The organism is Streptomyces bobili (assembly GCF_002154575.1).
GTDB classification, from domain to species: domain Bacteria; phylum Actinomycetota; class Actinomycetes; order Streptomycetales; family Streptomycetaceae; genus Streptomyces; species Streptomyces bobili.
In genome coordinates this window covers 1-42,908 of sequence record NZ_MUBA01000272.1, presented here as the reverse complement: position 1 = coordinate 42,908, position 42,908 = coordinate 1, and the positions used below count along the sequence as shown (strand labels likewise).

Below are 42,908 nucleotides of genomic sequence, written 5' to 3'. Positions count from 1 at the left end.
CTCCAGGCCGTCCCAGAGGCGTACGCCCCGGCCGAGCAGGAGCGGGACCACCACGACGTGCAGGTGGTCGATGAGTCCGGCGGCGAGGAAGTCGCGGATCGTGCTGGGCCCGCCACCGATACGTACGTCCTGGCCGCCCGCGGCCTCACGGGCCGTCCGGAGCGCCTCGGCGGGGGAGGTGTCGAGGAAGTGGAACGTCGTGCCGCCCTCCATCTCGATCGAGGGGCGGGGGTGATGGGTGAGGACGAAGGCCGGGGTGTGGAAGGGCGGGTTGGCACCCCACCACCCCTTCCACTGCGGGTCCCCGTGCCAGCCGGGGTGGCCGAACTTTCCCGCGCCCATGATCTCGGCACCGATGCCGGGCGTGAACTGCCGTACGTAGGCGTCGTCGAGGCCGCTGGTCCCGCCGGGCCGGTCGGTCATCTCGTGCCACCACCGGGTGGCGAACATCCACTCGTGCAACCGTTCGCCGGCGTGGCCGAACGGCGCGTCGAGGCTCTGACCCTCACCGGTGGCGAAGCCGTCGAGCGAGATGGAGAAGTTGTGGACGCGGGCGAGTGACATGGCGGGCGACTCCTTTGCTCCTGTGGACCGAGCGTCGTCGGATCCACTCGGTCATGCGCCGATGATGGCTGCCCCAGGGCTCCGCTCCTAGGGTTCCTGGACCCAGGTGTGTCGGCAGCGCACGGCGAGGGCCGCGATGTCGTCGTCCAGCCTTCCGCCGCCGTAGCGGAGCAGGGCCGTGTGGAGCTGGTCCAGCAGTTCACGGGGCGGTGCCGAGCCGTGTCGCCGCATCCAGTCCGGCAGGGGGAAGAACTCGCCGGTGCGATCGCGGGTCTCCGTGACGCCGTCGGTGTAGACCAGCATCTGGTCGCCCGGGGTGAAGGCGACGGTGTCGACGTGGTAGTGGTCCCCGAGCAGCGCCGCGAGGTTGAGTGGCGTGGAGGCCTGCGCGGGTTCCAGCACCTGGACCCGCCCGTCCCGTACGAACACCGGCGGCGGATGCCCGCAGTTGAGGATCTTGACGTGTCCGCCGCCGTGCGGGATCTCGGCGATCAGAGCGGTGGCGAAGTGCTCCGGTTGATCGTCGGCGGGGATCGCGACGCTGTAGCGGGTCATGGTGATCTGCAGACGGCGGATGAGCCCCGTCAGGTCCGGCTGGTCGTACGCGTTCTCCCTGAAGCAGTTGGTCACGGCTGCGGCCGCCCCCACCGCGGACAGCCCCTTGCCGCGGACGTCACCGATCAGCAGGCGGACTCCGTACGGCGTGTCCGCCGCCTCGTAGAAGTCACCTCCGATCCGGGCCTGCTCCTGGGCCGCCAGGTAGAGCGATTCGATGTCGACGTCCTGGATACGGCGTGGCAGCGGGCGCAGCAGCACCGTCTGGGCCGCGTCCGCGACGAGCCGGACCTGGAAGAGCATCTCTTCTCGCCGGAGTCGCAGGTGGCTCGCGTACGCGGCGGCGAGGGTGACGGCGGCGATGGCCGCAGCCGTGTAGGGCGTCCCCAGATCGGAGTGGAAGAAGCTGACACCGACCATGACCAGCAGGCAGAACGCCCCCAGCAGGACCGTCGGCAGCACGGGCCACATCGCGGCCGCGAGGGCGGGCGCCGCGGGCAGAAGGCGGCTGAAGGCGATCTCCCTCGGAGTGGAGGCTGCCAGGCCGGTGATGAGGAGGGTGACGAGGACCGGAGACAACAGCACGATCTGCCGCTGTCCACCGTAGCGACGGTGGTGGCGCCGGTGCTGCCCTGACCTCATCACAAAATGGATCGTATCGGGATGAAGTGCGCGGCGGTGCGGTCCGCCACTCTCCGCCACTCTCCGGCCGGCGGTCGTCGGTGCGGGTGCCAAGGGTGCGGGTGCCCGGGGAAAACCGGATGACCGGTGAGGACGCCGCTCCGTACGATCGGGCGTCGCTCATTCCGCCCTCGCGTCTCTGATCGGTCACCGAATGACATCCCTGGTCCCTGGCGTGCTGCGTGACGAGCCGCAGTTCGCCCGCCTGTTCATCGGGCAGTCCCTGTCCGTGCTGGGGGACCGGGTGTCGTTCGTGGCCGTGCCCTTCGCGGTGCTCTCGGTGGGCGGGTCCGCCTCGGACGTCGGGCTCGTGGCCGCCTCGGGGCTGCTGCCCATGCTGCTGTTCACCCTGGTGGGCGGGGTCTGGGCGGACCGCTTCCGGCGGCATCGCATCATGCTGGTCTCCGACGTGGTGCGGTGCGCCGTCCAGGCGCTCATCGCCGTGCTGCTGCTGACCGGCGTCGCAGAGGTTTCGCATCTCGTCCTGCTGATGATCGTGTTCGGCACGGCCGACGCGTTCTTCATGCCGGCTGCCACCGGGCTGGTGCCACTGGTCGTCGGGCCGGACCGGCTGCGGGAGGCCAACGCGCTGCGCGGGTTCGTCCTCTCGTCAGGGCTGGTGATCGGTCCAGCCCTGGCCGGCGGTCTGGTCGCGGTGGCGGGACCGGGCGGTGCCCTCGCCCTGGACACCCTGACCTTCGCCGTCAGTGCCGCGTTCCTGGCCCGGCTGACACCGCGCGAGACGGCACCGGAGGCGGTGAAGGACATGGCCGGGGGGACGTTCCTCGCGGACCTGCGCGCCGGCTGGGTGCAGGTCCGCGGCCGGACATGGGTGTGGTCGGCCATGGGCGCCATGTCGGTCTACCACGTGGTCGTCCTGCCGTCGGTGTTCGTGCTGGGACCCGTACTCGCCGAAAGGGAATGGGGCGGTGCCGCGAGCTGGTCGGTGGTGGTCGCGGCCTTCGGGATCGGCTCCGTCGTCGGAGACGTGTGCGCCTACCGGCTCAAGGTCGCACGTCCCATGGCCCTGGCCGCCGCGGCGCTCGCCGTGGCGTCCTGTCAGGCGGTCATCATCGGGTCCGGCGGCTCGCTCGCGCTGATCGCGGTCCTCGAAGCGGTCACCGGCGTAGCCGTCTCCCTCTTCTTCGTCCTGTGGGAGACCTCGCTGCAGACGCACATACCCCAGGCCGCCCTGTCCCGCGTCAGTTCCTACGACTACCTGCTGTCGGCGGGACTCATGCCGCTCGGCCTGGTGCTCGCCGGCCCGGTGTCCGAGTCCCTCGGTGTGCGGCCCACCCTGTACGCCATGACGTTTCTCGCGGTGCCCGCCGCCCTGGCGCTGCTGTGCGTCCCGGCCGTCCGACGCCTCCCGGCGCATGCCGTTGGCACCGGGAGCGGCACCGGTGGCGTCCGGACCGCTGCCGCGGCCGGCCCGCCCTGATACGCCGTTCGGTCGATGTGCCGACCAAACTCTTGTTGGACATTGTGCTTCGGGTGAATGGATATCTGTAGCCGCGAGGTGAGAGTTTTGCCGACCATGCGGTGAGAGATTTTGTCGCGACGGGCGGAGCGGAATTGCTCAACGAGCACAGGCCGTTCCGGCGTGCTACTGTCTATCTCAGTTGCAGTTGTGGTTCCCAAAACTTCAAGTGCCCTCACCCTGTTCGTTCGGGTGGGAGCACTTTTGTATGCCGGTTGTTTTTCAGGCGGGGTAATCATTGCGGCGACACGGCGTCCGCGCAGTGCGGATTCCGATGCATTGCCCCAAAGGAGATATGACATGGCTGCTGGTACCGTGAAGTGGTTCAACGCGGAAAAGGGCTTCGGCTTCATCGAGCAGGATGGTGGCGGTCCGGACGTGTTCGCCCACTACTCGAACATCGCCGCTCAGGGCTTCCGCGAGCTGCTCGAGGGCCAGAAGGTTACCTTCGACATCGCGCAGGGCCAGAAGGGCCCGACGGCCGAGAACATCGTTCCGGCCTGACGCACACTCTGCAGCTGGGGCCCGCATCCTTCGGGGTGCGGGCCCCAGCTGCACCCGTCTCCCGCGGTGGGTCCACCCGCGGGACGACCCGGCAGAATCAGGGGCGCACGCTTCGCGGCACCGCCCTCCACGACGCAGAAGCATCCCGAATCGCTGCACCGCAGTCGACTCCATGCCTTTACGTCCCCTTCAGGTATCTGAGCCCGCGTGTATTTCCGCCGGCCTGATTGCTCTCTTTTGCTACCGGTCCATACTTGTAATTCTCCATGCCGCTCATCGCTGCGGGAATTCCTTGATATGCGCGCCGCATCGAGGAAGGTTCCGCATGAACCGCACACACACGAACGACCGCTCGGCCCGCACGCGTAACGGCGGCGCCGACGCCGGAAGGGGCGGCAGTCGCTTCGCCTCGCAGGCACCGCGCCGTTCCGGCGGCTACGGCCGCCGGCCCGCCGCACCGCAGGGTGAGTTCGCTCTCCCCAGGACGATCACTCCCGCGCTGCCCGCCGTCGACGGATTCGCCGATCTCGCCATGCCTGAGCAACTACTGGCCGAACTCGGCAGGCAGGGTGTGACCACGCCGTTCCCGATCCAGGGCGCGACGCTGCCGAACTCCCTCGCGGGCCGTGACGTCCTCGGCCGCGGACGCACCGGATCCGGCAAGACCCTCGCCTTCGGCCTCGCCCTGCTCGCCCGCACCGCCGGACAGCGTGCCGAGCCCCGTCAGCCGCTGGGGCTGATCCTCGTACCGACGCGTGAACTGGCGCAGCAGGTGACCGACGCGCTCACCCCGTACGCCCGCTCGGTCAGGCTGCGGCTGGCCACGGTCGTGGGCGGGATGTCGATCGGCAAGCAGGCCGGTGCGCTGCGCGGCGGTGCCGAGGTCGTCGTCGCGACCCCGGGCCGGCTCAAGGACCTCATCGACCGTGGCGACTGCCGGCTGAACCACGTGGGCATCACGGTGCTGGACGAGGCCGACCAGATGGCCGACATGGGCTTCATGCCGCAGGTCACCGCGCTGCTCGACCAGGTGCGTCCGGAAGGGCAGCGGATGTTGTTCTCCGCCACCCTGGACCGCAATGTCGACCTGCTCGTACGCCGCTATCTGACCGACCCGGTCGTGCACTCGGTCGACCCGTCGGCCGGCGCGGTCACCACGATGGAGCACCACGTCCTGCACGTCCACGGCGCCGACAAGCACGCCGCCACGACCGAGATCGCCGCCCGCGACGGACGCGTGATCATGTTCCTGGACACCAAGCACGCCGTCGACCGCCTCACCCAGGACCTCCTCAACAGCGGAGTCCGGGCCGCCGCGCTGCACGGCGGCAAGTCGCAGCCGCAGCGCACCCGCACGCTGGCGCAGTTCAAGACGGGGCACGTGAGCGTGCTGGTGGCCACCAATGTCGCGGCGCGCGGCATCCACGTCGACAACCTCGACCTGGTCGTCAACGTCGATCCGCCGACCGACCACAAGGACTACCTCCACCGCGGCGGCCGTACGGCCCGTGCCGGCGAGTCCGGCAGCGTCGTCACCCTGGTCACCCCCAGCCAGCGCCGCGGCATGGTCCGCCTCATGTCGGACGCGGGAATCCAGCCGCAGACCACCCAGGTCCGCTCGGGTGACGAAGCCCTGAGCAGGATCACCGGCGCACAGACCCCCTCCGGCATCCCGGTCGTCATCACCGCACCGGTGTCCGAGCGTCCCAAGCGCGGCGCCTCCTCCCGAGGCCGGCGCCGCCCCTCCTCGGGGACCCGGCGCACGCCCGCGGCGGCCTGAACCTTCGTGACCCGGAAGCCGACCCATCTTCGCAGGAGGCACCTTTTGACGTTGGTTCAGACACAGCCCCGCCCGGTGAGCACCGACCTTCCGCACGGGACGGTCGGTGACATCCTGGACGCGGCGGAACCGCAGGTCTGTGACGACATGAGCGTCGAAGTGGCGCTTGCCGTCATGACGGCCGCACGCACGAGCCGACTGGTCGTCTGCGACCAGGACGGCCAGAGCACCGGCCTGGTCACCAGGACCGAACTCGCCGCCGTCCGCGACAGCTCCACCTACACGGACCGTGTCCGTCTGCGTGACATCCTCGGCGACCACGGTGTGCTCACCTCAGCCGTGAGCACTGCGGCCGAAGCCGGACACGCGACGCGCGAACCCCGGCCCCGTGCCCTGCCGGTGGCCTACGGGCACGGCGGCGCCCTGGGCGACCTCGCCCTCTCCCGCTGAACCGCCTCACCTCTGGCCGGACCGTTCTCCCCTTCTCACTGCGAGGCCCCATGCGCTGCGTCATCGCCCGTTTCCCCTTCGAACTCACCAAGAACGGTGTGCTGGAATCGATGAAGGGCGTCAAGCCCGAAGCGAGCACCGGAGAAACGGTGATCATCGGCCGCCGCCACTACCCCGTCAAGCAGGTCGGCCAGGTCATCACCCGCCAGGACCGCCGCGACTTCAGCGCCGCCGAAGTCCTCCGCGCCATGGCCCGCCTCGGCTTCACCTGCCGCACTCTCCCCGCGTCCGCACCCGCGTCCCTTCCCAGCCCGCTCCAGCAGGCTTCCGCGATGCTGGGCAGTCCCGTCACCGCCTGAGCGGCGGCGGTCTGTTGTGCTCCGCAGGGGCGGCGCGCCCGCGTGGCCGTGACCGTGATGGCCCAGTGGTGTGACGAGATGGGTTTGGGAGCGTTCGGGTGGTCCGTCGCCGGTTGTGCAACTGGAGACCGGGTGGGCCGCCTCCTGGACACCGAGCGAACGCCGAACGCTGGAGGTTGCATGCAGGAGTGGACGTACTCACCGACCGCCGTGACGGTGCCTCAGCTGATTCTCGACCCCTACCGCTGTGGCTTCGACGCGCATACGGCGTTGAACGGTGCGCAGACGGGAGGGCAGTGGGGGGACGAGGACTGGCGCGTACCCTCCCAGGCGGGGACCGAGGAGGAAGCACCGCAGGCCGCCCCCGACTCGGGCCCGCCGCGGGCGATGGCTGCGGCCGACCGCCGACGCCTGGAACTGCACGCGGCACTCGTCCGAGCGGGACTCGCGCCCGCGCCCGGGGACCTGCACGCCGTGGAAGCGCTGAGTACCCTCGACGACACCGTCAACGACGCCGTCCGACGCTGGATCGGCGCGTACTGAGCTGAGCCTTGCCGGGCTGCGAGCCGGGCAGGCGGCCGGGCCGGCACGGCCTCCGCCTTGTGAGCCGGCCGGACTTGGCCGCAGCCGTGGACACCGACCGCGGAGCGCAGGCTGGTGCGGTGGGCCGTGTACGGTGCCGCCGCAGCCGTCTGTGCCGTCCGGCGACTGTCGGGAGCGGAGCACCGCGGGGCCGGCGCGGGACGGGCGGTGGCCGCGGTCCGTGGGCGGTTGTGGGTGAAGACGGCGAGGCGCAGCACGGCGAAGCGTGCGACCCCGGCGAGGGCGGAGGCGGACAGGTAGACCGCCTGCTGGAGCAAGGCGCCGGGCGCTGCCACCAGTTGTTGCAGGACGAGCATGGCCACGCAGGTCAGCGTGTAGGCGGCTGCCGCGGACCCTGCCGACTGAGCATGCTGGCGCCGGGTCGCGGGTCTGCCCACGCCGAAGGTGAAGCGGGCGTGCAACTCGGTGGCGAGGAGCGTGGAGGCCACGGTGATCAGGGCGTTGGCCAGGACCCAGGGAATCCATGCGGCGAGGGCTGCCACGGCGAAGCCGGAGGTGATGCCCACCCCGCCGCCGAGGAGCGCGAAGCGGGCGAAAGCGGTGACGGCGCCGGGAGGCGACTGCTGCCGGCTCTGTGGTGTGTCCATGATCCGGCCCCCCATTGATGACGCTCGGTGTTTCCTGTTATGGAAACGCTACGTTGCGTTCATGGGGTGCGCAAAGCATTTGTTGCGCAGAATCATTAAAACTGCAGGTAGTAGTTGCGGCAAAATCGTTGCAATGGGTTGACGATAACGCAATGAGGGTGAGGGTGGATCATTGCAATGAGTTGAGGGTGAACGCTATCGCGGTGGTGACCCCCGGCCCAGGGTGATCGTGCCGAACCTGCTGACCGGGCTCCGGTGTCCGGCTCACCTCAGGGCACGCAGTTCGGCGATCCGGGCGTCGAGGTAGTCGCGGCAGAAGGCCACATGGTCCGCGTCCTGGTAGCCGCGGGGCCCGCACTCGGTCACGAGCAGCAGGCCGAGGTACAGCCCGTAGAGCGCCAGACGGTGGCGGAACGCGGGCCCCGAGCCGAACCGGCCGCCGGCCTCCGTGTAGCCCGCGACGAGCGCGCTGTCCGCGCCGGTGTCGCCTCCGAACGCCAGGGAGATCAGCTCGGCGGCCGGGTCACCCCAGAACGCGCGCTCGTGGTCGATGAGCCCCGTGACGCGGGCGGCGGATCCGTCGTCGGCCATGCGGACGAAGATGTTTCCGGGCCACAGGTCGAAGTGGACCAGGCAGGGTTCGGTGACCTCGTCGAGCGCGTACCCGCCGTCCGCCACCAGGGCGCGCACGTCGTCGGGAGGGACGCCCAGTGCGGAGTTCCAGCGGGCGGCGTCCTCCAGCATGGCCTCGACCATGGCGGTGAACGCTGTTCCCCAGTCGGCGGCGGACAGTGCCGACTCCGCGGCCGGGTAGCCGAACCGGCCGTCAGCGGGGGTCAGCCGGTGCAGACCCGCGACGATCCGGCCCAGCTCGCGACGCAGCGGCGAGGCGCTCTCGGGGGCGAGCTCGTCCGCGAGTTTGTCCCAAGGGGAGCCGTCCAGCGTGGAGATGACGAGGAATCCGTCTCCGGCGTGCAGGAGGTCGGGCATGGGCACGCCGCAGCCGGGGGAGGCCGCGGCGAGTCGGTAGACCATGGCCTCGGTCGCCATGATGCCTCGCTCGTAGCGCAGCACCGGCACGTCGTCGTGTGGGGCGAGCTTCACGACGGCGGGGCGGCCGTCGTCGAGCAGGACCCGGTACGCCGTGTTGAACCAGCCGTCCGTCAGCTCTGCGTCGACCCGGCATCCGATGCCCGTCGACTCGCGCAGCAGCGCGTCGAGTTGGGCCGGGGCCAGCTGGCGCTTGGTGTTGCTCAGCATGGCGTCTCTTTCCGTGATGGGAGCGCTGCCATGATGCCCGGAACCCGGCGGCGCGGACAACGGTCCCCTCACGTCGGGTCAGGGCTTCGGGCGCGACTGTCGGGAACGGACTGCCTCCGCTCGGTCGAGGAGCGTGTCCAGGACGATCGGGTAGGCGCTCAGGTTCATCCGGTCCGCCAGCAGGTGTGCGGTGGCGGCGATGTGCGGATGCGTCTCGGAGGGCAGACGGGCGTAGGTGGAGGTCCACATGTTCTCGTCCGCCCGCCTGGCCTCGTCCTTGACGGCCAGAGCGCCCGCGTCCAGAGCGGCGAAGGCCAGAGCCAGGTCGATGAACGCGTGGTACAGGCCGACGGCGTCCACGTCACCGAAGCCGGCGCCGCGAAGGATGCCGAGGATCGTCTCGTCCACCTCGATCTCCCGGGGACGGCCGGTGACGCGGCTGGCGGTCAGCAGGGCGGCCTGCGGGTGCGCGAGGTAGGAGGTGTGGATGGCCAGGCCGAGGGAGCGCAGATCGGCGCGCCATTTCCCGGAGGCCGTCCAGCTGTCGAGGGCGCGCCCCATCAGTTCCTCGCCGATGGCCCGGGTCAGGTCGTCCAGGCCGGCGAAGTACCGGTAGAGGGTGCTCGGGTCGGCGCCGAGGGCGGCACCGAGTCGGCGTGCGGTCAGACCGGCACTCCCGTGCTCGCGCAGCATCCGCAGCGCCGTCCGCACGATCAGCTTCTCCGACAGTACGGTGCCGCGGCGGGTCGGCCGTCGCCTGAGCCGTTCCGTCTCCGGAACCACCTTCTTGGGCATCGCGCCCTCCCTGGGAATCCCTTATGCCAACGCCGTAGACCTTAACCGTCGGGATCGTGTTGCATCGAAGTGGTCCTCGGGCGTTCGCCGGGACTGTCCCGATGAGAACGGTGTGAGATGCGTGTACTCCTCGTAGGTGCGGGCGGCGTCGGAACCGCCGCCACCCGTATCGCGGCCCGCCGTGACTTTCTGACCCACATGGTCGTCGCGGACTACGACCTGGCCCGTGCCGAGGCGGCCGTGACCGCGCTCGGCGACCAGGAGCGCCGGTTCAGCGCGCGCCGCGTGGACGCCTCCGACGAGGCGGCGGTCCGTCGGCTCCTCGTCGAGGAAGGCTGCGACGTACTGCTGAACGCGACCGACCCGCGGTTCGTCATGCCGCTTTTCAACGCGGCACTCGGCGCCGGCGCGCACTACGTCGACATGGCGATGTCGCTGTCCGTACCGCACCCCACCGCCCCCTACGAGCAGTGCGGGGTGAAGCTCGGCGACGAGCAGTTCGCGCTGGCGAAGGCCTGGGAGAGCGCCGGCCGTCTGGCTCTGGTCGGCATGGGCGTGGAGCCGGGCCTGTCGGACGTGTTCGCCCGCTACGCGGCCGATGAACTCTTCGACGAGATCGACGAACTCGGCGTCCGAGACGGCGCGAACCTCACCGTCGAGGGCTATGACTTCGCGCCCTCCTTCAGCATCTGGACCACGATCGAGGAGTGCCTCAACCCGCCCGTCGTCTACGAGAAGGGCCGCGGCTGGTTCACCACCGCACCCTTCAGCGAGCCCGAGGTCTTCGACTTCCCCGAAGGCATCGGCCCGGTGGAGTGCGTGAACGTCGAACACGAGGAGGTGCTCCTGATGCCCCGCTGGGTGGACGCCCGCCGCGTGACGTTCAAGTACGGCCTCGGCGACGACTTCATCGCCAAGCTCAAGACCCTCCACGCGCTGGGGCTCGACTCCACGGCGAAGGTCACCGTGCCGGGCGCGGACGGGCCGGTCCGGGTCTCCCCACGGGACGTCGTGGCCGCGTGCCTGCCCGACCCGGCCACGCTGGGCGACCGCATGAAGGGCAAGACCTGCGCGGGCACCTGGGTCAAGGGAACCAAGGACGGCGTCGCCCGGGAGGTGTACCTGTACCACGTCGTCGACAACGAATGGACGATGCGCGAGTACGGCTCCCAGGCCGTCGTCTGGCAGACCGCCATCAACCCCGTGATCGCCCTCGAACTGATCGCCAACGGTGGGTGGCAGGCAAGCGGTGTCCTCGGCCCCGAGGCGCTGCCGCCCAAGCCGTTCCTCGACCTGCTCGGCGCGTACGGGGCTCCGTGGGGGCTGCGCGAGGAGCACTGACCCACGCGTTCCTCAGGCCGAGCAAGGTGTCAACTGCGCGGTGAGTACACGACCTTGGGCTCCGGCGGGGGCGCCCTGTTCGTACCGATCGGCGGCATGCTGTGCGGTCAACGGGTCAACGGGTGATGGTGGTTCGGCGGACCGCCACTGCGGACGGGATGCCAGGGCGCGACCATCACCTGTGCCGGCATGGGGCTGGCATCGCCGGTGAGTTTCCAGCCTAGGGTGTCGCCCCGGCCGCGGCGCGACATGGTCCGGCGGGGGATGCCTCGCTACGCTCGCGGGCCCTCTGGGGGCCGGTAATCCGCCCCCAGCCCCATGCGGGTCACGCTTTCGAGCATCAGCAGTTCGAACAACGGCTCCAGGTCGGTGATCAAGGGGTTCAGGTGCTCGAACACCTCCAGCGCCACCTGTCCGTACAGGGTGCGCCAGCACGACAGCATGACGACCAGCGCGCCGAGAGGCATCTCCACGCCCGTGGCGGCGCGGTAGTCGGCGATCTGGCGGCGCATCGGTGGGGCGAGTTCGTCGTCGGCCAGGATGGGATAGGGGCGGGCCGCCCACAGGCGCATGTGCTCGGCGCCCCAGATGGTGGCGAGTTCCCGGACCCACTCGGCGGTCACGTCGGTGTGGGTCACACCCGCGGCCACGGTGGGTGTTCCGAACAGCAGACGGAACTCCTGGCGATGTGTCAGGGCCCAGTGGCGGAACACCCGGCACGGGGCGATCAGCCGGGCCGCGAAGTCCGTTTCACGCTCCGCCTCGATGGACTCCCGCAACTGATCCGTGAGTTCGGCGACGATGTCCCGGGCGGTGCGCCGCACGATGTCTCCGAGATCGTCGAAGTGGCGGTAGAGAGCCGCTGGGGTCACCCCCACCCGGCGGGCGATCTCGGCGAGCGTCAACGCCTCCACACCCTGCCGGGTGATGACCTCCCGCGCCGCCGCGCGGACGTCCCTGGACATCTGCCGCCGCAGTCGTTCGCGTCGGGTGGGGGCCGGCATCGTGCGGTCGCCCTCCTCCGGACGCTCACGCAGCACGACGAACACGTTGACCGTCTTCACGTCACCACCGCCGGTGATGTACTGCGTGCCACCGTGATGAGCCGCGTTGGTCTGCCCCGGCACGGCGGCCACCGTACCGGGGCCCTCGTGCCCTGCCTCGCCGTTCACCGCGGGCCGCGGCTTTCCGAGCCGACGATGATGGCCCCGCTCAGGGTGATGTGCTGTGTCCCGCCGTCGCGACAGATGTTCTGCTGTACGCGGGTTCGCCCGGACCCGGACCCGGACCGGGAGCGTGGCCGGTGCCCGGTCTCCCTCGCCGTGTCCGCCGTGCGGGTCCCCGCGACGTCCACGGCCGCACGGTCGAGGCGGCCTGACGCGGTGGGCTCCGGATCGATCCGTTCCCGGGCTGCCGGCGCCCCCCGGCCGAGCCGATCCGCGCACCGTAGTCGCACGGACCGCCAGATGTCCGTGGCCACGGTCCCCGCCACCGCCGCTCCTCCGGCTGTCGCCAGCCCCCACAACGCTTCCGAGAGCACTGTTCCTCCTGTCGAACCGCGGCACCGTGCGTACCGGTACTCCAGCAACGTTCGTGGGCGTCACTGAGTAACGGGCCATTACTTTGTTCGTGGCTGTCGCTCGGGTGTGTGAGGAGCATCCGCTTCGGCTCGGCGTACGCCGGCGGCTTGCCGGGGCGCAGGGGTACACGGGTGCAGGTCGGGCGTCGCCTCGCCCGTCCTGCCGTGCGTGCCGCGGCCGTACCCGACCCGATCGGGCACAGGATGTCGGGTTCACCGGGATGCGTGATGCCTAGCGTGGTGATCGTCAAAAGGAAGGAGGCCGGCGTGCTGGAGCGGCTCAACCAGAGCATGGAGCACATCGAGCGTCAGCTGGACCAGCCCATCGACGTGGCGGAGCTGGCGCGGATCGCGGCTACGTCGGAGTACCACCTGCGCAGGATGTTCTCCGCGTTGGCGGGGATGCCGCTGTCGGAGTACATCCGGCGCCGCAGGCTCACCGTCGCTGGTGCCGAGGTGCTTGTCCGCGACGAGTCGCTGCTGGAGATCGCGGTCCGCTACGGCTACGGCTCGGGTGAGGCCTTCGCGCGGGCGTTCCGTGCCATGCACGGTGTCGGGCCGGGCGAGGCCCGGCGCAGCGGAGCCGCGCTCGTCTCCCAGCCCCGGCTGACCTTCCGTCTCACCGTCGAAGGGAGCAGCAGCATGCTGTACCGCGTAGTGGACAAGCCGGCCTTCAGTGTCGTCGGCTTCAAGGCCCGGGTTCCCCTGGTGCACTCGGGGCCGAACCAGGCCATCATCGACTTCGTCCGCGGTATCGGGGCGCAGGCGATGGAGGGCCTGGAGAAGCTGTCGGACCAGGAGCCACAGGGTGTCGTCGCGGTCTGCGACGACCTGGACCCCAGCCGTGCCGAGGGCACCGAACTCGACTACTACCAAGCTGTGATCACGTCAGGCGCCGCCCCGGAGGGTGCGGCCGTCCTGCCGGTCCCGGCCGGGTCCTGGGCGGTCTTCACGACCTCGGGACCGGCGCCGCAGGCCATCCAGAACCTGTGGCGGGACGTGTTCACGCAGTGGTTCCCGTCGAACCCGTACCGCAGCCGCCCCGGCCCGGAGATCCTGCGAACCCGCCTGTCACCGGACAAGACGGAAGCCGATGCCGAGCTGTGGCTTCCGGTGGAGCGAGAACAGGGCTGACGAAAGCGCGTGGCTCACAGGCGCGGGTCGGTGTGAGGGTTTCGGCCGGACGGGGTCGGCCGAAACGCTCCTCCGGCGAGCGGGACCGGGGGAAGGCGATGCGGCAGTTCGCCGACGGCGCGGAGCTGACGGCCGGTGAGATTGGCGAGCGGGCGCGTGCCGAAGCCGTCGGCTGCTTCGCAACCACCTCGGTCGGGTGCGCAGGCCGAGCACATGACTTCGCTCCGCCGCCCAGGCGTGACGTCCGCGGATGGTCCGTGGTGGCACCGGTGCTGGGACAAGGGCTGCGCTACGAAGGGCGATCAGCCTGCGGATGCGGATGCGGATGCGGATGCGGAGAGGAGCACCGGTACCGTCCGCGAACCCGAGCCGAACTCCGCGCGCGCCAAATCGTTGCCGCGAGGGACGGGCTGCCGCTGGCGGAGACGTTGTCCGGCCGGACGCTATGACTCCGGGACGTGCCGGTGACCACCCGGCCGCGCCGCGATCCCGGGCAACCTGGCGGCCTTCCGCCGACTCGACCGGACACCAGGGCCGGATGGTAGTGCCGCGTGGGTGAAGGCGCCCGTGCCCTCGGCCGTGTGTGCGGGCCGACCGACGGGTGGGGTACGAGGATGTGCCGGACAACTGCCCTGACACCGGGAGCAGCCGGACAAGGAACACGGTACGGAGAGGCGAAGCGGACATGCCTTCCCCCCAATCGCCCGAATCCGATGGAACGCCTGTCGAGGGAGGGGGACCGGACAACACGCGTGGCCGTCGGCCGGACGAGCCGGACGGGCTGGACGAGGCCGTACTGGACGCCGTATTCACCCAATCGGCTGTGGGGCTGCACGTCCTGGACCGGGACCTGCGTGTCGTACGGGTCAATACCGTGGCCGCCGGGATGCGAGGCGTACCTCAGGAACAGGTCGTCGGCCTGACCGCGTCCGAGGCCTACGCGCCCTTCGCGGAGGGCGTCGACGAGCGTGTCCTGCGCGAGGTCCTGACAACCGGTCATCCGCGCAGGGAGGTCCTCGTACGGGGCCGGCCGCCGACGGATCCCGACCGGGAACACGTCTTCTCCACGTCGACGTTCCGGCTGACGGACCGGCGGGGCCGGACCATCGGTGTCGTCACCACGGCGGTCGACGTCACCCAGCGCGAACGGGCCGAGGGACGCCTGCGCCTGTTGCACGCCGTACGCGAACGCATCGGCCAGAGCCTCGATGTGCTGCGCATCGCGCAGGATCTCACCGACGTGACCGTGCCCGGGTTCGCGGACTCGGTGGTCGTCGCGCTCACGGACGACGTGCTGCGCGGTGAGGACCCCCATCTGTCGCTGAGGACCGTGGCCCCGCTGCTGCGATGCGCCGCCACCGCTGGATCCGACGGCGCAGGTGTCCTTCCCCGCGTCGGTACGATCCTGCTGCCCGGTCTCTTCGGCGAACGCCTGCCGGGCGAGCCGACGCTGCTACCCACCGAGTCCGAGGGGCGCGCGCTCCCCACCGCTCTGGTGGCGTCCTTCACGGTGCGCGGCAGACTCCTCGGCGCCGTCGCCTTCCACCGGCGGCCCACCACCAGCCCGTTCGAACCCGAGGACCTCCTGCTGGCCGCCGACATCACCGCCCGCACGGCGACATGCCTGGAGAACTCCCTGCGGTTCTCCCGCGAGCACATCGTGATGACCGCTCTGCAGAGCTGGCCCCGCAAGCAGCCCGAGACGACACGCAACGCCCTGGAGGTCTCCCAACGGCACCGCCACGAAGGCCACGGCGCCGGCTCGTGGTGCGACGTCATCCCGCTCTCCTCCGCGCGCGTGGCCCTGGTGGCGGGCAGGGTCGAGCAGTCCGGAGTGAGCGCCGTGGCGACGATGAGCCAGCTGAGGACGGCCGTGCACACGCTGGCCACCCTCGACCTGGAGCCGCACGAGCTCCTCGCCCGGCTCCACCTGACCACCCGCCGTCTCGCGCGCGAACAACGAGAGCTCTCCGACGTCGAGGAGCCCTCGGCCGGCTGCGCGATCGCCGTGCACGACCCGGTCAGCGGGCTGCTGGACATCGCACGGGCGGGAAACTGCTTCCTCGCACTCACACGGCCGGACGGCTCCGTGGAACCTGAGCCCCTGCCGGTCGGATCACTCCTCGGCGCCGACGGACCCCCCTTCCCGAGCAGGACCTACGTCCTTGAGCCGGGCAGTACGGTCTGTCTGGCCTCGCGGAGCACAGGAGCGTCCTCCCTCCCCGTGGAGGCGCTGACGAGAGCCCTGTCGCACCCCCAGCACCCGACCGAGACCATGGCCGACGCGCTGGAGGGGCTCCTCGGTCCCGAGGAGGTGCTTCTCGTCGCCCGCACCCAGCGCCTGCCGGACGACCATGTCACGGCCTGGGACCTGCCGGCGGATCCGGCCGCGGTGGCTGACGCCCGCCGTCTCGCGGGCCGCTGCCTGGAGCGCTGGGGGACCCCGGTCGACCGGTTCACCGTGGAACTGGTCGTCAGCGAACTGGTCACCAACGCCATCCGCTACGGCGCTCCGCCGATCGCCCTGCGGCTGGTACGGCAACCGCATCTGCTGACCTGCGAGGTCGAGGACGCCTCGATGACGGCGCCCTACCTCAGGCACGCCCGGGAGAGCGACGAAGGCGGCCGGGGACTCTACATCTGCGCCAGCCTCACCGACAGTTGGGGCACCCGTTACACGGCGAGCGGCAAAACGGTCTGGGCCGCCGTCGACCTCCCACAGCCGGAGACCGACCGGCGAGGCGGCGGACACGACGCACACATCCCCTGAGCCGTACCTTCCGGCGCCGGTGTCACGAGGGATCCGTCCAGCCGTTGCGCACGGCGTGGGCGCCGAGCTGCATCCGGGTCCGGACTCCGGCCATGTCCATGAGATGGCGCAGGCGCCGGTGCAGCGTGCGGGGTGACAGACCGAGCTGGGTCGCGGTCGTCAGGTCCGTCAGACCGGCCAGGAGCAGCGCGAGGATCCTGCGGTCCAACTCGGTCGGGCCGTGCGGGCCGACCTCGACGGGGGCTTCGGACCCGCCTTCCGTACCGGACAGCTCGAGCGGGTGAGCCGCACGCCACACCGTCTCGAACAGGGCGTCCAGCGCGTCCAGCAGGCCGCTTCGGTGCAGCAGCACCGCGCCCGGCTCCCCGGCCTCTGTCATCGCGAGCGGGACCAGGCCGAGGTCGGAGTCGGCCAGCACGAGCTTCATCGGCAGGTGATCGGCGACCCGCAACTGCACGCCGTTGCGCAGGGAATCGATCGCGTCGTGGACGATGCCCGGCTCCGCCAGTACGGCGCGGTCCAGCACGGCGCGGAAGCGCACCCCGCGGTCCAGCGCCATGGGCTCGGCCGTGTTCTCGTCGGGAGGCAGGGCGACGAACGGCGCGGTGATGAAGGAGCGGACCTGCGTGCGCGCCGCGTGCTGAACCTGGAGGAAGCGGTGACGGATGGCGTCGACGCCCGTGACGACCTCGATCAGGTCGCTGATACTGCTCCCGGTCATCGCCGCCCGGTGTTCTTCGGCGAAGGTCACCAGCGCGTGCTCGGCCATGCGAAGCCCGTCCCGGCGCTGGCTGATGAGCGAGCCGAGCGCCATGGCCGGCGGCGCGGCGGTGAACTGCTCGTCCGCCGACCTGATCACCAGTCCCCACCCGACCAGCCGGAACAGGGCCTCCTCCACAGCGGCTCGTGACAGGCCGAGCAGATCCGACAGCGGGACCGCGGTGGAATGCGGCCGTCCGAGCAGCGCCCGGTAGACGCACTCGTCCTCGGGTGCGAGGCCCAGGACATCCAGCATCGGCGACCGACTCCGTTCCGCTTGCGACAGCGGGGAGAGTATGTGCCATGACGGAGGATCCTGAAAAGCCCCTGATGGGAGGGGGTATGACGGGAAGGGCCCCGGGGAGTCTCCGCCCCGGGGCCCGTCGGTGTGGTTCATCGCAGGCCGTACGCCCGGATGATCTCGTTCCGGACGCCGAAGCCACCGTCCGTTTCGGCGTTCGCGCGGACCGAGACGAAGCCGCCGGGCTTCTCGGCCGTTCTGAACGAACCGGCCCAGTAGCCGTCGGCGCCCTTGCTGAGGGTCACCTTCCGCCAGGTGGCGCCGTCGTCGTAGGAGACGTCCAGCTGCACCGTGGTGACGGTGCCCGGCACGGTGCCGAGGTCCATCGACACCGGCTTGAGCGCGATTCGCTGGGTCGCGCCGGCCTTGATGTCGCCGTGCAGGTCGGACTCCAGTCGGTAGTCCAGGTTCAGCACCGAGAACGGCTCGAAGGAGTCCGAGTCGACGGTGTCGGACAGGAACGTCCACTCGGTGTGGGTACGCGTGGACAGCCGGAAGACGTCACCGGGACGCTCGGCGTCGAGGACGGCACGGTAGGGCAGGTTGCCCGCCGGCACCTCCACCCACTGCATGTCTCCGCTGACTGGATTGTCGTGGATCAGCGTGTCGCCCTGGAACACCCGCAGGCGGGACGGGGTCTCGCCCCACGGCAGGTAGCCGCCCAGGCGCATGGTGTCGCTGGCGGAGGCCCATGCCTGCACGTTCCAGGTCATGTAGTTCTGCCAGCGGGAGTTGTACACGCCGAAGGACTCGCTCTGGCCGGGCCGGGTCGCCGGAGCGAACCAGTCCAGACGGGTCGTGCTGCCCCTGGTGTACGTGTTGTCGCCCGACACCATCGACCACGGCAGGGCTCTGTCGACGCCCTGCGTGTGGAACTCCCTCCAGACCTGGCCCGGGGTCACCCATTCGGTGCGGGTGCCCGGGTGCCACTCGGGCTCGGGGAAGTTGAACGACGGGCTGAGGGTGAAGTCGGAACGGTAGCCTTCCGCCGGTCCTCCGTCCGTGGCCGAGTAGTAGCGGGCGTCGATCCGGGCGAGGTCGCCCTGGGCCGGCTTGTAGACCAGGGCACGGTCAGGCACCCGGCCGGGATAGTCACGGGTCAGGTCGTAGACGAACGGCGTGTGCTCGGTCTGCCGCACGGTCAGCTTGAGGGTGCCGGCCCCGGCCATCGCGATGAGGGTCCTGCCCGTGTCCCGGTGCACGGTGGCGACCGGGATCGGCGACTCGCCGACGTACTCCATCAGGGCACCTGCACCGTCGTTGACCACGATCAGCGCCTTCGCGCCGGCCGCGACCGCGGCCTCGGCACGCTCCTGCGGCAGCACGTCGTCGCTGCGCTCGACGACCACCACCTTGCCCTTGGCCTCGACCTTCTCGTACCCGGCCGGCGCGCCGGTGCCCGCGTGGACCGCGGTCAGCCGGTCTGTACCGGTGCCCAGGGCGCTGCCCGCCTGCACCAGTGTCTCGAAGCGAAGCCGGTCGCCCGGCGTACTCAGGGCGAGCCGCGGCTCGCCCTTGCGCCAGCGGGTGATCAGCGTGAACTCGCCCCGCGTCATCGGCTTCGTCGGCGCGACGTAGACGTCGTCGTACGACGGCGGCAGCACGTACGCGCTTCGGTAGTCCATGTACGGGTCGAGGCCCTCGTAGTGGACGTTGAAGTCGACCTTGCGCTGACGGTCCTCGGTGCGCTGCGGCGCCTCGGTCCGTAGCAGGCGTGCCTTGCTCGCGTCGAGCACCACGTCCGCGGAGCCGTCCTTCAGCACGGTCTCCGGGGCGACCAGCACGGCCACACCCGAACGGTCCGCCTTCTCGCCCGGCACGTCGAGGTACGCCGCGACGGTGTACACGCCAGGTGCCATGCGCATGGTGGTCGAGCCGTCGACGTGGACGGACCAGGGCCAGGAGTCGCCGGCCAGGTTGATCGCCACCGTTCCGGCGGCGGGCCTGCCGTCCTTGCCGACCAGCTTGATATTGAGGTCGTAGCGCTCCTCCTCCTTGAGCAGCGCCACGGAGGTGCGGGTCACCGGACGCCCGGTGGCCGCGTCGGTGGCCGTCACGTAGCCGGCGTGGCGGCCTGCCGAGGCGGTTTTCGGGTCACCGGTCACCGGGACGGTGGCGGTGCCGCCCGCCGGGACGGTCACCGTGGCGGCTCCCAGCGTGAAGGGGCCGCCGGCCTCGGTCAGCGCCAGGTCCAACGTGACATCGGCCGTGCCGGAGTTGGTGAACGTCAGGCTCTTCGTGACGGCGGCGTCGCCCGGCTCGTGCGGCCAGGTGTGGCTGCCGAAGAACAGAGATCCGGTGCCGCGGACCGTGGCGCGCACGGCGGCGGCCACGTCGAGCCGTCCGGTGCCGACCTCGTACGGCGAAGAGGCGCTGTCGAGTCCCTTCGCGGTGCTCATCAGGTGTTCCTTGAGCTGAGCGCCCGTCCAGTCCGGGTGCTGCTGGGCCAGTACCGCCGCCCCGCCGGCCACATGCGGAGTGGCCATCGAGGTGCCGCTGATGGTGCGGTAGAGACCCTCCCCACCGTCGGTCATCTCCTGCGAGCGGGCCGCGGTGATGTCCACGCCCGGTGCCGCGATGTCCGGCTTCATGCCGCCGGAGTAGGCCAGCGGGCCGGTGCTGGAGAAGGACGCGAGCCGGTCCTGCTTGTCCGTGGCGGCCACGGTCAGCGCCGAGGCGGCAGCGCCCGGGGCGGAGATGCTCTCCGGGCCCGCGTTGCCGGCGGCGATGACGAACAGCGTGCCGTACCGCGCGGACAACGCGTCGACCGCCTGGGACATCGGGTCGCTGCCGTCCGTCGGGTAGGAGTCGCCGAGGCTCATGTTGACGACGTCCGCACCGGACTCGGCCGCCCACTGCATGCCGGCCATGACCCAGGAGTCCTGGCCGTAGCCCTCCGCGCCGCCGAGCACCTTGCCGACGAGCAGGTCGGCGCCGGGGGCGACGCCCTTGTTGTCGCCCCCGGAGGCGGCCCCTGAGCCGACGATCGTGCCGGCCACATGTGTGCCGTGCCCGTTGACGTCGGTGACGGACTCACCCGGCACGAAGCTGGTCGTGCCGTCGATCAGGCCGGCGAGGTCGGGGTGGTCGACGTCGATGCCGGTGTCGAGCACCGCGACCTTGACGCCCTTGCCCGTGTAACCGGCCGCCCAGGCCTCGTTCGCGCCGATCAGCGGCACGCTCTCCTTCAGGTCGGCCCGCACCCTGCCGTCGAGCCACAGCTTCGCCACACCCGCGCCCAACTCCGCGCTGCCCGGCGGCGCGACGCTGGTCCAGAACGTGCGGACCTGCCGCTTGTCGGTGCTGAGCGCGGCACCGCGGATGCTCTTGAGCGCGCGGGTCAGCTTGCTGCCCCGGGGGGCCGGTGGCGGGGTGGCGGAGCGGGACTTCGGCGGGGCGTACGTCGCGATCAGCGGTACCGAGGCCGACTTCGCGTCGTCGTATCCCATCTCGATCAGGTCGCTGACGTTGAACAGCCGCCTGTCGATTCGGTCCGAACTCAGCAGCGAAACCGCCTCGTCCGGGACGACGAACAGGTCACCCTTGATCGCCTGGATCTTCACGCCGCCGACGGCACTGTCCGGCCGGTCGACGTCGGCGGTCTGTTTGCCGTCGGCCATCGTGGTGACCGTGACGACGTCGCCGGTGACCAGGGTGACCGTGTGGGTCGCCGAAGGTCTGGCGGGGACGGTGGGTTTGCTCGGAGCGGCTTGCGCGGGCGCGTGCAGTACCGCGAGCCCCGACGCGAGCAGGGTCACCGCGGCGGCTGCCGAGATCAGCCGCCGGCGCCCGCGCGGGAAGGCGGAAACATGAAGGGGGGAGTGCATGCCATGGGTCTATCGATCACGGAACGCCGTCGTGAAGGCCTCGCGACGGCAAGTCCTCGCCATGGCACATGCTTGTCAGCTGCGTACCGTGCAATCCGGGCGGAAAGACGCGGCGTGGACGCGGGTTCGGTCAGCCGGTGCGCGCCGGCCTGTTCGCCGGCCTCATCGCCCTGCCTGCGCGACTGATGCACACGGCAGGACACGGCCTCACGGGCCTGCCCGTCCGGCCGAGATGCGCCGGGTGCCGACGGGAGTCAGATTGGAGGTATCCGGCCCACCGGACGGAGCCCCTCGGCGGGTAGGCCGGACGACACGGAGGACCTTGTCATGACGACGCACGCGAGCGCGCCCGGTCGACAAGAGAGGACGCACAGCAGTGGTTGGCTGGTGCTCGCCGCCGTCGTCATGCTTTTCAGCGGCATCATGACGCTCCTCGGAGGCATTTCCGCCATTTCCGAGGACGACGTGTTCCTAGCCACGCGCAATGACGTCTACGAGCTCAACCTCACCGGCTGGGGCTGGATCCACCTCGTCCTGGGCATTCTGATGGTGCTCACAGGCGTCGCCCTGTTCTCGGGCGCCACCTGGGCCAGGGCCGTCGGCGTGGGGCTGGCCGGTCTGAGCATGATCGCCAACTTCATGTGGCTTCCCTACACGGCGTGGTGGGCGGTGGTGTTCATCGCTGTCGACGCCCTCGTCACCCGGGGGTTGTGCGTCGCGCCCCGGCCGAGGCGCGACTGACGGCCGGGATCGGCACCCGTGGCACACGAAACAGCGACAGGGGAGTTGCCTCAGCTGGTGCTCGTCGTCGGCGTCGCCGGGTCGGGCAAGTCGACAGTGGGGCGCCTCCTCGCCAAGCGGCTGGACTGGGCGTACCGGGACGGGGACGCATTCCACTCCGACGCCGACCGCGCCAAGATGGCCGCTGGTCACGCCCTCACGGACAGCGACCGGGGGCCGTGGCTCGAAGCGATCGGGGACTGGATGGACCGGGCGATCGCGGCGCATCGGCAGGCCGTTGTGACCTGCTCCGCGCTCAAGCGTGACTACCGGGACAAGCTGCTGGCAGGGCGCCCCGAGGTTCTCCTGGTGTACCTGCACGGCTCGCGCGAACTGCTGGGATCCCGACTGGCCGGGCGGCACGATCACTTCTTCCCGGCAGACATGCTGGGCAGCCAGCTTGCGGACCTCCAGGAGCCCGCGGCCGACGAACACCCCGTGACGGTGGAGATCGACCAGCCTCCGGAGGCCATCGTCACTGCGGTGCTGTCGCTGATGCGCCGGGAATCCGCCTCCGGGAAGCAGCCGGCCGGACCCGCCACCGGGCAGGCCGCCCACACCGTGGTGCGCGACGGCCCCTCCACATCCCTCAGCCCGACAGGCGCGCAGTGGCAGTTGACCCGCGGCGAACAGAGTGCCGTCGTCGTACAGTTGGGCGGCGCCCTGCGTGACTACACGGTGAACGGCAGACCGCTGCTCGACGGGTTCTCCGCCGACTCGGCCATCACGGGCGGGCGGGGCCAACTGCTCGCCCCCTGGCCGAACCGTGTAGGCGGCGGACGCTACCGCTCCGGCGGCCAGGATCTGCAACTCCCCCTGACGGAACCGGAGAAGAACAACGCCATCCACGGACTGCTTCGCTGGAACCTGTGGAACCTGCTCGCCCGCACCACCGACGCGGTGAGAGTCGGCACGACGCTCTGCCCTCAGCCCGGATATCCCTTCCTCCTCGAGGTCTGTGCAGAGTACCGGCTGGGGCCCGAAGGGCTCGAGACAGCCGTCTTCGCCACCAACTCCGGTACTGCCCCCGCACCTTACGGCGTGGGGCAGCACCCCTATCTGACGGTCGGCACCGACCTCGTCGACACCGCGCTGCTGACCGTTCCCGCCCGGTACCTGCTGCGTACCGACGACCAGGGCCTGCCGATCCGCAAGGAGCCCGTCGACGGCACCGTGTACGACTTCCGCACCGCCCGCGCCATCGGTGAGCTGCGACTGGACACCGCCTTCACCGGGCTCGACCGCGACCCCGGTGGCCGGGCCGTCGTGCGGCTGGCACATCCCTCCGGACTGCGGGGTGTCGATCTCTGGCTCGGCGAAGGCACCCGGTATGTACAGGTGTACACGGGCGACACGCTGGCCGAACCCGAACGGTGGCGCCGCGGTGTGACCGTGGAGGCCATGTCCTGTCCGGCGGACGCCTTTCGCAGCGGCACGGATCTCACCCTCCTGGAAGCGGGGGCCACGCACGTGCTCCGGTGGGGCCTCAGCCCATGGGGGACCCTGTGACACCGCCCGCACCCGGTCTGAGCGCGCACGATTTCCGGGCGCTCCACGAGCGACTGCGCCGTGAGGCGGCCCCGTCGACGGTTGACGTTCGGCGTGGCGCACTCTGTCATGTGACGCCCGAGCGTGTGGTGGCGGCGGTCGCGGAACTCCGCCTCGGACGCACGGTGTCGCTGGCCGCTCCGATCGAGACCGTACCGGCCGCCGACGACCCCGAACCCGCCGTGCACCGAATGACCGGACCCGCACCGGGTGACCTCTGCGCGGACGGGCTGCACTTCGCCACCGACCGCTTCGCCATGAACGTGCACGGGGATACGAACAGCCATCTCGACGCCCTCCGCCATGTGGTGTTCGACGGGGAGCTGTACGGCGGGGTGCCCGCCGGCAGCGACACGGCCGACGGTGCCCGTGCGCTCTCCGTGGACCTCGTCAAGGACGGCATCGTCGGCCGGGGCGTGCTGCTGGACATCCCCCGGTTGCGAGGCGTGCCCTGGCTGCGACCGGGCGACCATGTCACGGTGGAGGATCTGACGGCCGCCGAAGCCGCGCAAGGGGTACGCGTCGGACCGGGGGACATGCTGTTCGTCCGGGTGGGCCATCGCCTCCGCCGTACGGAGCTGGGACCTTGGAACGCGGCGACGCATAGGGCCGGGCTCCACCCGACCGCCCTGGGGTTCCTGGCGGAGCGGAAGGTGGCGGTCCTGGGCGGAGACGGCAACAACGACACCGCGCCCAGCGCCGTGGAAGACATCGCCTTCCCCGTGCATGTCCTGGCCATGCATGCCCTGGGCATCCATCTGATGGACTACCTCCAGTTCGAGGACCTGGTGCCGGTCTGCGCGCAGGCCGGGCGCTGGAGTTTCCTGTGTGTGGTCGCCCCACTGCGGCTGCCCGGAGCCACGGGCTCGCCCGTGAACCCGATCGCGGTGCTGTGATCGGGGCGGCCCGGCCGGTGACCGACCTCCGGTCGCCGTTCACTCGGAGGGCGGATACGTTCGAACGGGTGGGACCGCTCGGCCCCGCGATGCGGGATGACAGGGCCTGACGCCAGGTCAGGGCCATGATCACAAGGACGGTGGTCGTTGTGGGCGACGCCCCTCACTACGACGTCATCATCATCGGTACCGGTGCCGGCGGCGGTACCCTCGCCCATCGGCTCGCCCCGTCCGGCAAGCGTGTACTCCTCGTCGAACGCGGCGGCCACCTGCCGCGGGAGCGGGACAACTGGGACTCGACGGCCGTGTTCGTCAAGGGCAAATACCGGGCACCGGAGTTCTGGATCGACCGGGACGGGAACGAGTTCCCTCCCGAGGTCAACTACTACGTGGGGGGCAACACCAAGTTCTACGGCGCGGCCCTCTTCCGGCTGAGGCCCGAGGACTTCGGCGAACTCCGTCATCACGGCGGCCTCTCTCCCGCCTGGCCGATCGGATACGAGGAGCTGGAGCCGTACTACACGCAGGCCGAGCACCTCTACCTCGTACACGGACGCCATGGCGAGGATCCCGGCGAGGGGCCGGTGAGCGCGCAGTACGCCCATCCGCCCGTGGAGCACGAGCCGCGGATCCAGCAGTTGAGCGACGACCTCGAGAAGCGTGGTCTGCACCCCTTCCACCTGCCGATCGGTGTCAATCTCAGCCAGGACGGCGGGGGAGGGGCCACCCACTCCAGCGTCTGCATCCGATGCGACCGGGTGGACGGCTTTCCGTGTCTCGTGCGTGGCAAGTCCGACGCCGAAGTCATCTGCGTCGAGCCGGCCCTGCAGCACCCCAACGTCGAGATGGTCACGAACACGCACGTGCTCCGCCTGGAGACCGATGCGAGTGGACGCAGTGTCAGCGCGGTCGTCGGCCGGCTCCCCGACGGCTCGGAGGTCCGGTTCACGGCGGACGTGGTGGTCGTCTCCTGCGGGGCGGTCAACTCCGCGGCACTGCTGCTGGCCTCGGCGAACGAGCACCATCCCGGTGGACTCGCGAACAGCTCCGACGTGGTCGGCCGCTTCTACATGCGGCACAACAACCTGGCCCTGATGGCGGTGTCGAAGGAGCCCAACGACACCCGGTTCCAGAAGACCCTGGCCCTGCACGACTGGTACCTCGGTGCGGATGACTGGGACTACCCGCTCGGCGGCATCCAGATGCTGGGCAAGTCGGACGCCGAGCAGATCCACGGCGAGGCCCCGCGATGGGCCGGTGCGATCACACCGGACGTGCCGTTCGAGGTGCTGGCGCATCATGCCGTCGACTTCTGGCTGTGCGGCGAGGACCTCCCGCTGGCCGACAACCGGGTCACCCTCGACGGCGACGCACGTATCCATCTCGCTCTCGACGAGAAGAACAACGTCGAAGGCCTCAAGCGGCTGAGGCACAAGCTGCAAGGGATGCTCGGCCACCTGGGCATGCACGAGCACCACCTGCTGTCCCACAGCATCTATCTCCACAAGGGAATGCCGATCGGAGCGACGGCGCACCAGGCCGGCACCGTACGCTTCGGCACCGACCCGGCCGCCTCCGCGCTGGACGTCAACTGCAAGGCCCACGACCTGGACAACCTCTATGTCGTCGACACGAGCTTCTTCCCGAGCATCGGCGCGGTCAACCCGTCCTTGACGGCCATCGCCAATGCCCTGCGGGTCGGCGACCACCTCGTGGCCCGCCTGAGCTGACGCCGGGGGGCCGATGGCCCGATCGGGCGAAGATACTCGGCGGAACGGCCCAACGGTGGTGCTCCCGACATGTTGCCCGCCGTGGCCGGTGATTGCGTGACCTCCGCGCCGGGCGGACCGGAGCCGCACAGTCAGGGAGGCAGAGCATCATGGATTCCACCGTAGAAGCACCGCGGGGTGTGATCCCGACAGATCTGCTGAAGGGCCAGAAGGCACTGGTCACCGGCGCCAATTCGGGCATCGGCAAGGCCACGGCCCTCGGTCTGGGCCGGGCCGGCGCGGACGTGGTCGTGAACTACGTGGCAGGTCGTGAAGACGCCGAGGAAGTGGTCAAGGAGATCACCTCCTTCGGGGTGCGCGCGGCGGCCTACGAAGCCGACGTGTCCCAGGAGGACCAGGTCACGGCCATGACGGACCGGATGGTCCAGGAATTCGGGACGATCGACATCCTGGTCGCCAACGCCGGTTTGCAGCGGGACGCCCGGTTCACCGAGATGACCCTCGGCCAGTGGCAGAAGGTCCTCGACGTCAACCTCACCGGCCAGTTCCTCTGCGCGAGGGAGGCGACCAGGGAATTCCGGCGCCGCGGAGTCGTCCCCGAGGTGTCGCGTTCGGCCGGGAAGATCATCTGTATGAGTTCCGTGCACCAGCTCATCCCCTGGGCGGGCCACGTCAACTACGCCTCCTCCAAGGGCGGCGTGCAGATGATGATGCAGACCCTGGCCCAGGAGCTCGCACCGGAGAAGATCCGGGTGAACGCGGTCGCCCCCGGGGCGATCAAGACGCCGATCAACCGCAGCGCCTGGGAGACGCCCGAAGCCCAGGAGGCTCTGCTGAAGCTGATTCCGTACGACCGGATCGGCGACCCCGATGACATCGCGCACGCCGTGGTCGCACTCGCGTCGGACCTTATGGACTACGTGGTGGGAACCACCCTGTACGTCGACGGCGGAATGACCCTCTTCCCGGGGTTCGCCACCGGCGGCTGATGGTCTACCGGACCGTCAAGAACAGCAAAGGCAAAGGCGTATATGCCCACCTCGTTCCACCTGCTGGCGGACGCCCCGGCGCAACTTCTGCCGGCACGGGAACTCATGGCGTTCACTCTCGCGTCCCACATCATCCTGGTGCCGCTGGGCGTCGCCCTGCCCTTCATCACGTTGGTCATGCACTATCGCGGGCTGCGACGCAACGACGCCACGGCGCTGCTCCTGGCGCGGCGCTGGTCGGCCGTCATGGCGGTACAGTTCGCGCTCGGCATCGTCACCGGCACGGTGCTCTCCTTCGAGTTCGGCCTCCTGTGGCCCGGCCTGATGGGCAGGTGGGGCGACGTCTTCGGCATCGGATTCGGTGTCGAAGCCTGGGCGTTCTTCCTCGAGGCCGTGCTCATCGCCATCTATCTTTACGGATGGCGGCGACTGAAGCCCCGCACGCACTTCCTGCTCGGGCTGCCCCTGCCGGCCGCCGCACTGCTCGGGGCGTTCGGCATTCTGGCCGCCAACTCCTGGATGAACACGCCACAGGGCTTCTCCCTCGATCCCGAGGGCAACCCGGTCGACGTGAACGTCTGGAAGGCGATTTTCACACCGATGTTCGGGCCGCAGTACTGGCACTTCGTGGTCGCGATGATCATCACGGCGGGCTTCATGGTGGCCGGTGTCTACGCCGTGGGCTGGCTGCGCGGCCGCCGGGACCACTACCACCGGCTCGGTTTCGCCGTTCCGTTCACCATCGCCGCGGTGGCCACCCCGGTGCAGTTCGTCCTGGGCGACTCCATCGCCCGGTCGGTGTTCCACAAGCAGCCGGTGAAGTTCGCCGCGATGGAGATCGTCTGGAAGACCGACACCCGGGTACCGGAGTACCTGTTCGGGCGCCTGCAGGAGGACGGCACCGTCTCGGGCGGCATCAAGATCCCGCTGCTCGACTCCGTACTGGCCGGATTCAGCCCGGACACCAAGGTGGTGGGACTGACCTCCGTCCCGGCGGACGAGCGTCCCACGGCCACTCAGGCGACCATCGCCCACTGGGCCTTCGACATCATGGTCCTGATCGGGTCGGCCCTCGTGCTGCTCGCCCTCTGGTACGGACTGATCTGGCTACGGCACCGCCGACTGCCCGCCTCGGCGTGGTTCTACCGCTCCGCGGCCTGTGCGGGCGTCGGCTCCGTCGTGGCCGTCGAGTGCGGCTGGATCGCCACCGAGGTGGGACGCCAGCCCTGGATCGTCTACCAGAACATGCGGGTCGCCGACGCGGTGACGTCGACCCGCTCCACCAGCCTGTGGATCATGCTCGGCGTGGTGATGGTGGTGTACGTCCTCCTCTTCGGGTCGTTCCTCGTCGTCCTGCTCAAGATGCGCACGCGCTGGCGGCTCGCCGACGAGCAGCGGGCCACGGGAGGTGCGGCCCACGTACCGGAGGCGGACACCCCCTACGGGCCTCGGGCACCCCTCCCCGCCGGGGGCGGAGCCGCTCGGGCCGAGGACGGCCGCCCGTGACCGCCGACCTCATCGCCGTGGTGCTGCTCCTCGCCGTGGCCGCGTACGCCTGTGCGGGCGGCACGGACTACGGGGCCGGGTTCTGGGACCTGACGGCCGGGGGCGCGGAACGCGGCAAGCGTCCCCGGTGGCTCATCGACCACGCCATGGCCCCCGTATGGGAGGTCAACAACGTCTGGCTGATCTTCGTTCTCGTCATCATGTGGACCGGTTTCCCGACCCTCTTCCAGACCGTGTTCTCCGCCATGTGGCTCCCGCTGGCGCTGGCCGCCATGGGCCTGGTCCTGCGTGGCGCCGGCTTCGCGTTCCGCAAGCCTTCCCGGCGGCTCGTCGACCGACGGCTGTACGGTGCGGTGTTCGCGGTGGCCTCGGTCGTCACGCCGTTCTTCCTCGGTACCGCCGTCGGCGGGGTCGCGTCGGGCCGGGTGGCGCAGGGCACGGAGGCATCGGCGAACGCCTGGGCCAACCCCACCTCCCTGATGTTCGGACTCGTCGCCATCGCGACCACGGCCTTCCTCGGCGCGGTGTTCCTCACGGGGGACGCCCGCCGGTTCGACGCCCCCGATCTGGTCGGCTACTTCAGGGCGCGGGCACTGGGCGGTCTCGCGGTCCTCACCGTCCTGGCGGTGATCACCGGCTTCGTCACCCATGAGGACTCACCGCATGTATGGCACGGACTCACCCACGGTCTGGGGCTGTTCTTCGTCGTCGTGGCCGGGGCGGCCGCACTCGTGACAGCCCTGCTGCTCCTGCGGACGCCGGGCACGTGGGTGCGCCTCGCGGCGGTCGGAGTCGTCGCGTCCGCCGTCATCGCCTGGGGCATGGCCCAGCGCCCGTACCTCGTCCCCACCTCGCTGACCGTGGCCGACGCCGCGGGATCACCCGCCACGCTCACCTGGCTGGCGATCGTCACCCTGGTGGCCCTGCTGCTCGTCGTGCCGGCCGTCGTCCTCCTGTACTGGCTCGACACCCACGGTGAGCTGCAAGAACTCACCGAAGCCGAGCTCGGAGAAGGAGACGGCGAAGGGTGACGGCGACCTTCGCGGCGGCTGATCGTCCCAGCCCGCGTCGGGTAACTGCCCTAGCCCCCGGACTCCGACGAAGGAAGCCGCAGTGACCGACGACGAGATCCTCCTCGGATTCGCCCTGACAGTGGTGCTCGCCACCGGCTCGCAGATCCTGGCGAGCAAACTGCGGGTCCCGGCCCTCATCATCCTGCTGCCGGCCGGGTTCGCCGCCGGCGCGGCGACGGACGTCATTCACCCGGACAAGTTGCTGGGAGCGAACTTCTCGGCCCTGGTGTCGCTGTCCGTCGCGGTGATCCTCTACGACGCCGGTCTGGGTCTCGACCTGCGCAAACTCGCCCACCACACCCGGGGGATCGTGGGCAGGCTGCTGCTGTACGGCGTGCTGCTCACCTTCTTCGTCACGGCGGCGGTGTCACCGGCGCTGTTCGACATGCCGCTGCGCGTGGCCGCGATGCTCGGGGTGATCCTCGTCGTGTCGGGGCCCACCGTCGTGGGTCCGCTGCTCGACTTCGTCAGGCCGAGCGACAAGGTGCGACGCATCCTGATCTGGGAGGGGACGCTGACCGACCCGATCGGTGGCATCCTCGGCGCGCTGACCTTCCACGCGATCGCCTCCGCGCATCAGGTTGACATCGGCCGGGGGTACCAGCTGGGACAGTTCGCCCTGAGCCTGGCCGTCGGCCTGGTCGGCGGGGCCGCGGGAACCGCGCTCCTGTGGCTCGCCCTGCGCGTCCTGCGGCTCGGCGAGACCCTGGGCACGCTGGCCCAGCTCGCCACCGTGATCGCCGTATCGGCGGGCTGCGACATCGTGCGGGACGACACGGGGCTCATCGCCGCGATCGTCACGGGACTGGCCGTCGCCAACCTCCGCGGGTTCGACATGCCCGCGCGGCGTCCCTTCTTCGAGACCCTGGTCCAGCTCGTCATCGGGCTGCTGTTCATCTCCATCTCCTCCACCGTCACCCCGGCCTCCCTGGTGCCGGTCCTGCTCCCCGCGCTCGTCCTCGTCGCGATCCTCGTCCTGGTGGTCCGGCCGGTGGTCGCCTTCGCCGCCTCCGCGCGCACGGATCTCTCCCAGGGGGAGCGCGCCTTCATCGGGTGGATGGACCCACGCGGCATCGTCGCGGCGGCCACGGCGTCGGCCTTCTCCGCCGGCCTGGTCGACCGGGGAGTGAGCGGGGCCGCGAGGATCCTTCCGGTCACCTTCCTGGTGATCGTGGGAACCGTCCTGCTGTACGCGCTGACGGCCGCTCCGGTCGCCCGGCGGCTGCGGGTCGTCAAGAAAGCGGGCACGCGCGTGCTTCTGGTGGGCGGCGAGCCGTGGGTGGTCGACCTGGGAAGGGCCCTGCGGTCCGCCGGGCCCGACATGCTGATGTGGGCGGGCCGCGAGGAGGAGCGGGAACGGATCAAGGCAGCGGGGATCGAGCTGGCCAAGGGTGATCTCCTGGCCACTGCCATCAACCCCGGGGCGCGGCTCGAGGGAGTGACGGCGGTGTTCCTGGCCACCGACGACGACGACTTCAACGCGCTCGCCGCGGTCGTGATGCAGGACAACGTCGAAGGGCCCGTCTACCGGGTCGGACCACCGCACGGCAGCCATGGCGTGGTCGCGCCCTACACCGGCGGCGACATCCTCTTCGGTCCCTCCCTCGTCCGTCACGTCCTGGCGGAGCGCTACGAGCGGGGCGCCCGGTTCGTGGTGCGGCCCGCCTCCTCGCCATTGCCGCCGGAGCACGACACCCTTTTCGTCGTGCGGGCCGACCGCCGTCTGGTCCCGGTCACCGAGCGGCAGCGAACCGTCCCGCAGGCGACGGACACCCTCGTCCTCCTCGGTCCTGTCCCGGCGGACGCCGGACAGCGAACCTCCCGCGGACCTCGGGTACCTTAAGTCCCGATGCCGCGCGCTCCGTTGAGCTTCGCGTCCAAGGTGATCGCCGCGTCGATCAGAGCCAGGTGCGTGAAGGCCTGCGGGAAATTGCCCAGCTGTTGTCCCGTCAGCCCGATCTCCTCGGAGTACAGGCCCAGGTGGTTGGCGTAGGTGAGCATCTTCTCCAGCACCAGCCGGGCCAGGTCGGTGCGTCCGGCCCGCGCCAGGGCGTCGACGTACATGAACGTACACAGGGAGAAGGTCCCCTCGGAGCCGCGCAGCCCGTCGGGTGACGCCTCGGGGTTGTAGCGGTAGACCAGGCTGTCGCTGACCAGTTCCTGGTCCATCGCGTCCAAGGTGGACTTCCACATCGGATCGTCCGGCGTGATGAAGCCGACCGTCGGCATACGCAGCAGCGACGAGTCGAGCACGTCCTCGCCGTAGTGCTGCACGAAGGCCTGCTTCTTCGGGTCCCATCCGCGGCTGAGCACCTGCGCGTAGATCTCGTCACGCGCCTCCACCCAGCGGCCGCGGGCCGCGGGGCGGCCGTCGTCGCCGGCGATGCGAATGGCGCGGTCGAAGGCCACCCAGGACATCACTCGGCCGTAGGTGAAGTCCTTCCTGCCGCCACGGGTCTCCCACAGCCCTTCTCCGGGCTGGTCCCAGTGGTCGACCAGCCAGTCGAGGAGGGTGTGCAGCGCCTTCCAGCCCCCGGTGTCGAGGTGCATGCCGTGCTGGTGCGCGAAGTAGATGCTGTCGAGCGCCTCCCCGTAGATGTCCAGCTGCAACTGGGTCGCCGCTCCGTTGCCGATGCGGACCGGGGCCGAGCCGCGGTACCCCTCCCAGTGGTCCAGGGTCTCCTCGACCATGTCGGAGGAGCCGTCGACGCGGTACATGATGTTCAGCGGCCCGGTGCCGTCTCCCTGGCCCGCCTCTTCCTTCACGCGGTCGTGGAGCCAGCTGATGAACGACGCGGCCTCTTCCTTGAACCCCAGGCCCAGCAAGGCGTACACCGAGAACGACGCGTCACGGATCCAGGTGAAGCGGTAGTCCCAGTTGCGCTCTCCCCCCAGTTGCTCGGGCAGAGCCGTCGTGGGCGCGGCGACCAGGGCGCCGGTCGGCGCGTAGGTCATGAGCTTCAGCGTGATGGCTGAGCGCTCGACGGCTTCCCGCCAACGGCCCGTATAGGTGGACTGGCTCAGCCAGGAGCGCCAGAACCGAACCGTGTCGTCGAACAGTTCCTCGAACTCCGCGAGGCGGACCTCCCGCGGCGGGCCGTCCGGGTAGGACTCCATGACCAGGCCGCGCTGCTGCCCGGCTCGCAGCGTCAGGGTGAAACGCAGGTCCTTGTCACCCGAGAGGATGTTCAGCAGCCGCTCGTCCTGCGGTTCACGGACGGCGTGGACGGCGAGGTCCATGTCCTCCGAGGTGAACAGGGCCCCGTGCTCCAGGATGTGCAACTCGTGCGGCTTACGGCCGTAGTCGAAGCGCGGAGCGATCTCGCCCTCGAACGTCATGCTGCCCCGGACACAGCGCAGCATGCGGACCAGACGGTGTCGGTCCGTCGTCGTGGTGCCGGTCACCGGCATGAAGTCGACCACCTCGCCCGCCCCGGCCTCCGTCATGAAACGCGTGACCAGAACGGCGGTGTCCGGGTGGTAGAGCTGTTTGGTCGTGTACGTCTCGGCGGCCGGCCTGACGGTGAAGTGCCCGCCCTCGCGCCGGTCGAGCAGAGCACCGAAGACGCTGGGCGAATCGAAGCGCGGACAGCAGAACCAGTCGATCGTCGCATCGGTGGTGACCAGCGCCGCGGTCTGCAGATCACCGATGAGACCGTGGTTCTCGATCAGGGAGTAGTCGTCCATCCTGGACCCCTTTCGGCCCCGGTCGTCAAGCGTAGGCCAGCGAGGTCCTCCCGTCCTGGCGAGGCAGTACCGCCAGGTGGCGGCGGGGTCCGCTGCGCCATTGCGGCGACGGCCCTACCGTGAGGCGACACGTGTGTCTCATGAGCACCGGATCCCTCCGGGTAAGGGGGCCTGACGTGGGTGTGCCGATGTCCTGGGCGGCCAGGTTCCGTTTGCGGCAGTACATCAAGGCGAGTCTGTGGATCGTGCCGATGTTCGGTCTCGTTCTCGGCGTCCTCCTCGCCGAACTGGCTCTCGCCGTGGACCGTACCGACTGGCCGCCGAGCGGCTGGCACTACTCCGCGACGACGGCGGGCGACGTGCTCACCGCCATCGTCGGGGCGATGGTGGCGCTGCTCGGATTCGTCGTCACCATCGGCGTACTCGTCGTGCAGCAGGCGACGGGAACCCTGTCTCCCCGCTACATGCGCCTGTGGTACCGGGACCGGCTGCAGAAGGCGGTGCTGGCGACCTTCACCGGGACGTTCGCGTTCGCGTTCTCCTTGCTGCGCAGCATCGAATCGACCTCCGTCCCGGACCTCGGGGTCACCCTGGCCGGCGTGGCGGTGGCCGTCAGCCTCGTGCTCCTGCTCATCTACCTCAACAGGTTCACCCACAGCCTCAGACCGGTGGCCATCGCCGAGTTGGTCGCGCGGATGGGCGAGCACGTGTTCACGACCGAGGCCGCGGCGATCCGGGGAGCGGCGCCGCGCGACGACGCGACCGTGCCGTCCGGCGGCGACGCAACCCTGCCGTCCGATGGTCCGGTGATGCTCATCCGTACCAGGCAGGGTGGAGCCATCCAGGCGTTCAGTGCGGCCGGGCTGGTCGCGAAGGCGGCACGTCACGACTGTGTCTTCGTCGTGACCCGGCTGATCGGGGACTTCGTACCGGCCGGCACCGTCCTCGTCGAGGTCCACGGGGGGACGTCGGCACCGGACCCGGACCGGGTGACCGGCCTCGTGGCCCTCGGGGCCGAGCGCACCATCGAACAGGACCCTGCCTTCGCCCTGAGAATTCTTGTCGACATCGCCATCAGGGCGCTCTCTCCGGCCGTGAACGACCCGACGACCGCGGTGCAGGTGATCAACCACGTGGAGTCGCTGCTGCACACGGTCGGCAGTGCGCGGCTGCCCGGTCGTTATGTCCTGGCCGACCGCGACGGGCACTCCCGGCTCGTGCTGCCGGGCCGTGACTGGGAGAACTACCTGCGGCTCGCCGTCTGCGAGATCCGTGACTACGGAGCTTCGTCCGTGCAGATCTGCCGACGACTCCGCGCCATGCTCGAAGGCCTGCTCGACACATTGCCGCCGTCCCAGCACCCCGCTGTGCGGGCCGAGTTGAGTCTGCTGCAGGAGTCGATCGAGCGAGAGTTCCCCGACGCGGCCCGCAGGGCCATCGCGCAGGGTGCCGACCGCCAGGGCATCGGCGGGCAGGTTCGTCCTCCCTGAGCTGGTCCGGGCCCGCGGTCCGCTCAGAGTTCCAGGATGCGGCCCTTCTGGGCCGCGAACTCGGCCTCGGACAGGACCCCTTGCTCCTTGAGCTGCGAGAGCTCCTTCAACTGGGAGATCTTCGTGTCCATCGACGCCGCGGCCGCGGGCTCGGGGGGAGGCGCGGGGGCGGCGTAGACCTGCTGGTTCGGCGCCGCGGCGGGCTGCTTGTAGTCCTGCTGCGCCCATCGGCCGGCCTGGCGTCGTGACACGCGGTTGGATACGGCGGTGGCGGTGCCGGAGATGACTGCGGTGCGGGCGACCCCGCGGAGTAGACCAGGCATGGCAGCTGTCCTTGTCGTCGGTCGGGCGTCGGCCGCTAGGCCCTGACAGGGCCTAGGAGGCGGACCGGGCCTCGGCGGCCTCCAGGGTGAGCAGGAGGTCCTCGGTCGGGATCCTGCCGTTGGCCACCATCCTGGCTCCGCTGCGGCGCAGGGCCGTTGCCAGCGGTGCGGCCCACAGGTTCTCGTACACGATGACGCCCGCGGAGTTGCCGGGTTCGAGAACGGCGGCGGCCTCCTCCAGGTCGTCGTCGCCGAGCAGGCCCGAGGAGGCGCCCTCGAACACGGACAGGTCGAGCTGCCCGTCGCCGTCCATGTCGGCGAGCTTGAGCGCTCTGACCGAGCCGTCCTCGTCCTTGCGGACGAAGGACAGGTCCAGGACCCGGATGATGTGCCGGTCGACGAGGTCGAGCAGGAGAGGCAGGCCTTCGCCGGTCATGCGGTTACCGGGGAACTCCAGGATCAGGTAGTCGACAGGTCCCATCTCGGAGAATTCGTCGACGCTCATACCGACTCCTCGCCTGGCGGTCCGCCGCCTTCGATGGTCCGCCGCCTTCGGCGGTGCGCCGGCCGAGCCCTGCCGACCGCGCTCATTGCCGCCTCCAATTCCAACACCGCGGGACCTCGCACGCACCTTCGGGACGGACGGCTGCGGGCCACCGCCGGCCGGCGAGTTCGCGGAAGTGCCTGTCTGTCGGTCGGCCGGAAGCAGAGGCAAGGCCTCGGGTCGTGTCCTTGGCGGGCTAGGCGGTGTGGACGGCGTGTCCGAAGCGGAGCAGGTTCTGGGGGTCGTAGGCCGTCTTGTCCGCGCACAGACGTGAGTACACCTCCGGGGTCCAGGCGCGGGCCCGGTCGGTGTCGTCGCCGGGGCGGCCGTGGAGGTTGACCATGGTGCGGCCGGTTCCGTAGGGCAGCAGGGCGGTGTACAGGGCGACGGTGGCGGCCTCCACGGCCCTGGCCGCGTCCGGGTCCGGCAGGACGCCCACCGACTCCACCAGGTAACCGGCGTCGCGGGCGCAGATCGCGTCCCCGGTGGGGCCGGGCCGGGCCAGCGCGCCGCCCATGTGCCGCAGCCCGACCAGCAGCAGCGGGTAGTCGGGCGCCGCCGCCGGGCCGCACTGGCCGAGGAAGGCGGCGATGACGTCCGGCGTCAGGTCGCGCAGCAGGGTGCACGACTCCCGTGCCGGGAGGGGGTCCTGCGGATCTATGTGGATGGCGTCGACCTCTGTGTACGGCATGTCGTGCACCGTGTCGAGGACGACCGGCGCCGCCGCCCGGATGGGGGCGAGGAGGGCGTCGCCCTCCGCCGGGTCGCCGGGCCAGGCGATGGCGACGCGGGCGAAGAAGCCGCCGCGCAGTGGCTCGGGGATCTGCGGCAGTGGCGGCATGCGCAGCACGGTGAACGTGCTGCACATCCGCTCCGGGACCGTGCGTGTCCAGTCGGCCCAGGCGGTCAGCAGGGCTCCGGCGTGTTCGCCGGGGCAGAAGACGCCGCCGCCGAGGACGCGGGACAGCGGGATCAGCTCGGTGACCATGTCGGTGACCACGCCGACGTTGCCCTTACCGCCGCGCAGGGCCCAGAACAGTTCGGGTTCCTCGATGTCACTGGCCGTGCGGAGAGTGCCGTCGGGGGTGACGACGTGGAAGGAGCGGACCATGTCGGCGGCGTAGCCGTAGGCCCGGCCCAGCACCGGCAGGCCTCCGCCCACGGTGTAGCCGACGGCTCCGGCGTCGGTCGAGGTGCCGTTGAGGGCGGCGAGACCGTGCGGGGCGGCGGCATCGAGGACGTGCCGCCACTTCGCACCGGCGCAGATCGTCGCCCTGCGCACGGCCGGGTCGATCCTGACGTCCGTCATGCGCGCGGTGTTGATCAACAGGCCGCTGTCGACGGGTGAGTTGGCCCCGTGGCCGGTGGCCTGCACGGCGACGGGCGTGCCGGTGGCGGCGGCCCAGCGCATCGCGGCCACCACGTCGCCGGTGCCGGTCGCCCCGACCACCACGTTCGGACTGTGCCGTACGGCCAAATTGAAGCCGGTCAGTTCGGCGTCGTAGCCGTCGTCGCCGGGGTGCAGTACCGGCCCCTGGATCCGGGAGAGGGCGAACAGATCGGGGGCGTTGCTCGTAGTCATCACGTACTCCGCGTGCTCCGTGCGTTCGGGAAAGCTTCGGGCTCCGAGGGGGGCTTCGGCTCCGGTTCCGAAGGGGGCTTCGGCTCCGAAAGGAGTGCAGCGGCTGCGGTCAGACGTCGGTGGGGAGCGGCGGGTGAGAGGCCGTCGGTTTCCGGGGGTCGCTCCGCGCGGTCCGCGCGGGGCCCGATGCGGGCGTCATCTCTCAGCATGGTCCCGCCCAGGGCGCCGCGCACGCGGGCGGGCGGGTGGAGGACTTGCTTGCGCCTTGTCGTCTTACGTGCGTAATATTATGAACATAATTTCAAGTGGCCATCGCAGGGATGGCGCCGCCCCGGATCTCGGCAAGGCCGATTTCCGCGGATTTCCGGGACGACCGGAACGCGTCGCAAGACATGGGCGCCACCCGCGTCGCGGCGACGGCCGGATCGCTGCCCGGCCGCGCGGATACCGGTGGACGGTCATGACGCTACGCGCTTGCTGGGTATGGGAAAGTGAACGCAGAGGGGTCGTGGGTGCGTTCCGAGCCCTGTGTCAGGATCTTTCTGGGCGCACTGCCACGCCTGACACCCGGCGAGTGAGGAACATGATGGCCACGACAGCCGGCTACGCGCGGACGGCGACCGATGACTGATGCCCCCGCGGTCGGGATTCTCGCCGACGTCCACCGGGGCGTCGGCCGGATCCTTTTGAACCGGCCCAAGGCGCTCAACGCCCTGACCACAGACATGGTCGCCGCCATCGACCGGGTGCTCGCCGGGTGGGAGCGCACGCCGCTGTCCGCCGTGGTGCTCGCCAGTACCAGCACGAAGGCGTTCTGTGCCGGCGGAGACATCCGCACGATCCGCGAGCACAGCCTGGCCGGGGACGCCGAGGCCAGTGAACGGTTCTTCGCCTCCGAGTACCGGCTCAACGCCCGGATCGCGGAGTATCCCGTGCCGGTCGTCTCGCTCATCGACGGCCTGTGCATGGGCGGCGGTCTCGGTCTTTCCGTCCACGGCGGCTTCCGCGTCGTCACCGAGCGCGCGGTGCTGGCCATGCCCGAGACCGCGATCGGGTTCTTCCCGGACGTCGGGGCCAGCTACTTCCTGCCGAGGCTGCCCGGTGCGATCGGCATGTACCTGGGTCTGACCGGGCACCGGCTCGACGCGGCCGACGCCCTGTACACGGGACTGGCCACGCACTTCGTCCCCGCGGACAGGCTCGACGCGGTCGGCGATGCCCTGGCCGGCAGCTCCGGCGACCCGGTGGACGTGGTCCTGAACCGCCTCGCCGGCCGTTCCCCGGTCGAGGAGAGCGGGCTGGCGCAGGTACGCGGAGAGGTCGACTGGGCGTTCGGCGCACCGGCCCTCGGTGGGATCGAGAAACGGCTGCGCCACCTCGGCTCACCCTGGGCGGCAGCCGCCTCGCTCGCCCTGGAGTCCGCCTCGCCGCAGAGCCTGGAGATCACTCACGCCCTGCTCGCCGGTGGCAGGCAGCGCACGTTGCGCGAGTGCCTCGCCGCCGAACTCGCCCTCACGCGTACGACGGTCCGCACGCCGGACTTCCTGGAGGGCGTCCGTGCGGCCCTGGTCGACAAGGACCGCACTCCCGTCTGGCGACGAGCGTCACCCGGCGGCCCGACGCTGCCGTCCTGAGCGTGTCCGCCGTGAGCATGGTCGGAGGGAAGCGCTTGGCGCGCGGTGTCGCGAGCAGGCGTAAGCCGCCGGCCGCCGGCGTACGGCATGCGCATCGGGATCGGTATCGGCATCGGGACGCCTGCCTCAGCGGCTCCGCGCGACCGCGGTCGCGGTGGATCGCGCGCGGGTGTCGGCGGCCCCTGCGGTGACCGTGCCGGACGGAGGGTCTGTGACCGGCACCGTCTCAGTCGTTGCCGGGCACCATCGAGACCACGACCTTCCCGGCCTTGGTACGGCCCTGCTCGACGTGCGCCATCGCTTCGAGCGTCCGGTCGAACGGGAAGGTGCTGTCGATGACCGGGCGGAGCTTCCCGCTGTCGTAGAGGGCACCGAGTTCGCGGAGCTGGGAGCCGTTGGCCTCCATGAAGAAGAACTGGTAGCGCACGCCCAGCGTCTTCGCCTGCTTGCGCACGTTGCGGCTGAGGAAGCTCATCACCGCGGCGATGAACGAGGGGGCGCCGAGCTGTTTGGCGAAGCCGGCGTCCGGCGGGCCGACGACGCTGATGGCCAGGCCGCCCGGCTTCAGCACGGTCAGCGACTTTTCGAGGTTCGCTCCGCCCAGGGAGTCGAGCACCAGGTCGTACCCGGACAGCACCTTCGAGAAGTCCTCCTTGGTGTAGTCGACGACGACGTCGGCACCGAGGCTCCTGACCAGCTTCTCGCTGCGGGTGTTCGCGGTCGTGGCCACGGTGGCGCCGAGGTGCTTGGCGAGTTGGATGACCGTCGAGCCGAGGCCACCGGCACCGGCGTGGACGAGCACCTTCTGTCCGGGCTTCACGTCGGCACGGTCGACGAGGACCTGCCAGGCGGCCAGGGCCACCAGCGGCACCGCGGCTGCCTCCTGGAGGGTGAGGGAGGCCGGCTTGGGCGCCACGTCGTCCATGTCGATCGCGATGAACTCCGCGAAGCCTCCGATCCGCAGGTCGCGAGGACGGGCGTAGACCTCGTCGCCGACCTCGAAGCCGTGTACGGCGGGGCCGACCCGGGTCACGACACCGGCCACGTCGTGGCCGAGCGTGAACGGAGGCTTGTACTTGAGGAGCTGCTTGAACTCCCCGTTCCGGACCATTTTGTCCAGCGGGTTGATACTGGAGGCGCTCACTCTGACCAGGACGTCACGGTCTCCGACGGTGGGTTCGGGTACCTCCGCGGCGCGTGCGCCGTCCTTGCCGTACTTCTCGACGACGAATGCCTTCATGCCGGCCGCCTTTCTGGGTGGTGGTGCGGTGGTCGATGCCGATTCCTCGCGCAAGTTCCCCTGCGCGCCCGTTTCTCGTGTGCGGCCGGGTTGACGTGTTGGCGACGACGCTACTTCCTGAGTATATGAAAGTAAACTCAGGTGAGGCTGGAATCACCCGTACGGATGCCAGGGCGGCCGAAGCGGGCGATCACGGCTGCTGTGGGCCGGCGCACGCTGCCCTGTGCGCGCCGCGCCGCACCTCGGCGGCAGGGAGCGGATCGAGTGCGTCCTGGGCGATCGGGCATGGGGGCGTCGCCGCGGGCGGGCGCGCGGGTGGCCGGCCGTCGGTCGGCGCGGCTGCGGCTCGCTCGGCCGTCTCTCGCCAAAGTGTGCGGCTGCGGCTGGGCCGCCGCAGCCGCAAGGCCCGTCAAGGCTCCGGGTCAGGATGCGGGCGGTGCGGTCACGGCTTTGTGGGTCGACTCAAGGATCTTGTCCGACAGTTCCGTGCCCGCCGTGGCCCGCGCGAGGAGGAGCGCTCCGACCAGGGTGGCCACCACGGGAAGGCCGTCGTCGGAGTCGGTCGCCATCCATGCGGCGAAGTGCTCGACCCCGGTCGCGTACGTCTCGCGCACCTCCTCGGCCGTGGGCTCGCGAGCCACGTCACCCGCGAATCCCGCGGTGGGGCAACCCGTGCCGGGCTGGTCGCGGTGCTCGGTCGACAGGTAGTAGTCGACGAGGGCGCCGCGCGCCGTGTCGTGATCGCCGTGATCCGTGTCGAATGACGCGAGGAGCAGGTCCAGGTCCCCGAAAGCGGCTTGAGCCGCCTCGGCGACCAGGGCCTCCTTGGAGGCGAACTGCTTGTAGAAGCCGCCCGTGGTCAGCCCGATGGACTTCATCAGATCGGCGACGCTGATGCCGTTCACGCCGCGCTCCCGGAAGAGCTGGGAGGCCGCGGCGACCGCGCGCCTGCGGTTCTCGATCGCTTGTGCCTGGGAAACGCGACTCATCAGTCACCTGCCCACGATAGATAGTAATTCGCATCTATCGTATCCGAAGCGCCGGGCCGCCGGTTGTGACGGCCTCGGGATCGCCTGCCTTTTTTCCTGGCCCGCACTCGCATCGGGCCCGGCCTGCCGTCGTGCGTGGAGCTGTTCCAGGGCGCGGGCGCGCACGCGGTGGTGCGACCCCGCCCACCTCGATCTGCCGGCGACAAGGCCGCCCGCCGGTGGGGTCGTTGACTGGAACCGATTAGATAGTTATCGTAATCTAAGTGAGGGCGACGGTTCGGCCCTGCTCACCCGCCAGACCAGAAATGAGATCCACCCATGACCACGCAGAACAAGACCGCTGTCGTCACCGGCGCGTCCGCCGGCCTGGGAACCGCTTACGCGCAGCGGCTTGCCGACCGTGGCTACGACCTGATCCTGGTGGCCCGGAACACCGCGCGGCTGGAGACACTGGCGTCGGACATCCGCAGCCGCACGGGCCGCGCTGTCGATGTCGTCACCGCCGACCTCACCGACGCGGCACAGATCTCCGTGGTCGAGGAGCGGCTGAGGACCGACGAGAGCATCGAGATACTCATCAACAATGCCGGCGGTGCGCTGCTCACCCCACTGACCGGCTCCGACGCGGCGGCCTACGAGGCGCTGATCAACCTCAACGTGACAGCGTTGACCAGGCTGACCATCGCCGTCCTGCCGGGGCTGAAGGCCCGCGGGCACGGCACCGTGGTGAACATCTCCTCTGCCATGGCTCTCAACATCCTGCCCGTCAGCGCCGTCTACAGCGGCACCAAGAGCTACGTGCTGACGTTCACCCAGGCCCTGCAGCAGGAACTCGCCGAGAGCCCCGTCACCGTTCAGGCCGTGCTGCCGGGCGCTGTCCGCACCGAACTCTGGGACGGCTCCGGCGTCGACCTCGAAGCGTTCCCCGACGAGTGGGTCATGAGCGTGGACGACGCCGTCGACGCCGCGCTCGCCGGCCTCGACGCGGGGGAGCCCGTCACCATCCTGTCGCTGCCGGAAATCAGCGACTGGGAGTCGTTCGAGAAGGCACGCCAGGCGCTCGTCCCGAACCTGTCGCAGAAGGTCCCGGCCGCCCGCTACCGCGGCTGACCGCTACCCCGACTCCAGGGCCGTAGTCACCTTGTGTCAACGGCCCCCGCGCAACGGCCCCTTGCGGCTACGGACGTCCGGACGCAACGGGTCCGTGCCGGTCACCGCGTACGTGCCGCTCCCGGCAGTCCCACCTGTCACAGCTCTCACCCTTATGCAAGGAAGCATCCATGTCGAACGCCCTGTGGAACCCGATCGTCGTCGGAGAGATCTCCCTGCCGCACCGACTGGCGATGGCGCCCATGACGCGGGACCGGTCCACGCCGGAAGGCGTACCCACCGAGCTGAACGCCGAGTACTACGCCCAGCGCGCCTCCCACTCCTTCATCATCACCGAGGGCACCCAGCCCAACGCCGACGGGCAGGGCTACATCCTCACCCCCGGCATCTACTCCGAGGAGCACATCGCCGGCTGGCGCACGGTCACCGACGCCGTGCACAAGGCCGACGGACGCATC

The 42,908-nt window shown here is 70.1% G+C and carries 34 protein-coding genes and 1 pseudogene; 21 read left to right on the top strand and 14 right to left on the bottom strand.

Translation table 11 applies throughout. From position 1 onward, the window contains the following. Both BZL64_RS22180 and BZL64_RS22175 read right to left on the bottom strand, forming a co-directional pair. Positions 1–564 (bottom strand): dihydrofolate reductase family protein (locus BZL64_RS22180; protein WP_086770946.1); only part of this gene is annotated, 564 nt, incomplete at its 3' end. Positions 565–651: 87 nt separating this feature from the next. Continuing rightward, positions 652–1,761 (bottom strand): PP2C family protein-serine/threonine phosphatase, encoded by a 1,110-nt coding sequence (locus BZL64_RS22175; RefSeq protein WP_086770945.1) that lies wholly within the window; start codon positions 1,759–1,761, stop codon positions 652–654. A gap of 193 nt (positions 1,762–1,954) precedes the next feature. Here BZL64_RS22175 and BZL64_RS22170 point away from each other — a divergent pair, with 193 nt between their 5' ends. The 6 genes from BZL64_RS22170 (at position 1,955) to BZL64_RS39885 (ending at position 6,916) form a co-directional block, all read left to right on the top strand. After that, entirely contained in the window at positions 1,955–3,241 is a 1,287-nt protein-coding gene (locus BZL64_RS22170) for an MFS transporter (RefSeq protein WP_167396182.1), read from the top strand. 339 nt (positions 3,242–3,580) lie between these two features. Continuing rightward, a complete protein-coding gene (locus BZL64_RS22165) occupies positions 3,581–3,784 on the top strand; it encodes a cold-shock protein (protein ID WP_045556499.1) in 204 nt (67 codons plus the stop codon). 325 nt (positions 3,785–4,109) lie between these two features. Next, positions 4,110–5,564 (top strand): DEAD/DEAH box helicase, encoded by a 1,455-nt coding sequence (locus BZL64_RS22160; RefSeq protein ID WP_086770943.1) that lies wholly within the window; start codon positions 4,110–4,112, stop codon positions 5,562–5,564. Positions 5,565–5,609: 45 nt separating this feature from the next. Continuing rightward, positions 5,610–6,014 carry a CBS domain-containing protein gene (locus tag BZL64_RS22155; RefSeq protein WP_086770942.1) on the top strand — a complete coding sequence of 135 codons (405 nt, stop codon included), beginning with the start codon at positions 5,610–5,612 and terminating at the stop codon, positions 6,012–6,014. A gap of 50 nt (positions 6,015–6,064) precedes the next feature. Beyond that, entirely contained in the window at positions 6,065–6,373 is a 309-nt protein-coding gene (locus BZL64_RS22150; RefSeq protein WP_086770941.1) for an SCO5918 family protein, read from the top strand. Positions 6,374–6,553: 180 nt separating this feature from the next. Next, positions 6,554–6,916 (top strand): hypothetical protein, encoded by a 363-nt coding sequence (locus BZL64_RS39885; RefSeq protein ID WP_158101550.1) that lies wholly within the window; start codon positions 6,554–6,556, stop codon positions 6,914–6,916. 170 nt (positions 6,917–7,086) lie between these two features. Here the strand turns inward: BZL64_RS39885 and BZL64_RS41260 are convergent. From BZL64_RS41260 to BZL64_RS22135, 3 genes and pseudogenes are all read right to left on the bottom strand, one after another. Continuing rightward, a pseudogene (locus BZL64_RS41260) lies at positions 7,087–7,563 on the bottom strand (GtrA domain-containing protein); the annotation flags it as partial. 264 nt (positions 7,564–7,827) lie between these two features. Further along, positions 7,828–8,823, bottom strand: a complete 996-nt coding sequence (locus BZL64_RS22140; protein WP_086770940.1) for a phosphotransferase family protein — start codon at positions 8,821–8,823, stop codon at positions 7,828–7,830. A 78-nt stretch (positions 8,824–8,901) separates the two neighbouring features. Next, positions 8,902–9,618 (bottom strand): TetR/AcrR family transcriptional regulator, encoded by a 717-nt coding sequence (locus BZL64_RS22135; RefSeq protein WP_086770939.1) that lies wholly within the window; start codon positions 9,616–9,618, stop codon positions 8,902–8,904. A gap of 117 nt (positions 9,619–9,735) precedes the next feature. Between BZL64_RS22135 and BZL64_RS22130 the strand changes: the two genes are divergently transcribed. Beyond that, on the top strand, positions 9,736–10,959 hold the full coding sequence (locus BZL64_RS22130; RefSeq protein ID WP_086770938.1) for a saccharopine dehydrogenase family protein: 1,224 nt from the start codon (positions 9,736–9,738) through the stop codon (positions 10,957–10,959). Positions 10,960–11,231: 272 nt separating this feature from the next. Here the strand turns inward: BZL64_RS22130 and BZL64_RS22125 are convergent, their stop codons facing one another. Then, entirely contained in the window at positions 11,232–12,086 is an 855-nt protein-coding gene (locus BZL64_RS22125; RefSeq protein WP_244205438.1) for a TetR/AcrR family transcriptional regulator, read from the bottom strand. Between the two features lie 719 nt (positions 12,087–12,805). Here BZL64_RS22125 and BZL64_RS22115 point away from each other — a divergent pair. Both BZL64_RS22115 and BZL64_RS22105 read left to right on the top strand, forming a co-directional pair. Next, entirely contained in the window at positions 12,806–13,672 is an 867-nt protein-coding gene (locus BZL64_RS22115) for an AraC family transcriptional regulator (protein ID WP_086770951.1), read from the top strand. Positions 13,673–14,357: 685 nt separating this feature from the next. Continuing rightward, complete coding sequence (locus BZL64_RS22105) at positions 14,358–16,442, top strand: SpoIIE family protein phosphatase (protein ID WP_086770935.1); 2,085 nt, start codon at positions 14,358–14,360, stop codon at positions 16,440–16,442. A 22-nt stretch (positions 16,443–16,464) separates the two neighbouring features. On the opposite strand, the gene BZL64_RS22100 is transcribed toward BZL64_RS22105, so the two are convergent. Together BZL64_RS22100 and BZL64_RS22095 are read right to left on the bottom strand one after the other, a co-directional pair. Next, positions 16,465–17,457 (bottom strand): helix-turn-helix domain-containing protein, encoded by a 993-nt coding sequence (locus BZL64_RS22100; RefSeq protein ID WP_086770934.1) that lies wholly within the window; start codon positions 17,455–17,457, stop codon positions 16,465–16,467. Positions 17,458–17,594: 137 nt separating this feature from the next. Further along, positions 17,595–21,329, bottom strand: a complete 3,735-nt coding sequence (locus BZL64_RS22095) for a S8 family peptidase (protein ID WP_086770933.1) — start codon at positions 21,327–21,329, stop codon at positions 17,595–17,597. Positions 21,330–21,656: 327 nt separating this feature from the next. Here BZL64_RS22095 and BZL64_RS22090 point away from each other — a divergent pair, with 327 nt between their 5' ends. The 8 genes from BZL64_RS22090 to BZL64_RS22055 all read left to right on the top strand — a co-directional run bounded on the left by BZL64_RS22090 (position 21,657) and on the right by BZL64_RS22055 (position 31,694). Continuing rightward, entirely contained in the window at positions 21,657–22,070 is a 414-nt protein-coding gene (locus tag BZL64_RS22090) for a DUF7144 family membrane protein (RefSeq protein ID WP_086770932.1), read from the top strand. A gap of 18 nt (positions 22,071–22,088) precedes the next feature. After that, positions 22,089–23,618 (top strand): gluconokinase, GntK/IdnK-type, encoded by a 1,530-nt coding sequence (locus BZL64_RS22085; protein WP_086770931.1) that lies wholly within the window; start codon positions 22,089–22,091, stop codon positions 23,616–23,618. Positions 23,619–23,635: 17 nt separating this feature from the next. After that, the gene (locus tag BZL64_RS22080; RefSeq protein ID WP_086770949.1) at positions 23,636–24,553 is read left to right on the top strand and encodes a cyclase family protein; all 918 of its coding nucleotides are present in this window, start codon (positions 23,636–23,638) and stop codon (positions 24,551–24,553) included. Positions 24,554–24,678: 125 nt separating this feature from the next. Next, entirely contained in the window at positions 24,679–26,283 is a 1,605-nt protein-coding gene (locus BZL64_RS22075) for a GMC oxidoreductase (protein WP_244205437.1), read from the top strand. Positions 26,284–26,432: 149 nt separating this feature from the next. After that, on the top strand, positions 26,433–27,272 hold the full coding sequence (locus tag BZL64_RS22070) for an SDR family oxidoreductase (RefSeq protein ID WP_086770929.1): 840 nt from the start codon (positions 26,433–26,435) through the stop codon (positions 27,270–27,272). A gap of 42 nt (positions 27,273–27,314) precedes the next feature. Further along, entirely contained in the window at positions 27,315–28,778 is a 1,464-nt protein-coding gene (locus tag BZL64_RS22065; protein WP_086770928.1) for a cytochrome ubiquinol oxidase subunit I, read from the top strand. After that, positions 28,775–29,809, top strand: a complete 1,035-nt coding sequence (locus tag BZL64_RS22060) for a cytochrome d ubiquinol oxidase subunit II (protein WP_086770927.1) — start codon at positions 28,775–28,777, stop codon at positions 29,807–29,809. The genes BZL64_RS22065 and BZL64_RS22060 overlap by 4 nt, the downstream gene beginning before the upstream one ends. Before the next feature lie 82 nt (positions 29,810–29,891). Further along, positions 29,892–31,694 (top strand): cation:proton antiporter, encoded by a 1,803-nt coding sequence (locus BZL64_RS22055; RefSeq protein ID WP_086770926.1) that lies wholly within the window; start codon positions 29,892–29,894, stop codon positions 31,692–31,694. On the opposite strand, the gene BZL64_RS22050 is transcribed toward BZL64_RS22055, so the two are convergent. Then, on the bottom strand, positions 31,691–33,538 hold the full coding sequence (locus tag BZL64_RS22050; protein ID WP_086770925.1) for a glycoside hydrolase family 15 protein: 1,848 nt from the start codon (positions 33,536–33,538) through the stop codon (positions 31,691–31,693). The two genes, BZL64_RS22055 and BZL64_RS22050, sit on opposite strands and share 4 nt — an antisense overlap. A gap of 176 nt (positions 33,539–33,714) precedes the next feature. Here BZL64_RS22050 and BZL64_RS22045 point away from each other — a divergent pair, with 176 nt between their 5' ends. Further along, entirely contained in the window at positions 33,715–35,028 is a 1,314-nt protein-coding gene (locus tag BZL64_RS22045) for a DUF2254 domain-containing protein (protein WP_244205436.1), read from the top strand. Positions 35,029–35,051: 23 nt separating this feature from the next. Here the strand turns inward: BZL64_RS22045 and BZL64_RS22040 are convergent, their stop codons facing one another. The 3 genes from BZL64_RS22040 to BZL64_RS22030 form a co-directional block, all read right to left on the bottom strand. Continuing rightward, complete coding sequence (locus BZL64_RS22040; RefSeq protein ID WP_086770924.1) at positions 35,052–35,351, bottom strand: SHOCT domain-containing protein; 300 nt, start codon at positions 35,349–35,351, stop codon at positions 35,052–35,054. Positions 35,352–35,403: 52 nt separating this feature from the next. Beyond that, entirely contained in the window at positions 35,404–35,856 is a 453-nt protein-coding gene (locus tag BZL64_RS22035; RefSeq protein WP_208639491.1) for a DUF6325 family protein, read from the bottom strand. Positions 35,857–36,091: 235 nt separating this feature from the next. Continuing rightward, positions 36,092–37,477 (bottom strand): FAD-binding oxidoreductase, encoded by a 1,386-nt coding sequence (locus BZL64_RS22030; protein ID WP_086770923.1) that lies wholly within the window; start codon positions 37,475–37,477, stop codon positions 36,092–36,094. A gap of 623 nt (positions 37,478–38,100) precedes the next feature. Here BZL64_RS22030 and BZL64_RS22025 point away from each other — a divergent pair. Then, positions 38,101–39,111 (top strand): enoyl-CoA hydratase/isomerase family protein, encoded by a 1,011-nt coding sequence (locus BZL64_RS22025; protein WP_086770922.1) that lies wholly within the window; start codon positions 38,101–38,103, stop codon positions 39,109–39,111. Between the two features lie 226 nt (positions 39,112–39,337). On the opposite strand, the gene BZL64_RS22020 is transcribed toward BZL64_RS22025, so the two are convergent. Further along, entirely contained in the window at positions 39,338–40,351 is a 1,014-nt protein-coding gene (locus BZL64_RS22020; RefSeq protein WP_086770921.1) for an NADP-dependent oxidoreductase, read from the bottom strand. A 422-nt stretch (positions 40,352–40,773) separates the two neighbouring features. Continuing rightward, a complete protein-coding gene (locus BZL64_RS22015) occupies positions 40,774–41,340 on the bottom strand; it encodes a TetR/AcrR family transcriptional regulator (RefSeq protein WP_086770920.1) in 567 nt (188 codons plus the stop codon). Positions 41,341–41,658: 318 nt separating this feature from the next. Between BZL64_RS22015 and BZL64_RS22010 the strand changes: the two genes are divergently transcribed. Together BZL64_RS22010 and BZL64_RS22005 are read left to right on the top strand one after the other, a co-directional pair. Further along, entirely contained in the window at positions 41,659–42,450 is a 792-nt protein-coding gene (locus BZL64_RS22010) for an SDR family NAD(P)-dependent oxidoreductase (RefSeq protein ID WP_086770919.1), read from the top strand. A gap of 170 nt (positions 42,451–42,620) precedes the next feature. Next, positions 42,621–42,908 (top strand): oxidoreductase (locus BZL64_RS22005; protein ID WP_483025103.1); only part of this gene is annotated, 288 nt, incomplete at its 3' end.

Excerpts from the sequence above, each read along its gene's own strand:
- BZL64_RS22175 (WP_086770945.1), bottom strand. The coding sequence starts at position 1,761 with ATGAGGTCAGGGCAGCACCGGCGCCACCACCGTCGCTACGGTGGACAG.
- BZL64_RS22170 (WP_167396182.1), top strand. The coding sequence starts at position 1,955 with ATGACATCCCTGGTCCCTGGCGTGCTGCGTGACGAGCCGCAGTTCGCC.
- BZL64_RS22165 (WP_045556499.1), top strand. The coding sequence starts at position 3,581 with ATGGCTGCTGGTACCGTGAAGTGGTTCAACGCGGAAAAGGGCTTCGGC.
- BZL64_RS22160 (WP_086770943.1), top strand. The coding sequence starts at position 4,110 with ATGAACCGCACACACACGAACGACCGCTCGGCCCGCACGCGTAACGGC.
- BZL64_RS22150 (WP_086770941.1), top strand. The coding sequence starts at position 6,065 with ATGCGCTGCGTCATCGCCCGTTTCCCCTTCGAACTCACCAAGAACGGT.
- BZL64_RS39885 (WP_158101550.1), top strand. The coding sequence starts at position 6,554 with ATGCAGGAGTGGACGTACTCACCGACCGCCGTGACGGTGCCTCAGCTG.
- BZL64_RS22140 (WP_086770940.1), bottom strand. The coding sequence starts at position 8,823 with ATGCTGAGCAACACCAAGCGCCAGCTGGCCCCGGCCCAACTCGACGCG.
- BZL64_RS22135 (WP_086770939.1), bottom strand. The coding sequence starts at position 9,618 with ATGCCCAAGAAGGTGGTTCCGGAGACGGAACGGCTCAGGCGACGGCCG.
- BZL64_RS22130 (WP_086770938.1), top strand. The coding sequence starts at position 9,736 with ATGCGTGTACTCCTCGTAGGTGCGGGCGGCGTCGGAACCGCCGCCACC.
- BZL64_RS22105 (WP_086770935.1), top strand. The coding sequence starts at position 14,358 with ATGCCTTCCCCCCAATCGCCCGAATCCGATGGAACGCCTGTCGAGGGA.
- BZL64_RS22100 (WP_086770934.1), bottom strand. The coding sequence starts at position 17,457 with ATGCTGGATGTCCTGGGCCTCGCACCCGAGGACGAGTGCGTCTACCGG.
- BZL64_RS22095 (WP_086770933.1), bottom strand. The coding sequence starts at position 21,329 with ATGCACTCCCCCCTTCATGTTTCCGCCTTCCCGCGCGGGCGCCGGCGG.
- BZL64_RS22090 (WP_086770932.1), top strand. The coding sequence starts at position 21,657 with ATGACGACGCACGCGAGCGCGCCCGGTCGACAAGAGAGGACGCACAGC.
- BZL64_RS22075 (WP_244205437.1), top strand. The coding sequence starts at position 24,679 with ATGATCACAAGGACGGTGGTCGTTGTGGGCGACGCCCCTCACTACGAC.
- BZL64_RS22070 (WP_086770929.1), top strand. The coding sequence starts at position 26,433 with ATGGATTCCACCGTAGAAGCACCGCGGGGTGTGATCCCGACAGATCTG.
- BZL64_RS22065 (WP_086770928.1), top strand. The coding sequence starts at position 27,315 with ATGCCCACCTCGTTCCACCTGCTGGCGGACGCCCCGGCGCAACTTCTG.
- BZL64_RS22050 (WP_086770925.1), bottom strand. The coding sequence starts at position 33,538 with ATGGACGACTACTCCCTGATCGAGAACCACGGTCTCATCGGTGATCTG.
- BZL64_RS22040 (WP_086770924.1), bottom strand. The coding sequence starts at position 35,351 with ATGCCTGGTCTACTCCGCGGGGTCGCCCGCACCGCAGTCATCTCCGGC.
- BZL64_RS22035 (WP_208639491.1), bottom strand. The coding sequence starts at position 35,856 with ATGAGCGTCGACGAATTCTCCGAGATGGGACCTGTCGACTACCTGATC.
- BZL64_RS22030 (WP_086770923.1), bottom strand. The coding sequence starts at position 37,477 with ATGACTACGAGCAACGCCCCCGATCTGTTCGCCCTCTCCCGGATCCAG.
- BZL64_RS22025 (WP_086770922.1), top strand. The coding sequence starts at position 38,101 with ATGACTGATGCCCCCGCGGTCGGGATTCTCGCCGACGTCCACCGGGGC.
- BZL64_RS22020 (WP_086770921.1), bottom strand. The coding sequence starts at position 40,351 with ATGAAGGCATTCGTCGTCGAGAAGTACGGCAAGGACGGCGCACGCGCC.
- BZL64_RS22015 (WP_086770920.1), bottom strand. The coding sequence starts at position 41,340 with ATGAGTCGCGTTTCCCAGGCACAAGCGATCGAGAACCGCAGGCGCGCG.
- BZL64_RS22010 (WP_086770919.1), top strand. The coding sequence starts at position 41,659 with ATGACCACGCAGAACAAGACCGCTGTCGTCACCGGCGCGTCCGCCGGC.